This is a genomic window from Elusimicrobium simillimum, from assembly GCF_049639735.1.
Lineage (GTDB): Bacteria > Elusimicrobiota > Elusimicrobia > Elusimicrobiales > Elusimicrobiaceae > Elusimicrobium > Elusimicrobium simillimum.
The window spans coordinates 1,323,772-1,381,442 of record NZ_JBEVVA010000003.1 but is presented as its reverse complement, the minus strand read 5'-3'; the positions used below and the strand labels follow the sequence as shown (position 1 = coordinate 1,381,442).

46 protein-coding genes, 1 tRNA gene and 1 pseudogene (2 of these 48 only partly in view) are annotated in these 57,671 nt (G+C 44.5%); 31 read left to right on the top strand and 17 right to left on the bottom strand.

The genetic code is table 11. The features are described from left to right. The 13 genes in view from AAIR98_RS07195 to AAIR98_RS07135 are tightly spaced (at most 54 nt apart) and all read left to right on the top strand, a layout consistent with a single transcriptional unit that may run on beyond the window. On the top strand, nucleotides 1-18 hold the final stretch of the coding sequence (locus AAIR98_RS07195; protein WP_423971515.1) for a hypothetical protein. It extends 363 nt beyond the left edge of the window; only the last 18 of its 381 coding nucleotides appear in the window; its start codon lies off the left edge, out of view; the stop codon is at nucleotides 16-18. A 54-nt stretch (nucleotides 19-72) separates the two neighbouring features. Next, on the top strand, nucleotides 73-702 hold the full coding sequence (locus AAIR98_RS07190; RefSeq protein WP_423971514.1) for a phage connector family protein: 630 nt from the start codon (nucleotides 73-75) through the stop codon (nucleotides 700-702). Between the two features lie 3 nt (nucleotides 703-705). After that, nucleotides 706-3,498 (top strand): phage tail protein, encoded by a 2,793-nt coding sequence (locus AAIR98_RS07185; RefSeq protein WP_423971513.1) that lies wholly within the window; start codon nucleotides 706-708, stop codon nucleotides 3,496-3,498. Further along, the gene (locus AAIR98_RS07180) at nucleotides 3,495-3,941 is read left to right on the top strand and encodes a phage protein Gp13 family protein (RefSeq protein WP_423971512.1); all 447 of its coding nucleotides are present in this window, start codon (nucleotides 3,495-3,497) and stop codon (nucleotides 3,939-3,941) included. Before AAIR98_RS07185 ends, AAIR98_RS07180 begins: the two co-directional genes overlap by 4 nt. A gap of 16 nt (nucleotides 3,942-3,957) precedes the next feature. Next, nucleotides 3,958-4,500, top strand: coding sequence for a hypothetical protein (locus AAIR98_RS07175; protein ID WP_423971511.1), 543 nt, complete (start codon nucleotides 3,958-3,960; stop codon nucleotides 4,498-4,500). 3 nt (nucleotides 4,501-4,503) lie between these two features. Next, entirely contained in the window at nucleotides 4,504-6,537 is a 2,034-nt protein-coding gene (locus AAIR98_RS07170) for a hypothetical protein (RefSeq protein ID WP_423971510.1), read from the top strand. Nucleotides 6,538-6,539: 2 nt separating this feature from the next. Further along, nucleotides 6,540-14,690: an LPD3 domain-containing protein gene (locus AAIR98_RS07165; protein ID WP_423971509.1), complete on the top strand. Its 8,151-nt coding sequence runs from the start codon at nucleotides 6,540-6,542 to the stop codon at nucleotides 14,688-14,690. Continuing rightward, a complete protein-coding gene (locus tag AAIR98_RS07160; protein WP_423971508.1) occupies nucleotides 14,690-17,641 on the top strand; it encodes a hypothetical protein in 2,952 nt (983 codons plus the stop codon). Before AAIR98_RS07165 ends, AAIR98_RS07160 begins: the two co-directional genes overlap by 1 nt. Continuing rightward, a complete protein-coding gene (locus AAIR98_RS07155) occupies nucleotides 17,638-18,087 on the top strand; it encodes a hypothetical protein (RefSeq protein WP_423971507.1) in 450 nt (149 codons plus the stop codon). Before AAIR98_RS07160 ends, AAIR98_RS07155 begins: the two co-directional genes overlap by 4 nt. Beyond that, a complete protein-coding gene (locus tag AAIR98_RS07150) occupies nucleotides 18,087-18,461 on the top strand; it encodes a hypothetical protein (protein ID WP_423971506.1) in 375 nt (124 codons plus the stop codon). The genes AAIR98_RS07155 and AAIR98_RS07150 overlap by 1 nt, the downstream gene beginning before the upstream one ends. A 9-nt stretch (nucleotides 18,462-18,470) precedes the next feature. Then, nucleotides 18,471-18,965, top strand: a complete 495-nt coding sequence (locus AAIR98_RS07145; RefSeq protein ID WP_423971505.1) for a glycoside hydrolase family protein — start codon at nucleotides 18,471-18,473, stop codon at nucleotides 18,963-18,965. Further along, complete coding sequence (locus AAIR98_RS07140; protein ID WP_423971504.1) at nucleotides 18,962-19,303, top strand: hypothetical protein; 342 nt, start codon at nucleotides 18,962-18,964, stop codon at nucleotides 19,301-19,303. Before AAIR98_RS07145 ends, AAIR98_RS07140 begins: the two co-directional genes overlap by 4 nt. Next, nucleotides 19,284-19,835: a hypothetical protein gene (locus tag AAIR98_RS07135; RefSeq protein WP_423971503.1), complete on the top strand. Its 552-nt coding sequence runs from the start codon at nucleotides 19,284-19,286 to the stop codon at nucleotides 19,833-19,835. Before AAIR98_RS07140 ends, AAIR98_RS07135 begins: the two co-directional genes overlap by 20 nt. A gap of 111 nt (nucleotides 19,836-19,946) precedes the next feature. Here AAIR98_RS07135 and AAIR98_RS07130 read toward each other — a convergent pair. Continuing rightward, a tRNA-Asn gene (locus AAIR98_RS07130) sits at nucleotides 19,947-20,018 on the bottom strand. Between the two features lie 286 nt (nucleotides 20,019-20,304). Then, nucleotides 20,305-20,790: a type IV pilin protein gene (locus AAIR98_RS07125; RefSeq protein WP_423970247.1), complete on the bottom strand. Its 486-nt coding sequence runs from the start codon at nucleotides 20,788-20,790 to the stop codon at nucleotides 20,305-20,307. Between the two features lie 142 nt (nucleotides 20,791-20,932). Here AAIR98_RS07125 and AAIR98_RS07120 point away from each other — a divergent pair, with 142 nt between their 5' ends. Continuing rightward, on the top strand, nucleotides 20,933-21,583 hold the full coding sequence (locus tag AAIR98_RS07120) for a YiaD family glycine zipper/OmpA-like lipoprotein (RefSeq protein WP_423970248.1): 651 nt from the start codon (nucleotides 20,933-20,935) through the stop codon (nucleotides 21,581-21,583). An 81-nt stretch (nucleotides 21,584-21,664) separates the two neighbouring features. Continuing rightward, entirely contained in the window at nucleotides 21,665-22,183 is a 519-nt protein-coding gene (locus AAIR98_RS07115; protein WP_423971502.1) for a type IV pilin protein, read from the top strand. Nucleotides 22,184-22,910: 727 nt separating this feature from the next. Here AAIR98_RS07115 and rpmE read toward each other — a convergent pair. Continuing rightward, nucleotides 22,911-23,150 (bottom strand): annotated as a pseudogene (rpmE, locus tag AAIR98_RS07110) (50S ribosomal protein L31); the annotation flags it as partial. Nucleotides 23,151-23,332: 182 nt separating this feature from the next. Here rpmE and AAIR98_RS07105 point away from each other — a divergent pair. The 4 genes from AAIR98_RS07105 (at nucleotide 23,333) to groL (ending at nucleotide 28,869) form a co-directional block, all read left to right on the top strand. Beyond that, on the top strand, nucleotides 23,333-25,591 hold the full coding sequence (locus AAIR98_RS07105; protein WP_423971501.1) for a serine/threonine protein kinase: 2,259 nt from the start codon (nucleotides 23,333-23,335) through the stop codon (nucleotides 25,589-25,591). Nucleotides 25,592-25,601: 10 nt separating this feature from the next. Then, entirely contained in the window at nucleotides 25,602-26,435 is an 834-nt protein-coding gene (locus tag AAIR98_RS07100) for a PP2C family protein-serine/threonine phosphatase (RefSeq protein ID WP_423971500.1), read from the top strand. A gap of 353 nt (nucleotides 26,436-26,788) precedes the next feature. Continuing rightward, the gene (locus AAIR98_RS07095; RefSeq protein WP_423971499.1) at nucleotides 26,789-27,082 is read left to right on the top strand and encodes a co-chaperone GroES; all 294 of its coding nucleotides are present in this window, start codon (nucleotides 26,789-26,791) and stop codon (nucleotides 27,080-27,082) included. 158 nt (nucleotides 27,083-27,240) lie between these two features. After that, entirely contained in the window at nucleotides 27,241-28,869 is a 1,629-nt protein-coding gene (gene groL / locus AAIR98_RS07090; RefSeq protein WP_423971498.1) for a chaperonin GroEL, read from the top strand. Nucleotides 28,870-29,204: 335 nt separating this feature from the next. On the opposite strand, the gene AAIR98_RS07085 is transcribed toward groL, so the two are convergent. The 6 genes from AAIR98_RS07085 to AAIR98_RS07060 form a co-directional block, all read right to left on the bottom strand. Then, nucleotides 29,205-29,558 (bottom strand): hypothetical protein, encoded by a 354-nt coding sequence (locus AAIR98_RS07085; RefSeq protein ID WP_423971497.1) that lies wholly within the window; start codon nucleotides 29,556-29,558, stop codon nucleotides 29,205-29,207. A 26-nt stretch (nucleotides 29,559-29,584) separates the two neighbouring features. Next, on the bottom strand, nucleotides 29,585-30,061 hold the full coding sequence (locus AAIR98_RS07080; RefSeq protein ID WP_423971496.1) for a hypothetical protein: 477 nt from the start codon (nucleotides 30,059-30,061) through the stop codon (nucleotides 29,585-29,587). Beyond that, nucleotides 30,061-30,447, bottom strand: a complete 387-nt coding sequence (locus tag AAIR98_RS07075) for a VOC family protein (RefSeq protein ID WP_423971495.1) — start codon at nucleotides 30,445-30,447, stop codon at nucleotides 30,061-30,063. Before AAIR98_RS07075 ends, AAIR98_RS07080 begins: the two co-directional genes overlap by 1 nt. Next, nucleotides 30,447-31,100, bottom strand: coding sequence for a tetratricopeptide repeat protein (locus tag AAIR98_RS07070; RefSeq protein ID WP_423971494.1), 654 nt, complete (start codon nucleotides 31,098-31,100; stop codon nucleotides 30,447-30,449). Before AAIR98_RS07070 ends, AAIR98_RS07075 begins: the two co-directional genes overlap by 1 nt. Nucleotides 31,101-31,183: 83 nt before the next feature. Next, complete coding sequence (locus AAIR98_RS07065; RefSeq protein ID WP_423971493.1) at nucleotides 31,184-31,534, bottom strand: hypothetical protein; 351 nt, start codon at nucleotides 31,532-31,534, stop codon at nucleotides 31,184-31,186. An 8-nt stretch (nucleotides 31,535-31,542) separates the two neighbouring features. Further along, on the bottom strand, nucleotides 31,543-33,300 hold the full coding sequence (locus AAIR98_RS07060) for a Na/Pi cotransporter family protein (protein ID WP_423971492.1): 1,758 nt from the start codon (nucleotides 33,298-33,300) through the stop codon (nucleotides 31,543-31,545). 201 nt (nucleotides 33,301-33,501) lie between these two features. Between AAIR98_RS07060 and AAIR98_RS07055 the strand changes: the two genes are divergently transcribed. The 3 genes from AAIR98_RS07055 (at nucleotide 33,502) to AAIR98_RS07045 (ending at nucleotide 37,172) form a co-directional block, all read left to right on the top strand. Beyond that, nucleotides 33,502-34,914 (top strand): MFS transporter, encoded by a 1,413-nt coding sequence (locus AAIR98_RS07055; protein ID WP_423971491.1) that lies wholly within the window; start codon nucleotides 33,502-33,504, stop codon nucleotides 34,912-34,914. A gap of 446 nt (nucleotides 34,915-35,360) precedes the next feature. Beyond that, nucleotides 35,361-36,785 carry a peptide MFS transporter gene (locus AAIR98_RS07050; RefSeq protein WP_423971490.1) on the top strand — a complete coding sequence of 475 codons (1,425 nt, stop codon included), beginning with the start codon at nucleotides 35,361-35,363 and terminating at the stop codon, nucleotides 36,783-36,785. Nucleotides 36,786-36,794: 9 nt separating this feature from the next. Continuing rightward, nucleotides 36,795-37,172, top strand: coding sequence for a hypothetical protein (locus tag AAIR98_RS07045; protein WP_423971489.1), 378 nt, complete (start codon nucleotides 36,795-36,797; stop codon nucleotides 37,170-37,172). A 36-nt stretch (nucleotides 37,173-37,208) separates the two neighbouring features. Here AAIR98_RS07045 and ald read toward each other — a convergent pair whose 3' ends face one another. The 3 genes from ald to AAIR98_RS07030 all read right to left on the bottom strand — a co-directional run bounded on the left by ald (nucleotide 37,209) and on the right by AAIR98_RS07030 (nucleotide 41,699). Next, entirely contained in the window at nucleotides 37,209-38,327 is a 1,119-nt protein-coding gene (gene ald / locus AAIR98_RS07040; protein ID WP_423971488.1) for an alanine dehydrogenase, read from the bottom strand. 376 nt (nucleotides 38,328-38,703) lie between these two features. Continuing rightward, nucleotides 38,704-40,209, bottom strand: a complete 1,506-nt coding sequence (locus tag AAIR98_RS07035; RefSeq protein ID WP_423971487.1) for a UxaA family hydrolase — start codon at nucleotides 40,207-40,209, stop codon at nucleotides 38,704-38,706. Between the two features lie 8 nt (nucleotides 40,210-40,217). Next, the gene (locus tag AAIR98_RS07030) at nucleotides 40,218-41,699 is read right to left on the bottom strand and encodes a tagaturonate reductase (protein ID WP_423971486.1); all 1,482 of its coding nucleotides are present in this window, start codon (nucleotides 41,697-41,699) and stop codon (nucleotides 40,218-40,220) included. A gap of 185 nt (nucleotides 41,700-41,884) precedes the next feature. Between AAIR98_RS07030 and AAIR98_RS07025 the strand changes: the two genes are divergently transcribed. The 6 genes from AAIR98_RS07025 (at nucleotide 41,885) to AAIR98_RS07000 (ending at nucleotide 48,726) form a co-directional block, all read left to right on the top strand. After that, a complete protein-coding gene (locus tag AAIR98_RS07025) occupies nucleotides 41,885-42,850 on the top strand; it encodes a bifunctional 4-hydroxy-2-oxoglutarate aldolase/2-dehydro-3-deoxy-phosphogluconate aldolase (protein ID WP_423971485.1) in 966 nt (321 codons plus the stop codon). 15 nt (nucleotides 42,851-42,865) lie between these two features. Then, entirely contained in the window at nucleotides 42,866-43,891 is a 1,026-nt protein-coding gene (locus AAIR98_RS07020) for a PfkB family carbohydrate kinase (protein ID WP_423971484.1), read from the top strand. Between the two features lie 3 nt (nucleotides 43,892-43,894). Further along, a complete protein-coding gene (uxuA, locus tag AAIR98_RS07015; RefSeq protein WP_423971483.1) occupies nucleotides 43,895-44,959 on the top strand; it encodes a mannonate dehydratase in 1,065 nt (354 codons plus the stop codon). 10 nt (nucleotides 44,960-44,969) lie between these two features. Next, nucleotides 44,970-45,803, top strand: coding sequence for an SDR family oxidoreductase (locus tag AAIR98_RS07010; protein ID WP_423971482.1), 834 nt, complete (start codon nucleotides 44,970-44,972; stop codon nucleotides 45,801-45,803). 34 nt (nucleotides 45,804-45,837) lie between these two features. Further along, on the top strand, nucleotides 45,838-47,244 hold the full coding sequence (uxaC, locus tag AAIR98_RS07005) for a glucuronate isomerase (protein WP_423971481.1): 1,407 nt from the start codon (nucleotides 45,838-45,840) through the stop codon (nucleotides 47,242-47,244). A 102-nt stretch (nucleotides 47,245-47,346) separates the two neighbouring features. Then, complete coding sequence (locus AAIR98_RS07000) at nucleotides 47,347-48,726, top strand: MFS transporter (protein ID WP_423972042.1); 1,380 nt, start codon at nucleotides 47,347-47,349, stop codon at nucleotides 48,724-48,726. A 507-nt stretch (nucleotides 48,727-49,233) separates the two neighbouring features. On the opposite strand, the gene AAIR98_RS06995 is transcribed toward AAIR98_RS07000, so the two are convergent. Together AAIR98_RS06995 and kduI are read right to left on the bottom strand one after the other, a co-directional pair. Continuing rightward, complete coding sequence (locus AAIR98_RS06995) at nucleotides 49,234-50,016, bottom strand: gluconate 5-dehydrogenase (RefSeq protein WP_423971480.1); 783 nt, start codon at nucleotides 50,014-50,016, stop codon at nucleotides 49,234-49,236. 10 nt (nucleotides 50,017-50,026) lie between these two features. After that, on the bottom strand, nucleotides 50,027-50,869 hold the full coding sequence (gene kduI / locus AAIR98_RS06990) for a 5-dehydro-4-deoxy-D-glucuronate isomerase (protein WP_423971479.1): 843 nt from the start codon (nucleotides 50,867-50,869) through the stop codon (nucleotides 50,027-50,029). A gap of 140 nt (nucleotides 50,870-51,009) precedes the next feature. Here kduI and AAIR98_RS06985 point away from each other — a divergent pair, with 140 nt between their 5' ends. Then, nucleotides 51,010-51,441, top strand: a complete 432-nt coding sequence (locus AAIR98_RS06985) for an HIT family protein (protein ID WP_423971478.1) — start codon at nucleotides 51,010-51,012, stop codon at nucleotides 51,439-51,441. 45 nt (nucleotides 51,442-51,486) lie between these two features. On the opposite strand, the gene AAIR98_RS06980 is transcribed toward AAIR98_RS06985, so the two are convergent. After that, nucleotides 51,487-52,557 carry a branched-chain amino acid aminotransferase gene (locus AAIR98_RS06980; protein WP_423971477.1) on the bottom strand — a complete coding sequence of 357 codons (1,071 nt, stop codon included), beginning with the start codon at nucleotides 52,555-52,557 and terminating at the stop codon, nucleotides 51,487-51,489. A gap of 60 nt (nucleotides 52,558-52,617) precedes the next feature. Continuing rightward, nucleotides 52,618-53,160, bottom strand: a complete 543-nt coding sequence (locus AAIR98_RS06975; RefSeq protein ID WP_423971476.1) for a hypothetical protein — start codon at nucleotides 53,158-53,160, stop codon at nucleotides 52,618-52,620. Between the two features lie 62 nt (nucleotides 53,161-53,222). Between AAIR98_RS06975 and AAIR98_RS06970 the strand changes: the two genes are divergently transcribed. Continuing rightward, the gene (locus AAIR98_RS06970; RefSeq protein ID WP_423971475.1) at nucleotides 53,223-55,508 is read left to right on the top strand and encodes an AsmA family protein; all 2,286 of its coding nucleotides are present in this window, start codon (nucleotides 53,223-53,225) and stop codon (nucleotides 55,506-55,508) included. 49 nt (nucleotides 55,509-55,557) lie between these two features. Here the strand turns inward: AAIR98_RS06970 and AAIR98_RS06965 are convergent, their stop codons facing one another. Further along, nucleotides 55,558-55,941, bottom strand: a complete 384-nt coding sequence (locus tag AAIR98_RS06965; RefSeq protein WP_423971474.1) for a winged helix-turn-helix transcriptional regulator — start codon at nucleotides 55,939-55,941, stop codon at nucleotides 55,558-55,560. A 117-nt stretch (nucleotides 55,942-56,058) separates the two neighbouring features. Between AAIR98_RS06965 and AAIR98_RS06960 the strand changes: the two genes are divergently transcribed. Beyond that, on the top strand, nucleotides 56,059-57,671 hold the 5' portion of the coding sequence (locus AAIR98_RS06960) for a heavy metal translocating P-type ATPase (RefSeq protein WP_423971473.1). Its footprint extends 856 nt past the window's final position; 1,613 of the gene's 2,469 nt are visible here — the first part of the coding sequence; it begins with the start codon at nucleotides 56,059-56,061; its stop codon lies beyond the right edge, outside the window.

Sequence of the window (57,671 nt, the reverse complement as noted above, 5' to 3'; positions counted from 1 at the left end):
GATATGGCAACGGTATAGCGAGCTAAAAGGGCGGCGCTTAGCTGCCGCCCTTTTTAAAAAGGAATAAAAGATATGTCTGAACATTTAAAATTGAGTATTTGCAACAGGGCGTTAAGCTACGCAGAAGAGCCGCCTATTTCAAGCCTGAGCGACAACAGTTTGCGCGCGGAAGTGTGCGCAAGATTTTGGGAAAGTTCTTGTGTGGATTTACTGCAAGAGAGTGATTGGGGTTTTGCGCGTGTTATTGTAAAGCTGACCAGGGTAGACGTGGGAATGTATAAAGTGGACGGGTATGAAAACTACTATGAATTGCCCCCCAATACTGTTAGCGTGCAGGAAGTATTTACCGGCCCGGCAAATTTAAGACGCAGCCCAGACTATAACGGACACAGCGAACTTAACCCTGAAATACTTTTTATACCGTCACTGGGTAAATTGGTAATACCCTCAAACATTAACGAAGCCAGCGCGGTAACTACTTATAAACAGACTGACCCGGCGTTTTTCCGCAACGGGTATGACACAGCTTTGGCCTACTATATGTCAAGCGAGTTTAGCGCAGAGTTAAAAAAGAAAGCTGACCTTACCGCACGTTTAAAACAAGAGGCAATGTTGCGTATTGATAAGGCGCGCCTTAACAGTAAAAAAGAAAGTAAACCAGTGGTAATTAAAAGCAATGAAATTTTAGATAGCAGGGGTTAAGGTATGCAATATTATCCGTTACAGGCCAGTTTGTCAAAGGGTGAAATAGACATAAGTTTGTGGGTGCGTAATGACCTGGCAATAAAAACCAGCGCCGTTAAAAAGGCCCTCAACTTTTACGTGCGCCCGCAGGGCGGCATGGCTAACCGCCCGGGTACAAGAATGTACCACAGGACAAAGAACGGTACAGACAAGATTGCTTTGATACCTTTTACATTTAATAAAGACCAAGTTTTTGAATTAGAATTTGGACATGAATACGTAAGGTTTTATACGCCTGACGGTTTAGTAGTTAAAGAAAAAGAAAACCCAGACGACCTGGACGTGCCCTACGAAATACTAAGCCCTTTTACTGAAGCGGATTTAGAAAATATTTATTACCACCAAACTGCAGACGTTTTTTATATAGCGTGCCTGGGTAAAAGACCGTATGAATTGCATAGGCGTGGTAATTTGGACTGGGTATTTACGGAATACCCGTATAAAGGCGGCCCGTTTTTAAATACTAATACAGACGAAACTATTAGAATTAGCGTTTTTTATAAAGCGGACAGCGGGTATAAAATAAAAGCCTCTACCAACTACTTTACAGAAATGCACACAGGCGCTTATTTTAGAGTGCGCGGCGACGTGCAAGGGCAAATTAAAAAAGAAACTTTTAACAGTACAAAAACTTCCAGCCAATATGTTTTGGCCAAATCAGAATGGAAAGTTAAAACCGCCGGAGACTGGACGGGTAAACTGTTTTTGGAAAAAAGCGCTAACCGCGTGGAATGGTCTACCGTGGCGACCTTTACCAATGACAGTGACGGCAACAACGCTAACAGTTTTGGTGATACCGGGGAAGACAGTCTGGTATGGCTGCGCTTGCGTTATGAGTACACCAGCGGGGAATGCGTGGCTACTTTAAGCGTAGATACTTTTAAACACTATAACATAGTAAAGATTGTGAAATACTGGAACCCTACCGAGTGTGACGTAACTATTGAAAACGGCGTAACCGGAATACATGAACTGTTTACCGGAAACGGTGTGGATATAGTAAAACTTACGCCTGACTTGACGGGCGTACCGCAACAGGACCCCGGGGTTGTGGGCGGTGACGGTAATGGGTATAAAAACGGGCAACTGGTTTATTTTGGGGTGTACCTGGGTATGAGTGGAGACCTTAAAGACCGCGCTGACGGGACCTATTGGGAATATGAATTTTGGAATGACGGCCGCACAAAGTACGCGGTTAATACCATAGCAGCCACATTTTTAAAAGGCCAGAGTGACTACCTTGATATTGAGCTGCTTATATGGACAAACAACGGTTGGGAAAATTTAGGTAAGCCGCATAACGGCTGGCGTTTAACATTAGGTAAAACACAAAAATTATGCCAGTGGGATTTTGCCCCGGTGCAAATAACTAAATTCCGCTTTAAAATGAACACGGGCGAAAGTTTAAGCTGTGCCTACGCTAACGGCACTACGGCCGAGCAAGGCCTTGGCACAACAGACTGGGCCGAGGGCGCATGGAGTGACGCGCAGGGTTACCCCACATCTGTTTACGCTTACCAGGGCCGCGTATGCTGGGTAAAGGGAAGAAGCGCCTACACTACGGAAGTTGAAAATTATGAAAGTTTTGCGCGTAATACGCCTTTGCTGGACAGTGACGGGGCGACCATTGCCCTTAAGTCACAAAACGATATAAACGCGATTGTGGGCCTTAAAAGACTGGTTCTGCTTACGCAGGACGGCGCTTATGTTACCAGCACTGACGAATTGACCCCCGCAACCTCCGCACCCAGGCAAAACAGTTATGGCGGCAGCAAGGCGCGCCCGGTTATTATAGGCGATAAGATTGTATACGCGCAGTCACAGGGGAATGTGCTGCGTGAAATAAGTTATTCACTACAAAACGACAGCTTTGGCGGCGACGATTTAAGACTGCTTGCGCCGCATTTATTTAAGGGTAAACAAATTGCGGCAATGGAATACCAGCAAGAACCCAACAGTTTGTTGTGGGTAATGTTTAGCGACGGCAGTATGGCCGTAATGACCTACCTTAGAGAGCAAGATATTTTAGCGTGGACAAGATTTGAAACTGACGGAAAGGTGGAAAATATAAACGTTAATTCCGGCGGGGACCATGACGACCTGTGGCTTAGCGTACGCAGGGGCGGTATTTTATACGTTGAAAAAATGGAGCAAAGGCTAAAAAGCAACAAACCTGAAGACCAGTTTTTTGTGGACTGCGGCGTAACTTTTGAGTTCGACGAAGCTGTAAACGAAGTGTCCGGCTTAGGGCATTTAGAAGGTAAGGGCGTTGCGGTTGTGGCGGACGGATATGTAATACGTGACGCGCCTAAAGAGGACGCGGCGCAGGGTGAATGGCTTAAGGTGACGGACGGTAAAATTAAATTTCCTAACGGGTTTACCGCTAAAAAAATACACGCGGGACTGCCGTATAACTGCAGAATTGAAAGCTTGTCTTTTGGCGAAACCGGGACGGACGGAAGCACCAGCAGCAGAAGTAAAAGCGTGGCCGCCGTTGACGTATGGGTTGTTGATACCATTGGCGGGTATGTGGGCACGCGCACCGAGGAAGAAATAAGAATAGCGCAGTTTGCTGAAGAAAAATTGTACCCGTTTGAGGGACGCAGGCATTTTGATAAACCTGCTGAAATGGTAAGCGGGTTTAAGACGCAAGAGGTATCTTGCTCAAGCGGTAAAGAAGTAACGCTTATTGTGGAGCAGCCGGACCCTATGCCTATGGAAGTAGGCGGTTTTGTGCTGCATTTAAACTTATGAGAATAAAAAAAGAAAAACCCACTGAAGAACATTTACGCTTTTTGGCTGAAAACCTGCGTAAATGCGACGTAAAAGAAATACTGGCAGGCAGTGGTATGGATACGCTAAAAAGCCTACAGCGCAGTGTAGCGGTGTCTACAGAAAGCTATGTGGGTACTATTGGTGGCCAGGCCATACTGATATATGGTGTGCAAAAAGAAAAAGACTGCGCCTGTGTATGGCTGCTGGCTACTGAAGAAGTAGAAAAACACAAAATAAGTTTTATTAAGCAAGGCAAAGAAATTATAAAAGAATTTAAAGAAAAATACGGTATGTTATATAACCTTGTTTATGACGAAAATGAAACTACAAAAAGGTGGCTTGAGTATATGGGCGCGGCGTTTGCCAATAACGCAAAGCCGTTTGGCGTAAAGCAGGAAAAATTTAGATTTTTTATTTTTTAAAAGAGAGGTAAGAAATATGTGTACACCTACAGCAATAATGGGGACGCAAGCGGCGGGCGGGTTAACAAGTATGGCGGGCAGCTATATAAGCGGCCGCGCGCAGCAGAGTTACTACAATAGTATGGCCGACTCTTTAGAGTCGCAAACAAGGCAAAATGACCTTGCTACAGAAAGACAGATAGATTTAGACGCGGAGCGCGGCGCTTACCAATACGGGCAGATAAACAAAGAGGGCAAAAAGATTTTTGGACAGCAAAAGGTTGCTATGGCTGCGGCCGGAATGGACCTGTCAAGCGTGTCTGCCGAAGATATTATACGAGACAGCGCTTATAACCAAATTTTAGACCAGGATATGCTGCGCTATAACACGCACACCGCCGCCGGAGAAAAGCGTTTGGCTAACAAGCTTACAAACATTAATTTGAAAAGCCAGGCCACCCAGGCCAGGCTGGCCGGAAAAAACGCGAAGATAGCTTCTAACATGGAAATGTATTCAACAATGCTTAATACCGGGGCTACTGTTGGTTATGACTGGTACAAAATGAAAAAGGAGGTTTAACCAATGAAAGTACCTATGTATGAGCAGCAGGTTGATATGCAGCAACAAACCGCCGCGCGCGGGGAAGCCGCCGGGCCTGTTGCGGGCGCTTATGGTGAGAATATAGGCAGCGCTTTAAAAACGCTGGGTGCCGCAGAAGAAAGGATAGGCAGTGCCGCTGCCAGTATTGCGATAGCCGAAAACAATATAAATTTAGGCAATTTTGAGGACCTGGCAAGAATAGAATTAATGACATACCAGGATAAGCTGGGCGCAAGTAATGACGTAGACAGCTTTGGCGCTGAGTACACGGCTTTTATTAAAGATATTGAGGATAAGGGCGTAAAACAGCTGGGAGAAAGAGCGTATAACGCATGGAAGGGTAACCAGGGCCAGGTGTTTTTTAAACGCGCTGAGGTAGATACCGCCCGTATAGCCACAGATAAAAAAGTAGTGCGCGCGCAAAACACCCTGCAAGACACTGTAAAAAAAGAAGCGCAGCTTGCGCTGGACGCTAAAGACGCTGAAACATTTGCGCTGCAGCGTGAGCGTACCAAACAGCAAATTGAAAACGCCTACAAGCCTAACGAAGCCGGAATAAGACCGATACTTAACGATAGTTCTAAAAGAGCCTTTGAAGATTTGGATATTAAAAGTTTGGGCGAAGCGGCGGACAAAAAAGTAACAGTCTTGTTGGACAACAATGATATTGACGGCGCGCTGCGAACAATAGAAATGGTGGCCGGAAGCGTGGATAATAAAACGCTGGAAAGTTTGAAAAAGCAGGTAGAGGGTAAGAAATATGAAAACCTTGCTTTTGGCGTATGGGACGAGGTAAGAAAAAGCGTAAACGCTGAGGGTGAGGTAGACCTGCTTTATATGGACACTTTTATTGACCATATGGACATACCCCGCGCGGAAAAAGAACAGCTTTACAAAGATACTGAAGCCCGCGCGAGAGAGCAAAACAGAATATTTAAGCAAAACTACGCTGACCAAGATTATAACTTTGGCGTGCAGGCAACGCAGGCGTTTGCAAGCAAAAGAAGTTTGGACGACACAAAAAGAGAATTACTGCCTACCGCGCGTGACAGTAGGGACAGATATTTTAAAGAAAAGCAGCTTAACGATATTTGGGCTGGGAATGAAAACAGAAGTGAAGACGTAAAGCTTTTTGTAGCGCTGCGTGACGGTATAAGAGAGGGTACTACCACAAGAGGCATGATTGAAAACGCTTATGACAACGACGGCATTAACGCGGGGTCTTACAAGACATTAACAAATATGTTTTTTACCGATGGTGTGAAGGGAAAGAGCCTTAGCCCTGTACAGCAAAAACAACTAGACGCTTATATAGCAAGAAAGTTTGAAAAAGAGATAACTGGTAAAACGCAGCAATATGAGTGGAAATTTGCATTTTATAAAACAGTGGATGAGCAGAACGCCCATGCTGATTTACAAAAACAAATTGCCATTGCTGAACAGGTTTCAGCGCCGACTATTGAAGAAACTGTTTACCGTGATACTTACAACTTAGACAGCGGCATAGAGAAAACAAAAGTTGATGTATATAACAATATGCGCGGCATATTTGCAACATCTGAGCCTTTGTATGTGCCGCCTAATGCGACCCCGCAGCAAAGAGAAGTTGCAACAGCAAAACATAATGAAGCTGCTGACAGGAAGGCGACTGAGTTCTGGCAGGCATATACGCAGAGCATGACGGCGGCAGGGAAAGCGCCTACGGAGAAAGCATGGAATACTTTTAGCCGTAAATACAGGATTGATACAGCGGCGCGGCCGGGCAGCGTGGAATTCGACGCGCTGGAAATGGTTTTACGTGATATTAAAGAAGACGGCGCTACGCTGCTTAATGAAGAAACAATGAACTCCGCCATAAAAGCTTTGTATGACTATGACCAGTCTTTACCTGCGGATAAAAGGAAAAATTATATCTTGCCCGGCTTTATTATAAGAGAGCAGCGCAGAAGAAGTATGCAGAACTTTGAGGAGCAACACCCTGATTTAGTACACAAACCACACCCTTACGGATATTAACTATGGAAAACAACAATAATTACGCAAGCACACTACCTAAACTTGATTATAAACCCGCAGCAGAGGACAACCCGGCCGCAACGGCCGCGCCCGCCAGCTACGCAGAGGGGTTGCCGCGCCTTAGTTATGGTAATACCAGGCGTAAGGAAATTGTGGAACTTTACCACAAAAACAAAGATATTGACAGTGAGGGTATGAATGAAGCTGCAAGGCTGTCAAAAGTGTTTGGCACGCCTGTTGAGGTGGTGTATGCCAACTTGGACAATATAAGACAACAAAAAGACTTGTACGAGTTAAGCGTTTTTGCAAATAATGAAACAGCTAACCCCAGCACCGTAAAGTATATGGCCGACGCTAAGGTTGAACCGTATATTAAAAGCTATTACGGTAAAATGGGCGCAGCGGAAAGATATTTAAGAAGCACCATAAACGGCGGCAGCCTGGCGCTAAAACAAAGACAAATAGCTAAAACGGCCGTTAATATGGCTAAAAAAGAGGGCAAGGGCGCGGACTATTCCCAAGAACTTGAAAAAATAAACAGGCTGCAGTCTGAAATAATGAGTATACCGCAGCATAATGAAAAAGAAAAAAACTTTTTTAGCGGTAACTGGGCCTATAACATGGGTGAAACAAGCACACAAATAGGCGCAAGTATGGTGTATGGCGGGCCGTGGGCTGTGGCTGGTGGCCTGGGCGGCGCGGTTGTGGGCGGCGTAGGCGGCGCTATAGCTACAGGCGGCCCCGGTGTGGTGCCCGGTATGATAGGCGGCGCGAAAGTGGGCGCACAGGGCGGATTGCTTTTTGGTATGGGCAGGGACGCATACCAAATGGAAGCCGGGCTTGCTTACCTGGAGTATAGGGATTATACGGATATAAACGGTAATAAAATAGATTCGGCCGCAGCGTGGAGCATGGCCAGAAACGTAGGGGTGATAAGCGCTGGTATTGAGGTGGCCGGGGACGTTATTATTGTGGGCGGTGTGCTTAAGCCCGCAACTAAAGCTTTAAGGGGTGTTGCCGGAAAGAGTATAAAAAGTGTTATTGCTAACCCGGCTTTTGGCGCGGCTGCTAAAGAATACCCCGCGCTTGGTAAGGCTGTAGGATATATCGCGCAAAACCCGTCACAATTTGAAAACATGAGTTTTGGCAACGCGGTAAAAAAGGCGCTTGCCAGCGGCGGTGTTTTGTTTACCGAGCCTGCCACGGAGTTTACGCAGGAAGTAGTAAGTATAGAGGGCGGCAACAGGTTGAAAGAAAACCCGGGCTATGATTTTGCCGAAGCTATGGATATAGCGTTTAACCTTAAAACAAGATACGGGCTGAGCGTAAATGAAATTGATAAAAACTTGCACTTACTTTCACCCGAAGACCGCCAGGCATGGGAATTTAGAAAATTATCTGACGACGAAAAAATAGCGCAGGCCGCGCAGGTTATAGTACCTACGCTGACTGGCGTTATACCAATGGTTATTTTGGGCGGCGGCGCGTCATATTACAACCATATGAATTTGAGGGCGACAGCCAACGCCGCGCAGCGTAACGCTGAAGCTTTTGTAAACGCGGCCGACAATATGGAAATTGCCGACAAAAACCCTGACGCGGCTAAAGTAGTGCTGCAAGATATTGCAGAAACGCAAGGCGTAAGCGATATTTATATGAATAAAGACGCGCTTTACCAAGTGCTAAGCGCCACAACGCAAGACGTGCAGGCAGCGGTAAGCGAACTGGGTATAGCGGATGAGGCGGCGCTAAGCGACAGCCTGGACACGCCGTATATACAAATACCTACCGCTAAGTGGACCATGCTTGCGCGTACTGTGGCTAAGAATAATAAAAGCTTATATGAGCAGCTTAAAAACGATGTTAAATTTAAGCCTGAAGACTTGAGCGTAAATGAAGTTGCGGACATGGAGCGCGCCGCCAGTATGGATGTGGTGCAAAAGCTGCAGGAAAGCATAAAAAACAATACTGAAGCGCAAGAGGTAGCGCAGTATACAGAAAGCCGCCTTTTAGAAAACTTTAATAAAGCCGCGCGCCCGGAGAACATAACCGCAGCACAATGGGAGCAAAACAAAACTGCGGCCGCTAAAATTGTAGGGCTTTATACAGCGGTTAAAGCTAAGGGTTTGGACATTGATAAAACAGAAACTGAAGTTAATTTTAAGCTGCCTAAAATACAAACAGAGTTAAGTGCGAGACAAAAGAACTTGGCGACTATGGCTAGTATGATAGCAAGAGAGATTGTAAATGAAACCACCGCTATTAAAGAAAACTTTGAAATGCAGCAGCAGGGCAGCCTTACGCCTGTAATAGACGAAATAATAAGCCTGGGCGGCATTAATATTGACGGTATTGCCGAAAGCGGCGAGTTTGCAAATTTTACAGATAAAGAAAGCGCGGCAAAGGGCGTTGTGCGGCCCGGCGGCCGCGCGCCGGGTGAAATGGCGTACTCCATTTTTGAGGGCGGTAAATACCCGCAATATTTGGAAGCTGGTGTAACACCTGACGTTAATACCCTTTTAAACGCGTTAAATGGCGAAATAAGCGCTTACGTAGCGCCAGGGCAAAGAGGTAGGGTCAGCGCAAAAGACCTTGCTTCGGTTGTAAACAATATGGGCAATATGACAGCGCAGGAATTTAAAGCAGCTTGGGAAAAAGAGGGGCGTGTAAAGCTGCCCAATGGTAAAGAATACCGCGAGTTTCACAAAATGCTGCTTAAAGACCTGGCGGCGCAGGGCGTGGAAATTGGCGACGCTGCGCTGGCGGAGCACGAGCTAACGGCCGAAGCTTTAAAATCCGATCAAAATTTAGGGGCTAATGTTCCAAGCACGGCGGATGTGCCTTTTCAAACAGAGGTGCCGAAAGCGCCTGTTGTTGAGTTAAGCGGCCGTGAACTTGAAGAATATTCCGGTAAGGATTTAACTAAATATTCTGACCTTAAGCTTGCCGCTAAAGAATACTACCAAAAAGAACTGCAGGGTAAAGGCACGGAGAGGGCGGACATAGGGAATATTATAGTTACCGGGAAAGGCTGGGAAAAGCTGAAAAGCGCCCAGGGCAACGCCATTAAACTTAGATTGCTGCCTAAGCTTTTAGATTTTATTAAAAACGCTAATTATGACGGCGCTTCACGCTACTTTGAAAAGGGTGAAAGAAAAGACGATTTTATAAGGTTTCACTATCTTAAAGGGTTTGTAAATATTGGTGAGAAAAAGTATTTAATACAGGCCGATATTGGCGAGACAAAGAATAATAAAAAGTTTTATACGTTAATGAGCCTTAAGCAAAAAGAAGTCCCTTCCACATCACCGGGGAACATTGTAGGCCCCGGGCAGGAAGGAACTGTAAATAGTATAGCGGATAAACAACAAAAAATCAAGGGTGGTTCTGTTAGCTATCAAATGGCTTTTCATGGCTCACCCCATACTTTTAATAGTTTTAACCTTGACAAAATTGGAAGTGGGGAGGGAGTCCAGGCATATGGTTGGGGATTATATTTTGCTGGTAAAAAAGAAGTGGCTCAATGGTATAAAAATCGTCTTGGAAAAGAAAGACCTACGGTTGATGGAGTGCGCGTAACAGGAGAGGAAAAAATAACTGCAGTTCGTAGAATTTATGACTATGGTTATATCGGCGCTGTTGCTGAAACAAAAGAACGTTTGTCCTCTTATGGAAAAAAATCTCTAAATTATAAGCTTGAACAAGATATTTATGGCTATCTTAATACACTTTCAGAGGATAATGAAATAGATTTTGATGTTGAAAGCAAACTTTATACAGTAGATATTCCAGAAAACAATGTTTTGCTTGATTGGGATAAAGGGCTTAGCATTAAGAATAAGGAAATTTTTAAACAACTAGCAGCTAGTTTGGATTCCCGCGAAAAAAGAATATTTTTGGGACCAGGAAATGGCGCAGAGAATATAGATACTTATCTAAGTGCTGCTAAGGGTTCTTATTATTATCATATGCTATCTCTAGCTTTTGATTCAGAAGAAAAAGCTTCTAAAAAACTTAATGATTTTAATATTAAGGGTATTAGATATTTAGATGGTTCTTCACGCAATCAGGGTGACGGTAGTTATAATTATGTTGTTTTCGATGATACTGCTATAAATCTGTTGGATGTGCAGGAGCAACGCGCTATTGCGCAGGCGGAAACATCTTTGTGGGATAAGCTTAAGAACGGTATTATGTCTGTGTTTGGGCTTGATTCCAACAAACAAAATATTAAGCTGCAGGAAAATGAAAGCAGAGTACAAGGCGCTTTTCTTAAAGACGAGCAGGGCAACCCTGTTATACACCTGACTGAGCATGCTAACTTTTCTACCTTGCTACATGAGGTGGCGCACTATATTTCTGACGATTTAAGAAATTTGGTAGCGGCCGGGCAAATTACTGAAGCTATGCAGAAAGATTTTGACACGCTTAAAAAGTGGCAGGGCGAGGGATATGACTTTGTTGTTGAAGCTATAAAAAAAGACGGCCGCCTTACCCTTGCGCAACGCGCGGCCGTACTTAAAGAAATAGAACAGCGAGGCGGTAAAGAATTTGTAAAAGATGTTGCGCTTGGCGCGGCTTCTATGGACAGCGAAGCGGCCAGGGCGGTGCAATACCACCAGGAAGAAATGTTTGCGCGCGGGTTTGAAGCCTACCTTATGCAAGGTAAAGCGCCTGTGCCCGGGCTTAAAAAACTGTTTGCTGATATTAGGAAGTGGCTTGTAAAAGTTTATAAAAACGGTATTGTGGCTGAGGGCCTTGTTTTAAGTGACGATATTGCCAATGTTATGGACCGCCTGCTTGCCGCTGAAGACGCTATAGACAGAGCTACGCTGGCTGAAGACAGCAAAATAGCCAGTTCTATAATATTGGGCGGATTGGACGAGGCCGCCAAAGAAAAGGCAAAACTTGAACTGTTTGCGCTGTTAATGAAAGAATTAACAGAGGGTGAGCAGCGTAAAAGAAGCCGCTACCAAAAAGCCGCCGAAAAGAAAATAAGAAAAGAGATAAAAGAAGACGTGGATTATAAAGCGGCCGACATTGTACGCTTTGAATTTAAACGTTACCCGGGCGGCGTGGCGCAGGACTATTTGGACGGCAAGCTTAGCGCGTTGGACGCTACACGCTTTAACAGATTGTATGAGTTAAACGCCGACTTGTTTGAAAGTGAGATTGATATGGCCGGAAAGCTTGCGCAGCTGCGCCCTATTGAGGAAGAAGTTGCCGCGCGCCTTGACGCTGCCATGAAAGACTACGGCAGCCTGCTAGGTAACCCGCAAGCGCTTGAGGATAAGGCCAGGGAAATAATATTAAAAGACGAGCGTATACAGGACGAAGCGGTAATTGAATTTAAAATACTGCAAGATAAAGTGCGCGGGCTGCTGCCGGAAGCTGCGAATAAAGAGTTTATTACAAACTATAAACAAAGATACCGCATTAAGGCAAAGGCGTACCTGGCCAAACAGGTAATAGGCAAGGCGGGCAACTTCCGCAGCCCGTACAGCATGGCTATACAGGAAGCTAAAAAAGCCGGACTTTACAGCCGGGTGAATGAAAATATTAAAGCTATGGGCCATAAAATGAAGCAGCTATTGTGGCAGGCTATAGCCGCCGAAGCCGTAATTGTTAAAAAAGATATTGAAGCTAAAAGAAGATATTTACGTGAAATGCAAATTACGCCACAAAAGACTTTTAAAAACAGGGCTAACTTTGAGCAAATGGCGGAGATATTAGCGCGCTTTGGCTTCCCGCGTAAAGACTACGCGCAGGGCGCGCATGAAATAGCATTATTTGAATACGCGCAAAATATGACTAAAGAGCTTAATATGCCCGCGCTGCCGCAGTTTGTGCTGGACGAGCGCAACACTAAGCCCTACAAAGAACTTACTTATGAGGAATTGGCGGATGTTATTTCTACCTTAAAAACTTTGCAGACATCTTCTAACAGAATGAACACGTTTCAAAAGATTGCGCGCGGTAAGGATATTACCGAGACAATTAACCTGCTGACTGAAGAACTTAAACATAACTTTAGCCCGGCTGTCATTGCCAGAAATAAAGAAAAAATACGCCAAAGTACCAAAGAAAAACGCGGTGTGTTGTTTGTATTTAAAAAGGTGTTTGGCGGGCTTTGGCCATGGTTAAAAACAATGGATACTATTGTATATAAAATTGACGGCTATAAAGACACCGGGTATTTTAGGGATTTATTTGCCGCGCCTGTAGACGTGGCGGCCGATAAAGAAAGCCAAATGATAAGAAGTTTTATAAACACAATAACCGCCGTGCTGGAAAACGGGCTGGGGCGTGAGAGGTTAAAAGAAATGTCTGTGCGTAAATTAGATTTAGACGACGGCATGACGTTAACAGAACTGGAGTTATTTACACTAGCCTTAAACTACGGTAACGAAAGTAATAAAAAAGTGTTGTTTGCCGAGCCTATTTCAGACTGGACGGGAAGCTTTGAGCAGTGGACGGAAAGCGCTGAGTTTATGCTAAACGGCTGGTTTGAAAAATACTTAACGGCCGCGCATTGGGATGTCGCGCAGGCTATATGGAACGCGTTAGAAGTAATAGGTAAAGAGCAGTTTGCTTTAGAGGAACGTGTGCGCGGCTTTGCCCCGCCTAAAATTGAAGCAAGCCCTTTTGCTATTAACACCGCTGACGGTAAAACAAAATATGTAAGCGGCGGCTATTACCCGCGTATTATGGACAGGCGCACTATAGCTAAATATAAATATGAAGAACAGGAAAAACTTAGAAATATACCCGCTAAAAATTATTACACAGACAGCGGCAACGTGCAAGCAAGGCAAAATGTAACCTACCCCATAAGCGTTGATTTTATGGACCTGTACAAAAATATAGCGGACCAAGTGCACGACGTATGTTTTAGGGAAATTGTGAATGACTGGAACGCGCTTTTTAGACGTACCGAGTTTGCCGAACTTTTGCGCGCTACTGTAGGTGACTTGGATTTTAGGGAAATAGACAACTACCGCATGATGTTGGGCGGCGGGCTGCGAGAAGCCGGAACAATAGAAGCTGTGGAAGTGGCTATAAACCATTTAAGGCGCGGTATGGGCGTGTCGTCATTAGCGTTTAACCCGGGTATTTTATTTCAGAACCTGTCTAACTTTGGAACGCTTGAAAACGTGGTAGACGGTTTTGGTAAAAAAGAAGTGGCCAAAACCATACTTGAAAGCAGGTCAATGTTAACAGAAATGATTTTAAACACCACTAAGGGCAGGACATATAAGGAAGCTATTTTTGCAAAAAGCCAGCTTATGAGAGACCGCGCGGCCGCAGCTGATTATACGCTGCGCCAAATTGCGGAATACCAAAACCCGCTGGAGTTAGGGCAAGACAGACTGTCTAACGTGGCTAACTGGCTAATGAATACTACCGACAATATATCTATGCTGCCCGCATGGAAAATTGCTTATGAACAGGGTATTAACGAAATGCAGCTGACAGAAGAAGAAGCTGTACGCCGCGCCAATATGGTGGTGGACAGAACGGTAGGCAGCGGCCGTAAATATAATACCGCCAGCATACAAAGAAGCCGCAATGTTTGGGTAAAAATGATTACGCCGTTTATGACATTTTTTAACAAAGAGCTTAACAAAATTATGCGTGAAACAGGCAGAGATATACACCGCAAAGAATATGTCAGGCTGTTTTGGTTTTGCTTTCAAAAGTTTGTATTGTTCGCAGCGCTTAGTGAAATACTGTCATTTAATATACCTGACGAAGACGAGGAGTGGTACAAGTGGCTTGGCAATACCATGTTAAGGTATGCCAGCGGGTTAACGCCTTTTACTAAAGAGGCCGCGCCGCTTATAGGCGGTGACTTGTTGGGGCTGGATAATATGTACAGTTCAGGCAAAAACCCGCTTAATACGGCGCTTGATAAGGCCACTATACTGCCCGCAAAAACAATGCTAAGCAGCGCGCGTAAGTTGATTAAGGGTGAGGAAATAGATTACCAAAACCTTGCCGAGCGCAGCACCACGGCGGCCAGCCTGTGGTTTGTGTACCCTAATTATTTTAATGCTTTACTTTTTAACTTTGTAGACATTTACCAGGGTGACATGGATTTTGAGTTGAGAGATTTGGCAAGAAGAAGACGTAAAAAAGAGAGGAAAAAATAATGAGTTTACAGGAAACATACAACCCTATACCGAAATACGGCTACGGGATAAACAGACAGTGGCAGTGGGACTTTCGTTTAAGAAATATTGATGATTTAAAAATTATCAAAATTGCTGAAGACGGAACGGAAACGGTAATAGTAGATTCTTTTACCGTTGTAGCGGCGACAAAAACAATTATTTACCCAATGGAGAGCAGCCCACTTGCGCCTTTAACAGATAAAGAACGCCTGCTTATTATAAGGGAAACGCCGCTTGGGCAAAATGAAATTGTACTGCAGAACTTGGGCGACTACAGCCCTGCTTCTATTGAGTATGCCCTGGATATTGTGGCCATGCGTATACAAGAACTTAAGTATGAGCAAAAGCGTATGCTGCAGGCGCCGTATGGCAGCCCGTTAGAGGACCCTAAAGACCTTATAGCGCGCTTAGAGAGGTTGGCTGCGGAAGTAGGCCGCGCCAGCATTATTGCGCAGGAAAGCGCGGAAAAAGCAGTAACATCTGAAGAAAAAGCTAAAAGCAGTGAAAGCAATGCAAAAGACTCAGAACTTAACGCCGGGATTTTTAAAGATAATGCCTATGAATTTAAAACATTGGCGCAACAAGCGGCCAGCACATCCTCTTATAACGCCGAAATGGCCAGGCGCTCGGCCGTAGACGCTAAAAAATACGCTAATGCCGGGCTTGACGAATACCCGGACGGCTCGGCCAAGCAGTGGGCTGAGGAAGCTTACCGCATGGCGGGCTATTATAACCAAAGAAGGCAGTGCGTTATTTCCGGCGCGGTAGAACTTAAGCATGATAATGAACATGAAACTAATATTGCAACGTTGGCTAACGCTATTTCCAGCGGGGAGTTCTACGATAATGCGGACTATCTTGCGCAAGGGTTTGACGGTGTTTGGACAATTTTAAATACCTGGATAAGCAAGCAGCTGGGCGCGGCCGCAGCGGGTACGGCGTATTTGGGACAAAAAAATATTATGTACCCGGTAACAGCTATAGAATTTCAACAAAGTACAGACTATGCAGCGCGTTCTATTCTTGTTCAAGTTTCACCTGATAACGGGGTAACATGGAACACTGTTAAAACTTTTGAGGGCGAGGACTACCCATATATCAGAAGAAGAATTGATATGACGAATGTTGCGCTGCCTGCAGGCCCGTACGCCATAAGAATACTGGCTAATACAGCCATAGGTAAAGCGTGGGACCCTACAAACGTTGTAAATAACGGCTGGCACGTTTATGAACTGGCTGTATATGCTGTGGTGCCTGGTGATGTGGAATTTTCCTTAAAAGGCGATTTGTACGCGACTATGGCGCAAGGGTTTGAAGCCGGAATACCTAAGGATACAATACTGCGTTTAACAGATAAGATTGTGAATTATGTTGAGGGCGGGTACGTTTACTTAATGCAAGATTACAGGCTTAAGACAGAAATATTTAAACAAGACGGCGGGCACGGCTTCCCCCAAACCACTGAAGACGGGAAAATATTTTTTAATAAAGACTTTCAGTTTAACTACAAATACACAGGTAGTGAATGGGGCCTTTATACAGGCGTTTATATAGGGCAAATTGTGGGCGGTGTTTTTGTACCCGCAAGCCCGAACTCCTGGGAGTTTGAAAGTGATATAGGCCCGGCGGGGCCTAAGGGCGAAAAGGGTGACCCGGGCGGAGTGACGTCTTTAAAGGCGCCGCATTATGATACGCCGGAAGAACTGTCAGCTGCGCACCCTGTGGGTACTAAAGAAGACGCGTATTTAGTAGGCGTTGATAACTATATTTACGTGTGGAATGAAACGCTGGGGATATGGAACCCGATAGGCAAAATGGGCTCACTGCCGGAGGATATTTACGAGCGTCTGGCCGGGAAAGTGGACATAGTAACACTGGCTAATTATTATACTGCAGCGCAAGTAGATGTTAAGACGGCCGCGCTGGAAAGTGCTATAGCTGCGGCTACTGCAGATAAAGCAAATAAAGATTTGTCTAACTTGTCTGTGGCCGGGGAGAGCAAGATAAACGGCGCTAATAAGGATTTGTCCAACTTATCTGCAGCGGGTGAGGGTAAATTTAGTGCTTTGGCAAATAAAGATTTGTCTAACTTATCTGATACCGGGAAAGCGCTTTTTAACGCAAAAGCTGATGTGGACCTGGTTAATACAGCTATGTTATCGTGCGGCATATTGGCCGCGCCTGACGGTATATATTCTATTGAGGGTAATGTGCTTACCATAAAAGCTGGGCTTAAACTTTTATGGCCGCAAGGCAGGGCAGCTGACGGTACTAAAATAACTTCGGTATATACTGTCCCGGCGAATATAACGCAAAGTTATGCTGCTGCCAGAAGCCGTGCTTTTGTTGGTATAAACGCTGCGGGTAAAGGGCTGATAGAAGGCGCTGATAATGGCTTCTTTGTTGCGGACGAGCAGCCAGCGGCCGCGCTTTCCGCATTTTGGTACAGCCCTAAAGACAATAAAATTAGATATGTTGGCGGCAGCGGCGTTATAGGCGCTGATGTAATTGCCGTAGTATTATGTGTGGACAGGGATTCTTCCGGCAATGTTACCGCGCTGACCCCGTTTTCTATTGTTGACATCCTGGGAAGACAGGATAAGAAAGAAATTACTTCTTGGAGTGCCCCGAGTGAAAAATCCACAACCTTAACTCTGGGTGCTAGTGGAAGTACATATATTGCGCCAGCGAAAGGAAAATTTAACCTTAAGTTTACCACTACGTCTTCTAACCAAGGTGTGGATATGCAAACGTTTACGGATAACACATTATCCACTCTTGTGCTTAATAAGCAGCCAGAAATAGCGACTACAGGTAGAACAACAGCAACTGATATTGATGTTGATAAGGGGCAGGTGTTAAAGGTTGGTTACGGTGGGGTAACGCCAGTTTCTTTTAGATTTGTTTATGCGAAAGGAGAGGTAATATGAGTGAAATAGTATTTTATGGCGAATTTGACGGCAATATTTTGATTGTTGGCCGACCTGGAGAGAGTGAGGTTGAAATTGTTTCTGCGGCAGAAATGACAGAAGTAACAAGTAGGCAGATAGAGAAGCTGATTATAAAATCTACCGATAAAAAAATAATGCCTGGTTATAACTGGCGTAATGACGGTATTTATTATATAGAGGGCACAGAGCCTGCCGCGCCTGTAGTTGAACCTACTCCTCTAGAAAAAATAGAAGCGCTAGAGGTTGAGTATAGCCTGCCGCGCCCGGTAAGGGATATTTTTATAAGCATGTACGAGGTTGGGCTACAAGTGCCCGAAAAGGTGTGGGCGCGTGTGCAAGAAATAGAAACTTTGGCTGCCCAGGCCGAAACATTAAGGAAAGAAGAAAACGTAATGGTTGAAGCTGCAGACAGTGAGGTGGCCTAATGGGTGACGAAAAACGCACTGACATGGGCCGGGCCACCCGGCTGGTTATAGATAACCTGCAAAATATAAATAAAAAATTAGACGCTTTACAGGGTGATGTAAGCCTTGTAAAAACAGACATTGTGGTTATAAAAAAAGACGTAAACAACCTGCAGTCTAAGGATAGTGAGATTGCAGAGACTGTCAAAAAACACGAGGGTGCGCTGTATGGTAACGGCAAGCCAGGGTTGCTTACGGACATGGCTATTATGAAAAAGTCTATGAAGCCCATTGAGGACACTAAAGAAAAGTTTTTCAACACAGCTTTGCAGTGGGTTGTGCTGCTGGGTGCTATTCTTTTGGGTTATTGGGGCAGTGGTAAAATTCCAAAGTAAAAGGTGGGTATGATAATTATGACAACAAAAATGTATATGCAGGAAATTAAAAGACGTTTAAAGGAAGAAGAAGCAATACGCGTAAAGCCGTATGACGACGCGGACGGCGTAACTATAGGGCCTAATAAAAAAACAATAAAAGGGAAACTTACGGGCGGCGTTGGCCGTAATTTGGAAGATAACGGGTTTAGACCTGATGAAATAGACCTGATGTTAACCAATGATATTAACGCGGCTGTGCGTGATGTAAAAGATTTGTTTCCCGGCGGCTCAGACTATGTTGGCTTTGATAATTTGGATTCAGAGCGACAGTATGTGCTGGTAAGTATGTGTTTTAACATGGGTAAGCCTAAGCTTGCGGGCTTTAAAAAGATGTTTGCTGCGCTTGCCGTAGGCCGCTATGAGCAGGCGGCGGCAGAGATGTTAGACAGTGTGTGGAAGCAGCAAGTTGGTCCACGCGCTGAAAAGTTGTCAAAAATAATGAGAACAGGAGAAATAAAATGAGCGTAATATTGATAGGAATTGGGCTTTTTGTGGCAATGTTTTTTGCTGCGTTAGCCTCAGTAGGTTTACAGGATTTTATTGACAGTGTCAATAAAGATACCTGGAAGAAAAGCTTACGCGCCTTTGTGGTAAGCATACTTTTAGGCTGCCTTGCGTGGCTGGCCTTTGTAGAACTGGGGGTATTTTCCAAGGCTGTAAATTGGATATTTCCCAGCTTACTCTTAGGGCTGTTAACCTTAGGTATGCAGCAAAGCTGCTTTAAGGCGTTAAAAGCGATAAATCCAAAGATAGTTAAAAAAGCGGGGGGTGCTATAGATAATGTTAAACCGTCTGTATAGACTGTTAAGCATTGTCCTTGCGGCATTGTGCGTGTACCTGGGCCTGCAGCTGTGGCTTAAAAACCTGCAGTCCCCAGGCACGCCTGCCGTGCTGCCGGATAATATAAAGCACGAGACTGTTGTTAAAGACAATAAAGTTATTGTTACGCAGCGCGTAACTAACAAAATTACCGGAGAGGAGAAAATAAAACAAAATGTTTCATATTTACCCTCTGAGGGGAAAGCGGCGGTGCGTGTAAACTTAGACGGCGAAGCTGAGACGGATGTAACAAATAAGGGTTTTACCCTTACCCCCGGGGCGTTCTTCCTGGCAGGTAAAGACGTAAACGTGGGGCTAGGCGCACGGCTGGCATATTGGAACAGGTTTGGCGCAGGGGGCGGCGTAAGCTTTAATTTGAGCGACAATGAGAAGATTGAGCCTTTTGCTTTTGCTGATATGCGTTTAACGGATATTGGTTTAAACAATGCTGCGGCTGGTTTGTTTATTAAGCCCAAAAGTATAGGTGTGAGTTTTGCTGTCTATTTTAAATAGTTTATACGTCTAAGAAAAAAGACCTTGCACAATTTTGTGTAAGGTCTTTTTTAATGTTTTTGTCTGCGTTTAACTAGCACAGTTACTAGCACAGCTCAGACGGTTAAAGTGCTCCCCGGGCTGGACTCGAACCAGCAACCCTTCGATTAACAGTCGAATGCTCCACCATTGAGCTACCGAGGAATAAATTGGTGTTTACTGTTTACTACACATATATTTTAGCAAAACACTTTTATAAAGTAAAGAGTTTTGCTAAAACATATTTACTTATTGATACGCTCGGCAGGCTTGCCTCGCTTTTGCAAAACACTTTTATAAAGTAAAGAGGCTCTTGTTTGTTTTGCTAAAACATATTTTCTATTAACACGTTAAACGGCTTTGCAATGATAAATTTAAACCTGCGTTATAACATTATTATAGCGCAGGTTTAATAAGCAAAAAATACCGTGCTGTAGTTTGCTGGGGACGTTTACGGACGTATGAAGCTGCCGCCGGTTTCTTCTTTTGTAAAACCTACAGCCTTGCAAATTTCTTTAGCTTTAGCGGTATTGCCGGAGCATTCAACCTTATCCACATTAGCTTTTGTGGGAGTGTTTGTGTAATACATATTAAAGTGGTATGCGTCGGTTGTGTTTAATCTTGATACCCATACATGAGATTGCGCGGTTGCGCCGGCGCCGAAAATATACCTAAAGTTTTTTGTAAGCACTGCGTCTTTAGTGTTTGGCTGCGTGGTGGTAAAGCCCAGGTCAAGGTCGTCGGTGCTTACGGCGTAGGTGTTGTTGGCCAGGTAGTATCTTTCCTGGGCGTCTTTTATTGCCTTGCCTATTAACAGCGCTTCCGCCGCGCGTGACTTTTCCACCGCTTTTGTATATTGCGGTAAAGCGATTGCGGCCAAAATGCCTATGATAAGAACAACTACTAATAACTCAATTAATGTAAAACCCTTTTTCATAAATCCTCCATCTTTTTATAATATTAAGTATAACATTAGGAAATTGAGAGTGCAATAAAAAACCTAATACTGCGTTATAAGTTGTATGTGCTGGCTTAAAAATTTATGTAGAATATAAGCAGGTAAAAAATTAGGAGGTAGTATGAAGAAAATAGTTTTAACTTTAACGGCAGTAGCTTTAGTGTTTACTGCCTGTACAACACCCGGTAAAAAAACAGCCATCGGCGCGGGTGCCGGCGCGGCAATAGGCGCTATAGGCGGCGCGGTAATAGCGCATAACACAGGCGGCAAGGCTGAAACAGGCGCTCTTATAGGCGCGGCGGCAGGTGGTCTTTTAGGCGGCGGCATTGGTAACTATTATGACAAACAGGCCAAAGAACTTGCTAAAATTGCCACAGTTGAAAGAAACGCCGACGGCAGCATAAAAGTTGTTTTGAAAAACGACATTTTATTCGCCACCGGCAGCTCAGAGCTTTCCGCAGCCGCAAAACAGAACGTTGCCGACCTTGGCAAAGTTCTCAAAAAATATCCTGAAAACATAATTGTTGTTGAAGGCTATACGGATTCAACAGGGTCAGAAGCTTTTAACCTTTCTCTTTCACAGAAAAGAGCCCAGGCTGTTTACAATGAACTTCTTGCCAACAATGTTAAAACCTACAGCATTGGTTACCAGGGTTTTGGCCAGAGCAACCCCATAGCGTCTAACGCTACAGCTGAGGGCCGCTCACAAAACAGACGCGTTAACCTTAACATTACAGCCAACCAGAAGCTTGTTGAACAAAATTATAAATAGTTTAGTGTTAAAAATACCACCCGAAAGGGTGGTATTTTTTTGTATCATGTTCTTATAGATTTATTTTTTAGGAGATATGTTATGAGAAATTTGATGAGGTCCCCGCTGGGGATTTGCAAGCAACTCCCCCTGAGGACGGCGCGACAGCGCTGCGCCGGTTTTACACTTATGGAGCTGTCTATTGTGGTTATAATAATAGCGCTTATGGCGGGCTTTGCTTTGCCGCAGTATGAAAAATCCGTAGAGCGCGGCAGAGTGACGGAGGCTATAGACATTCTCTCCCACATACGTTCAGAGCAGGAGACAAGGGCGCTTCTTGGCAACTCCACAGGTAAAGGTTACGCTAAAAATTTTGACCAGCTTGGGCCTGTTGTTTCAGGCATTACCTCACCAAACGCGGATTCTATTTCCACAGATAACTTTACTTACAAACTTGTTACAAATACGGACACAACCAAGTCCTACGCGTCCGCTTCAAGAAACGGTACAAAATATTCTTATACTATACGTCTTATAAATTATAGGGATTCAAACTTGTGCTGTGTGGGTGATGACTGCAGTTTTATGGTAGGCAGCCATCTTAAATCTACTTGCGATTAAGCGGCGTTTTTATACGCGGCTTGCATAAAATATTTTACCCCGAGGCAAATTCTGCCTTGGGGTTTTTTTGCGCAAATCCCATCCCCCGGAGTAGGCGTGGGTTACAAACGCGAGTACTCCTTTCTAGCAGCAGCGTTTAAAAGCGTATTTAGAACACCTTACTTTTGCATAATAAGTGCTGTTCCATCGCGCGGCGGAGCGAGATGGTCTCAAGGACAATGGCGTAGCCAAAATAAGACAGCACCTATGTGCGCCAACGCGCACTCATTGCTTGAGACCCTCACGCCTTACGGCTGAGGGAGCGGCAACAACAACGTACTATTTTTAACAATAAATAATCTGCTCCCTAGAAAAAGCTAAGCGACCTCCCCGGTCTAGTCGGGGGGGAATAAAAAGCCCCGCTAAAAGCGGGGCGTATCAATGGGTAAAATTCAGGCAAGTCTTTTTTTAGCAAAGCTAAAATGCCTGAATTAGCTTTTGCAAGGCAAAAGCCCCGCTAAAAGCGGGGCGTATCAATGGGTAAAATTCAGGCAAGTCTTTTTTTAGCAAAGCTAAAATGCCTGAATTAGCTTTTGCAAAGCAAAAGCCCCGCTCACTTAGAGCGGGGCTTAAAATATTTTTATTATTTTGCTGCTTCTTTTTTAGCCTTTTTTACAGGAGCCTTTTTTTCATCACCGGCTACAATTATTTTTTTAATTTTAACGGGCGCTTTCATTTTGGCCTGGGCTTTAACCACAGTTTTAGGTTTTCTTGCGATAAGTTTACCTTCTGAAGCGGCAAATTTTTTGTTAAATTTATCTACTCTGCCTTCTGTGTCCAACACTTTTTGCTTGCCTGTGAAGAAAGGGTGGCATTCTGAGCAAATGTCTAATTTAATTGACTTCATTGTGGAGCGTGTTGTAAATTTTGCGCCGCAGGCACAATTAACTTCCACTTCTTGATATTTTGGATGAATTTTTTCTTTCATTTTTTTGTAACCTCAATAAAATTTATTAATTTATTATACTATTTTTTGCCGTATTTTGTATAACATGAGTTAAGGCAGTTAAAAACACGGCAGATTTTAGTTAAATAAATTGCCAGTGTTTATTTTACATTGTATAATTTATATATTAATATAAATATATATATTCCCAAACAGGTGTTACCATGAGTGAAGACAAAAATATGCAAGACCCTTTGATAGGCACCGTAATATCAGGCTGCGAGATTCTTGAGAAAATCGCCGTCGGCGGTATGGGGTCCGTCTACAAAGCCAGGCATAAGGCGCTTGACAGGATTGTCTGCGTAAAAATATTAAGCCCGTCTTTGGCGGAAGACCAAAAAGCCGTAACCTTATTTCTTACCGAAGCCCGCGCCATTGCCGAGCTTGACCACCCCAACATCGTCAACGTTTATAACGTTGGCAGAGAAAGGGGCCTTTATTTTATAGTAATGACTTTTATTTCCGGGGACACAGTTTCTAACATTATACGCAGGCGCCCCAACCTGCCTATCGGGTTTATTTTAAACATTTTCCAAGGGGTTCTTAAAGGGCTTGCCGTAGCGCATGAAAAGGGTATTATCCACCGTGATATTAAGCCCTCTAATATTTTAATTAACGAGAAGCTTGAAGCAAAAATTGTGGACTTTGGCATCGCCAAAAAAATAGAAAAAAACCAGTCCATGACAAAAACCACAGAGATGGCCGGCACAGCCTATTTTATAGCGCCGGAGCAGGCCCTTGGCGGCGTTATTGATACCAGGGCGGACCTTTACTCCGCCGGCGCCACGCTTTATTTTATGCTTACGGGGCAATTTCCTTATAAGGGCAAAAACTCCATAGACATTATTCAAAAGCACATTCACGACCCTATTCCCAACCCCGGCGATATCAGAAAAGATATTCCCGCCTGGCTTTCTCTTGTCACACAAAAACTTATGGCCAAACGCCCCGACGACAGGTTTCAAACAGCCGAGGAAGTGTTGGACCATATAATGAAAATGCGCGCAGAAGACCAAATGAAAGTGCGCACAGGTCTTGACGCTGTGCTTGATATAGGCACAGAGGTCCCGCTCCGCCTTCGCCCTGAGAAGACGACAACTACAGAGTCTCTTAGAATGAAACGCGCCACAAGAAGCGAGAGAATAACAAGAATTTCTTCTAAGCAAGCCATGACAACGGGTCCTAAAATGCCGGTGCTTGGTTCGCCCACCCAGTCGGCCAAGGCGGCCCCGCCTATGCCTGAGGAGGAAAAGATACATGAGAGAGGTCTGGCTATTGACGAAGTTAAAATGAAAGTTAAAGCCAGCGGCATTCCCGCCGCACTGGCTAAGGTTCTCATTCATATTCCTATATTTTTGGTTGTATCTATAACAGCGGCTGTTGTGGCGGTCAAATTTGGCGCCGCGGCGGCATCAACGCTGGATGCTGAGACAAGCGCTACATTTTTTGGCGCGTTTAAGTATATAGGCAAACTTTCCACGCTTACCGCCGCGCCTCTTATTACCGTGCTTACGGCGCTTATGGCCTTTATAACTTTTTTGCTTGCTTGCATGAAAGTTTACGCCCGTCACGCTTTAGGCGTATTTATGGTGATGGTGTGCGGATATTTGGCCGGGTTTTTTACGGCGGATGTTTCTTTTGCCGGCGCTTTTGCCAAGGGGCTTGGTAATATTGCGGCGCAGGATTACTGTCTTGTATACGCTTTAATAGGCGCCATACTTTCTTTAACGCTTATGTTTGGCAAGTCGTCGCCGTTTCCCGCGCGCATAATTTGCGGTGTTGCTATACTTATAACCATATATTCGTTTAAAGCGTTTTCCGCGCTGCCTATTGATCCTTCGGACGAGCCTTTTGTGTCATTACTTTTTTACTGCGCGGTGCTTTTAACGCTGTCCTGCGTGGCTGTTGTGCTGCCAAGAACATTTGTTTTTAGCAGTTTGCTGCCCGCGTTTTTAATGACGCTCGCGCTGGCCAGTGTGGGCGGCTACCAAATATCAGGCAAAGTTTACGCTGATATAACCGCCGCAGGTAAAGTTATTGAAACCAAAAATATTAAACCTAAAGAGGGGGCTGGGCTTAAGTTTTCTAAGCCGGCGTTAGACCTTAACTTTGGTTCCAGTTTGCTTGGCATAGCAAAAATTGTAGAGGGCAGCACTTCCGCGGACAATAAAGAAGCGGATGATAAAAAAGCCGCTGCCGCCGCCCAAAAGGACCCTATAGCCGATTTTGTAAGTATTTATGAAACCCAAGGCGATAAAAAAATGCGTTACGCTATATGGAAAAACGCCATTCTTACCCCGTTTGACCGGGTGGCTGAGCACAGCGCGCAAACCGCGGTTTTTAAATACGGTCTTATACTGTTACTCTTGTTTGCTAATATTTACTTTATAGTACATACTATTTTAAGACGTGATTTACGGTAATATTTGATATATGACCATTAGACTAAACTTTGCCGCTTACAGCGATATTGGTAAGATAAGAGAGAAAAATGAAGATATGGTGTTTATATCGTCTGAACTCCGTTTTGCCGCCGTCGCAGACGGCATGGGGGGGCACAGCGCCGGGGAAATAGCCAGTAATCTTGCCATAACCACCTTTGTTGACACTCTTATAAAAATGGAAAGCGGCAAAATAGTAATACCCAAAGATTTTTTACCTGAAATGAACAAAATGGAACGCCGTTTGCTTATGGCGGCGGACTACGCCAATTATACCGTGTACAAAATGGCGCAGGATAACCAAATGTACCGCACCATGGGCACTACGCTCAGCTGCCTGCTTTTTGACAATAAAGACAGCGCCTACGCCATACATATTGGCGACACCAGAATATATCTTTTAAGAGACGGTGTTTTTACACAGCTTACCATAGACCATTCTTTAGCGGCAGAGCACGTGCGCCGCGGCCTGCTTACAAAAGCGCAGGCGGAAAAGTCCGCCATACAAAACGTGCTTACCCGCGCCATGGGCATTAAAAAAGACGTGGAGTTTGACATTTTGCAGTTTGGCGTGCTGGAGGGGGACGTAATATTTATGTGCTCTGACGGTGTGAATAAAGGCCTGGAAGATGAGGAAATAAAGCAGTACCTTATGAAAACAGGCAGAACATCGGTATCCAAAATTTGCAAAGCCATAGTAAGAAAAGCTAATGAAAAAGACGGCAAAGACAATATTTCCGCCGTTGTGGTACAGGTAATGCCGGAGCCCGGGTTTATTGAGACAAAATGGAACAAATTTAAAAAAATGTTCATAGGGCAAAAATAATAAAATACATTTTTTAAATAAAATATCCACTGTATTTTCCTAATTTTTGTTAAAAATATTTGCCGTTTTTTAATGTAAAAAATTTCTGTAGGGGCGGAGCTAGTCTCCGCCCTATGCTTTCTATAAATATAAGTACAAAAGGGGCGGAGACTAGCTCCGCCCCTACAATAGACTGTTTTGTTGGTTTTGTGCCTGGAAAAGTTGTTGTGTTCTTTATTAGCACTCTTTTGGCTGGTTTGACAATTATGAGATAATTTGATAAATTAGTTATAGGATAAGGAGTAAAAATACTCTTTATACTAATCATACGTAGTAAAATCAATTTAAAAATATTAGTTGGGAGGTTAGCAAATATGTCAGACATTAATATAGTGCCTCTTGGGGATAGAATTATAGTAAAACCCATAGAGCGTGAAGTTATGAAAAGCGGTATTATCATACCCGATACAGCCAAAGAAAAGCCGATGGAGGGTGAAGTTGTAGCCGCAGGCCAGGGTAAACTGAAAGACAATGGGGAAAGATTACCCATGGACGTTAAAAAAGGCGACAAAGTGCTTTACGGCAAATATTCGGGCACAGAAGTTAAGATTAACGATAAAAATTATCTTATCATGCATCAGGACGATGTCCTCGGTATTATTAAATAAAAATTTAAAAAATTGAAATGGCCGGGGAAGGGTTTTTTATCTTATCGGTCCCGAAAGGAGGGACCTTGAATAGATTAAACAACACATTTTGTGTACATCACCCTCACCCGCGCCCTCTCCCCTAAGAGGGAGAGGGACAAAAAAGGAGAAAAACCAATATGTCGAAGCAGATTATTTATGGCGACGAAGCCAGGGCCAAAATGAAGGCCGGTATTGAAAAAGTAGCAAACGCAGTCAGCGTAACATTAGGTCCCAAGGGCAGAAGCGTAGTGTTGGAAAAGAAATTTGGTTCACCGTTAATTATAGATGACGGCGTAACAATAGCAAAAGATATAGAGTTAGAAGATAAATTTGAAAATATGGGCGCGCAGCTTATACGTGAAGTAGCGTCTAAAACCAACGATATCGCCGGCGACGGCACCACAACAGCCACAGTGCTTACCCAGGCTATGCTTACAGAGGGTATTAAAAATATTACGGCGGGCGCCAACCCTACATTAGTTAAAAAAGGTATTGAAATGGCCGTAGAAGCTGTAAAAGCGGAACTTGCCAAAATGCACAGGCCCGTTAAAACCAAAGAAGAAAAAGCGCAAATTGCCACAATTTCAGCCAATGACCGCATGGTGGGCGAACTTATTGCCGAAGCCATGGAAAAGGTTGGCCACGAGGGCGTTATAACGGTAGAAGAGGGTAAAACAGCCACAACAGAACTACAGATTGTTGAGGGCATGCAGTTTGACCGCGGTTACATTTCACCCTACTTTGTAACAGATTCCGAAAGAATGGAATGCGTACTGGAAGACTGCCAGATTATTTTGACAGACAAAAAAATCAGCTCTATGAACGAACTTTTGCCTTTACTTGAAGGCATAGTTAAAAACGGCCGCAACTTTCTCATTATTGCCGAAGATGTTGACGGTGAAGCTTTAGCCACCTTGGTAGTTAACCGCCTGCGCGGCACCTTAAGAGGCTGCGCCGTAAAAGCCCCCGGCTTTGGCGACAGACGTAAAGAAATGTTAGAAGACATAGCTATTTTAACGGGCGGCACGGTAATTGCTGAAGAAAAAGGTTTAAAGCTTGAAACCGCTACCCCTGAAATGCTGGGCACCGCCAAAAGAATTGTTGTAGACAAAGAAAACACAACAATAGTAAACGGCGAAGGCGACAAGAAAAACATTGCCGCCAGAGCGGAGCAGATTAGAAAACAGATTGAAAACTCTACCTCAGATTATGACAAAGAAAAACTGCAGGAACGTTTAGCCAAGCTTTCCGGCGGTGTTGCCGTAATAGCGGTGGGCGCGGCCACAGAAACTGAAATGAAAGCCAAAAAAGCCAAAGTAGAAGACGCTAAAAACGCTACCAAAGCCGGTGTTGAAGAAGGCTTAGTTGCCGGCGGCGGCGTAGCTTTAACAAGATGCGAGCCCGCGCTTGAAGCTTTAAAGGCTGATAACGAAGACGTTCAGACAGGTATTAACATAGTTAAAAAGGCCCTAACAGCCCCGCTTAGGCAAATTGCGGTTAACGCGGGCCTTGACGGTTCAGTCATAGTTGAAAACGTAAGAAAAGCCAAAGGCAGCGAAGGCTTTGACGCCGAAACAGGCAAATACGTAGACATGATTAAAGAAGGCGTGGTTGACGCTGTGAAAGTAGTGCGCATAGGGCTGGAAAATGCGGCCTCTATCGCCGGCACGGTACTTCTTACCGAAGCCTTAGTGGCCGACAAACCCGAAGAAAAGGGCGCGGCACCGGCCATGCCCGGCGGCATGGGCGGCATGGGCATGATGTAATAAGTTTTAAATAAAAGGCGGCCTTTTCAGGCCGCCTTTTTTATTTAAAACTTTCCCCAAATATTTGAGTTATTTTTGATTTTTATTTATTTGACACACCCCGTCCGCCCTTTGGGCTCCTCGCGCAAAGTGTGCCAAATAAATAAAAATCAAAACTAATCTCAAATCTTCGGGGCCCCGGTAAAAATATAATATTTTAAAAGTGTGCCCCACTCCGTAAAAATCAAAACTGCGCTCAAAATCTCGGGGCCCCGACTAATAAAATAAATTTTAAAATAGATATAAAACCCTGGTAGAGAAAATTTCTCTCCCGGGGTTATTGTGTGTTTAGCAAATTATAATATTGAATTGCAGTCTACCATTTTGCCTTTATCGTTCATAATTTGGCATGTGCCAGACGAGGAATTGCCGCTTTGTGATTTGTAGGAAGGTCTTTTTGCGGCGGAGGGCTGGCGCATTTGTGTTTGAGTACGGCGCGGTTGTGTAGAGGCGGAAGAATTGCTTTCTAACGCGCTTATGTCAGGCTGTTTATATTGTATAGCTCTGGCGGAATCAACGGCGTTTTTTAAATTGGAGTGGTAAGATTTAAGCGCGTTTTCCTGTTTTTGTTTAGGCTCTTCTTTCTTTTCACACGCCGCAAAAAATAATGTTGCCGTTAAAATTAAAAATAAAATAGAATTTCTTTTCATAATTTAAATATAGCAAAATAGCCGCCTTAACTGCGGGATTTTATTATATCCTCAAGTATCGGCGCCAGCTTGGCGGCGGTTTTTTTATCAAAAATCATGAGAAATGATTTTTCTTTATATTCCACCGTGCATATGTAAGCGTAGCGCAGGCGGCCCTCATATTTATACACGTCTTTTACCGCGTCAAAGGGTATAAAAAAAGCGTCTGAAAACATGCCGAAGGGAAACGCCGTTTCTATATATATCCCATGTCCCGCCAAGGTAATATTTTTAAGCCATAAAAGAGTGTAAGAATTTTTGTAGGAAATGGTGCCGTCACTTTCGTCTTCTTTAAAATCTTTTACCAGCCCTACGCGGCGTAATTTAGTTTTTTCTCCGGTGGGTACTGTTTTTACGCTAAGTATTCTTGCCATTTCACGCAGGCCGGTCATCTGCATTGCCCTTAGCACAAACAATGCCATTGCTATTTTTATAAAAATTTTAATGATAAATTTTATGCTCATTATTTACCCGCAACTATTTCCAGCTGGTTGCCGTCAGGGTCAAGCACGCATGACTCGTAGTAGCCGTCGCCTGTGGTTCTGGGGGCGCTGAGTATGGTGTAGCCGTCTTTGGCCAGGCGGTTGGTAAGCGTGTCTACATCTGTTTTTGTTTTTACGCTAAAAGCTATATGTATAATGCCAAGGCTTTGCTGCGGCGCATTTTCGGTTATATCAGGGCGGGACATTATTTCCAGCCTGGCGCCGTTTTCAAACATAAGAAAATAAGTTTTAAGCCCTGTTTTGGGGTTATGGTACATAGAGTTAGAAGAGGCATTAAAATATTTTATGTAAAACAGTTTTAATGCCTCTAAATTAGCGGTATAAATAGCTATATGGTCTATTTTCATTACGGTTTTTTCATTCTAAATTTTGGCGGGGTAAACCACGCTCTTAGTTTTTCCTGGGCGTATGGGTCGCCCGCGTTAGCCGCTTCTCTTAAAATAGAGTAAGCCTTGTCTTTATCAGGAGTAACGCCGTGCCCTAAAAAATACATTGTGCCAAGAGAAGTCTTGGCGTTGACAGAACCGTTTTCAACGGCTTTTTGGTAAAAATCTAAAGCTTTGGCAAAGTCTCTCTCAACGCCGCGGCCCATATAGTACATATTACCCAGGCGGTTAAGGGCGCGTTCGTCTTTTAACTCGGCCGCCGTTGTCATCCACTCAAGCGCTTTTGCGGGGTTTTCTTTTACCCCTTGGCCAAAATCATACATAAGCGCTATATTGTACGCGGCGCGGGCATTGCCTTTGGCGGCGGACTTTTCAAACCACTTTGCCGCGTGCTTATAACTTCTTTTTACGCCTATCCCGTCACGGTACATAATGGCGGCTTTATATTGAAAATCAGGATTACCCAGTTTTGCAAAGTTTAAAGTTTCTTTAAACTGCGCTTTATTTTCCGCAGTTATTTCTGGCTGCACAAAATCAGTAGACGCTTCTTTATTGCACGCGCAATAGAAGACCACGGATAAAACCAGCAAAAATAAAATGGTGTATTTCCTCATATTATATATGGTACTTTTATGTTTTTCTTATGTCAATTATAAAAGGGGCCGCGCGGGCCCCTTTTATATATTGCCTAAGTCTTTTATTGTATTTGTGTTTTAACAGGCGTTGCTACGCATTTTTTATTCTGGCATGACACCGTTACATCATTAAAACAATATTGCATTGTGCACATGGCGCCATCGCACATAGCGTTCTTTTTTTGAGTAAGCGCTGCAAAGTGTTTTTTGTTTATGGCGGCGTACCCGTCGCACTGGCAGCAGCCGGCGGCTATTTTGACACAGTCGCTGTCTGCGGCGCAGGTATTTTGCCCGGCCAGAGTTTGCCGGTATCTTTCCTGCGCGGCCGCGGCGTTTTGCGTTGTGTTATTTTTACACGCGGCAAAGGTAAACACCACGGCGGTTAATATTATTATTTTAGTTATAATTTTCATAATATTCTCTAAAACCTTTTTGTTGTAACCGCGTTGCTCTCGCCCTTTTCTTTTTCCGGCGTTTTTTTGCTTATGGAGTTGTCTATAACTCTTAAAGCGTGGTCGCCTATTCTTTCAAGACGGCTGATAATATCTGCGTAATGCGTGGAGGATATTGCGGACACGTCTTCTCTTTTTATTGTCTGCAAATTACGCTCGTCACGCAGCTTGTTGCGCAGCGTATTTATTTTGCCTTCTCTTTCATAGGCTCTTCTTAACAGTTCATGCGCGCTGATTTTGCCGCTGTCCACGCTTAACAGGCTTGTCCTGGCGTCTTTTACCGCCGCTTTTATAAGGTCGGCCATGTCGTCTATACTCTTAATATCTTCCGGCGAAAACTCTTTACTTTGGCGCGCAAGTACAAGCAGTTTGGCTATATTCTCGCCGCTGTCACCCATGCGTTCTACGCTGTTTATTACTTCAATAAGCGCCATAATTTCGTCCAGCACTGTGCTTGACACTCTTTCATGCGCTATAGAAGTAAGATAATTGTTTATTTTATATTCCATTATATCGGTGTCTTTTTCTAAGGCGTAGACGTCTTTTATTAACTGGTCAAACATGCCGTCTTCTTCCACTTTCATGGCGTGGGTAATTTTGTTAAGCATTTTGCTTACAAGGGCGGTCATGCGTTCTATTTCTTTACGCACGGCTTCTATGGCAAGTTCCGGCGCGCTGGCAAAGCGTGAGTTTATAAACACAAGTTCCGTAGAGTGTTTTTCCCTTTTGGTTACAGGTATTATAAGAGTGGTTAATTTTGCCAGATATCTTATAAAGAAAAGCATTACAAAAGTATTTATAAGGTTAAATACGGTGTGGAACGCGCTGATATGGTACGGTATATATTCGGTAAGGGTTTTAGGGTCCGTGCCGTAGGGGGAACCGGGGATAAGCCAGTCCACAAAGTTAACAAACGGTTTAAATATAAGCGCAACCCAAACCACGCCTATAAAGTTGAAAAAGAAGTGCCCAAGCGCCGCGCGTTTAGCCGCTTTATTAGCGCCTATGGCCGCCAGGTTAGCGGTGATTGTGGTGCCGATGTTTTCACCCAACACAAGCGCTACCGCGGTGGGAAAATCTATAAACCCTTTGGCCGCGCAGGTAATGGTCATGGCCATAACCGCGCTGGAGGATTGTAGTACCACAGTTAATGCGGAACCTATAAATATAAGCAGCAGCAGGTAGCCAAAGTTGGTTGGCCTAAACTGTGAGAGCCACGCCATTACGCCGGGGGACTGGGAAAAGTCCGGTATGGCGTTTTTCATTAAATCAAGACCTAAGAAGAGAAAGCCGAAGCCTACCATAGCCTCGCCTATTCTGTGAAGTGTTTTCCACTTGCCGATGAACTGAATAAAAAACCCTATTGCCAGTACCGGTAAGGCGAATAGGGAAATTTGCATTTTAAAGCCAAAGAAGCTGACTATCCAGGCCGTCATAGTGGTGCCTATGTTGGCGCCGAATATTACGCCCAAAGCCTGGTTAAGCGTTAACAGCCCCGCGCTGGTAAAGCCCACCACCATAACCGTGGTAGCGCTGGACGATTGTATAATACTTGTTACTAAGATACCTGACAATGTCGCAGTGTACCGGTTGGTTGTTGCGGCGGCAAGCAGTTTGCGCATAGAGTTGCCGGCCATTTTTTGCAGCCCGTCGCTCATAAGCTTCATGCCGTATAAGAAAATAGCAAGACCGCCCAGAACGTTTAATACTATCAATGTAGTACTCATTTATTCTCCCTTTGAGATTATATTTTATGTCCTTTGTTTACTCTTACATTTTATTCTTTTATATATGTTGCCGTCAACTTTAAAATAGGACTTTTATTTAGGACTATTCTTTTTAAATTTGTTTATGTATAATCTGGATATATGCAAAAACATATAGCAGTGGCAGTTAACCGGCAGTAACAATCCTTGGAGGACTAACTTATGCAAAAGCTGTTTAGCTTCTTTAAGCCCCTTCCCGACACAGAAAGGCTTACAGATGAAAAAGAAATAAAAAGATTGTACAGAAACATGCGTATCAAGATGTTCTTTTATATGTATTTTGGTTATGCCTTATATTACTTCACCAGAAAAAACCTTGACTTTGTAAAACCCGCTCTCAGAGATAACTTTGGCTTTGACGTTATTCAGTTAGGTATTATCGGTACAACCATTTACGCCACTTACGGCGTAGGTAAGTTTTTAAGCGGCGTACTGGCCGACAGATGTAACGTAAGAAGTATTATGGCCACAGGTCTTTTATGTTCATCACTTGTTAACCTCGCTTTCCCGTTTCTTCCTAATTTGCAAAGCTGGTTTGCCAACTCCGGTATGACAATACCGCTGGTTGGTTTTGCCGCTTTCTTCTGGGGCTTAAACGGCGTGTTCCAGTCAATGGGCTTTCCTCCCGTCGCTAAAGGCTTGGTAAGCTGGTTCTCCGCAAGCGAAAGGGCCACAAAATGGACGCTTTGGTCATCTTCCCACACATTCGGCGCGTTCTTTGTAGGCGTGCTTATTTCATATTTACTTAAACTGGATATGTGGAAAATGGCCTTTGTTATCCCCGCTATTATGGGTATAACCTACAGCTTGGGCGTTTTACTTTTATTAAAAGATAAGCCTACAAACGTTGGTCTGCCGCCTATTGAAGAGTATAAAAATGACCCTATGCCTATTAAAAATGAAGTAGGCGTCTCTCACTGGTATATTCTTAAAAAGCATATTTTTACAAACCCGTTCCTTTGGGCTTTAGCGTTATCATATGTATTTGTGTACTATGTACGCTTTGCCACGTTGGACTGGGGCACAATGTTCTTAGTTGACGACAGGGGATTCACACAGCAGGCCGCTGTTTCCGCGCTTAAGTGGATGCCTTTCCTCGGTATGCCCGGCGGTATCGTAGCGGGTTACCTGGCTGATAAATTCTTTCAGGGCCGCTGCACGCAGATGAACCTTATTTACTTAACTATTTTAGCGGTAAGCTGCTGGTGCTTTTATAAACTCGCCGGTCCTAACGCTATGATAGTTACATCATTATTCGCGGCTTTTATAGGCTTTTTTGTCGACGGCCCGCAGAACCTGGCCGGCGGCGTGCAAACCAGCCGTATAGTAACCCCGCAGGCGGTATCAGCGGCGTGCGGTTTTACAGGTATGTTTGGCTACTTCGGCGCTATGCTTTCCAGCTCCGGCGCGGCGTATATCAGCAAGCTTTACGGTTGGAGAGGCGTGTTTATATCCTGTATTTTTGCTTGTATTATAGCTGGTATTTTAATTGCCACAACATGGAAGAAAGAGGCCGCTCCTAAAAAGAACGACGCCACCGGCTGTGACAATGCCTGCCATACAGAAGCTCAGTAAAATTTAGTTTAAGTTTTAAAAACCTCCCCATTTGGGGAGGTTTTTTTTGCGCTTCGCGTCCCGGTTATGTCGCGCACTGCGTTTGCTTGGGTTTCAAGCAGCGGAAAAGAATTTCTTCGGCTTTTGGCAAATTTTTGCATAGCAAAAATTAGATTTTGAATATTTTGACTTGGTCAAAATAACAACTTTCAAAATCTTCTTATTAATACGCTCAGCAAGTTTGCCTCGCTTTCCTTTCTTTATTTCACCACATCCACCGTGTTCCCGCACCAAGTGTGCCAAAATAAAGAAAGTCCGAAATTTACTCAAAATCCTGTGAAATTCACTTTTGTTACGGCACTAATAACGGCATAAAAAACCTTGGCCTCACCGGGAAAGTCTTTCCACCCAAAATAAAAGTTAGTTTGTATAATAAATGAGAATTGATTTTGTACTCAGGAGACCCCATGGAACACATTAAGGATAAACAACCCGTAGGCCTTTGGCTTATATGCGCTACGGAAATATTTGAGCGTTTTAGCTACTACGCTATGCGCGCGCTGCTTATACTGTACTTTGTATACGCGCTTAAAATGAACAGGGCCGACGCCTCTAACCTATACGGTTCTTTTACAAGCTTGGTGTATTTATCGGGAATAGTAGGCGGTTATGTGGCGGACAGGTTTATAGGCCAAAAGCTGGCCATAATCTGGGGCGCTATAATGATAGCCATAGGCCAGTTTATGCTGGGCTTTGAAAATATCGGCATGATTTACACCGCGCTTGGTTTTTTAATAATGGGCAACGGGTTCTTTAAAATCAGCATAAGCACCTTCGTTGGCTCTCTCTATGAGAAAAATGACCCCAGGCGCGACGGCGGGTTTACATATTTTTACATGGCTGTTAATATAGGCGCGTTTTTCGCGGGTATTATAGGCGGCGGCATAGGTGAAAAATTTGGCTGGAGATACGGTTTTTGGCTGGCCGGCATTGTAATGATATTAGGCCTATTTATCTTTTTATGGGGCAAAGAAAAATATTTTAAAGGCGTTGGCGACCGTCCCCAAATAGCCAAAGGCGAGTGGGGCAAAGCCGCTATTAACGGCGGTATACTGCTGCTGGTTGCCTTAGTTATATGGAAGTTTGGCTTCTGGATAGGCGCGGGGGTATTGGCGTTATGCGTGGCAATTTTGTGGGCTAAAAAGAAGGCGGCTTCTAAAGGAATTGAAATAAAGTCAGAACTTACGCATGAAGAAAAAATGAAAGTACTGGTAATTTTTATTTTGGCGTTTTTTGTAATTTTCTTCTGGACGGCTTTTGAACAGTCCGGCGCGGCGTTAAACCTGTTTGCTTACGAGCATACTAACAGAATGCTGTTTGGCTGGGAAGTGCCCGCCACATGGTTTCAGTCTTTAAACCCTGTGTTTGTGGTTTTGTTTGCCCCTATATTTTCAAAAATGTGGCTTAACCTGGCGGCTAAAGGTAAAGAGCCTTCTACTCCCGCTAAATTTGTATGGGCGTTATGGCTGCTTGCGGCGGGCTATGTTGTGCTGCTTATTGCCGCTATGCAAATGGGCCCCGGCGTTAAAGTAAATATGATGTATTTAGTTATAACATACGCCGCTTTTACCACCGGCGAGCTGTGCCTGTCGCCTGTGGGCCTGTCACTGGTTACCAAGCTTGCGCCCGTGCAGTTTGTGGGCACGCTTATGGGCGTGTGGAAGCTGGCTAACGCGGCCGCAAATAAACTGGCGGGCTTCTACTCCAGCTATTTTGGCGTAATAAGCAACGAGGCGTTCTTCGGCGGGCTGATAGTAGCGCCGATAGTTGCGTCCGTCATATTAATATCAATAATGAAGCCGCTAAAAAGATGGATGGGCGACGTACGGTAAGGAGGAATTATGGGAAGTTTACTTATAGGTTTAGGCATTGGTCTTGCTTTTATACTTGTGTATTTTTTATACGTAAGAGTGATAGACTTTGTGTTTTCTCTGCCTAAGTTTTTTAAATACAGCGGTTGGAAAAGCGCGGATGGTAAAATTACCTCTATGGCTCCGGCTGAGGTTGGCACGCGCGGCCCTGAAACCGCGGCTTTTTACCGTTTTTTGTATGAGGTTAAGTATACATACTCTTATGACGGTAAGGAGTATAACGGCAATGATTTTCTTGATTATAAACCCGCCGCCGATAAACCGCTTATCTTACGCGTAAACCCCGCTGACGCGGCCAAATCAATAATCTACAAATACAAAAAAGCTAAAAGAGAATTGATACCATAAAATAAAAATCCCCCGGCTAAACCGGGGGATTTTTGTTTAACTTAAAAATTTTTCCGGCGGTGTGTAATTGTCCAACATGCCAAACGCCTCGGCCACCGCTTTTAACGTTATAACACCTTTGTAAGTATTTAGCCCCGATTTAAGGGCGGGGTTTTCTCTACACGCTTTTTCCGCGCCTTTATTAGCCAGTTCTAAACCATATTTAAGCGTTGCGTTGTTAAGCGCGAATGTGGATGACCTGGCGTAAGCGCCCGGCATATTTGCCACGCAGTAGTGTATTATGCCGTCCACCTCGTAAATAGGGTCGGAATGGGTGGTGGGGCGTGAGGTCTCAAAACAACCGCCCTGGTCTATGGCTACGTCAACCATTACAGAGCCCGGTTTCATTATTTTAAGGTGTTCTTTACGCACCAGCTTTGGCGCTTTTGCGCCCGGTATAAGTACGGCGCCTACAACAATGTCAGCGTTTCTAAGGGCGTTTTCCAGCGTTACATTGTCACTAAAGAGGCCGTCTACATTTGGCGGAAGAATCTCGCTAAGGCGTTCAAGCCGTGCCAAATTTAAATCGAGTAAAGATACGTTGGCGCCCATGCCGGCCGCCATTTTTGCTGCGTTGGTCCCCACAACCCCGCCGCCCAGTATGGTAACGCTTGCGGGGGCAACACCGGTAAGCCCGGTGGCCAGCACGCCGCGCCCGCCATAAGGTTTGCCTAAGTAAAAAGCGCCCATTACCATGGCCATGCGGCCTGCCACTTCGCTCATGGGTTTTAGCAATGGTAACGCGCCGTTTTCTTCTACAGTTTCATAGGCTATGCTGATAATTTTTTGTTTAAGGCAGGCTTTTAAAAGCGGCTCGCTGGCGGCAAAGTGAAAGTAGGTAAATAATATTTGCCCTTCGCGCATAAGCGGGTATTCCTGCTCTAGAGGTTCTTTAACTTTTACTATCATATCCGCCGTATTCCAAACTTCAGCGGCGGCGGGTAAAATTTTACAGCCTGCTTTTTCATAGTCGGTGTCTTCTATGGCGGAACCTTTGCCCGCGCCTGTTTCTATATAAACTTGGTGGCCGGCTTTAACATACATCTCAGCGGCGTTGGGGGTAAGGCCAACTCTGTACTCATTATTTTTTATTTCTTTAGGGCAACCAATCTTCATGAAATCTCCTCAGCCTACACTTATGTAAACCTTATGGCAAGCAGCCGTATATTTAAGTATAAATAAAAAAAGCGCTTCTTGAAAAGCGCTTTTTTTATAATTTGTTTAAAATAGATGTGCTTGCAGATAACTTTTATAAGGAAAATATTATTGTTTTTTTGCGCTTCGCGTTCCAGCTATTGCGCTCTCTGCGTTCGCTTGGGTTCCAATCAGCGGAAAAAAATTTCTTCGGCTTTTGGCGTCTTTTTAATTTTTCTGCTTCCACCACACCCACCGTGTTACCCGCACCAAGTGTGCTGGAATCAGAAAAATTAAAAAGACACTCAAAATCCTGTGAAATTCACTTTTACAATGGCATTTATGTTAATTTTTATTTTTACAGTATTACACCGTCGCGGAATATGGAAATTTCTTTATAGCCGTACTCCTCATTTTTGGTGCGTACTTTGCCTGATGCTAAGGCCAAAATATAGTCAAACAGCTGTTCTGTAGCCTCGTCAAAAGTTTTCCCTTCCAGCAATATGCCTGCGTTAAAATCTATCCACTGTTTTTTATTGTTGTACAGGTTAGAGTTAGAGGATATTTTTATGGTAGGCACAGGCGCGCCAAACGGGTTGCCCCTGCCTGTGGTAAACAATATTACTTGCGCGCCGCTGGCCGTAAGGTTAGTTACAGACACCTGGTCATTACCGGGGCCTGTTAACAGGTTAAGCCCGCGCGTGCTAATTTGCTCGCCGTAGTCTAGTACGCCCACTACCTGCGCCCCGCCGCCTTTTTGCGTGCAACCAAGCGACTTTTCTTCCAAAGAAGAAATACCGCCGTCTTTATTGCCGGGGGAGGGGTTTTCGTAAATGGTTTGCTTGTACTTAGTAAAGTAACCTTTAAAATCATTGATAAGGCTGACAATTTTATGGAACACGCCCTCATTTGTGGCGCGGTTCATAAGCAAGGTTTCTGCGCCAAACATCTCGGGCACTTCTGTAAGTATTGTACTGCCGCCAAGCGATACCAACAAATCATTAATTCTGCCGCAAAGCGGGTTTGCCGTAATGCCTGAAAACGCGTCTGACCCGCCGCATTTAAAGCCTAGTGTTAAGTAGGAGGGGGAAAGCGGCTCGCGCTTAAATGAGCTTGCATACTCCGCCAGTTCGCCAAGTATTTTTAGGCCTGCTTCGTACTCGTCTTCCACGTTTTGCGTTACCATGAATTTTACTCTGTTTGGGTCGTACTCACCCAGTACAGGCATGAATGTTTTAAGGTTATTATTTTCGCAGCCCAGGCTAAGTACCAGTACGGCGCCTGCGTTGGGGTTATTGATAATACCTTTTAAAATTTTTTGTGTTGTGGCCTGGTCGTCGCCCAACTGGCTGCAGCCCATGTTGTGCGTGTAGGCAAAAAAGCCGTCTGTCTTACCGGCGAACATTTCATTAGCTTTTTTCTCAAGTATTTTGGCCGTTGTGTTAACGCAGCCTACTGTGGGTATTATCCACACCTCATTACGCACCCCGGCAGTGCCGTTTGGCCTTTTGTAGCCGTCAAAGGTTGCATTTTTATATTTGGCGGGTATTTGCGGTAATGGGGAATCAACTTTATTATAAGTGTAGTTTAGTATGCCCGAAAGATTGGTTTTAAGGTTGTGCACATGCACATGAGCGCCGGCCTTAATATCAACCTTAGCGTGGCCTATGGGGTAGCCGTATTTTATAATGTTTTCGCCCGCTTTTACGTCAACCAGCGCGGCTTTGTGCCCAAAGGGGATATTGTCCAGCAAAGTTATTTCTTTACCTTCAATATTAACCTTAGCCCCCGCTTGCAGTGGCGTTAAGGCCACTGCAACGTTGTCTTTGGGGTTTACTAAAATCATGGTGTTTTCAGCAGACATTTTAATTCCTATTTAACCAGTTCGGCCACAATATCTTTTACAGATTTTGTATTTAATTGTTCAAGATATTTTGCCACGGCTTCTTCTAAACCTTTAACCTCAGTTAAATCCTGGCCGCTCCAAAATTCTTTTTTGGAAAGTACGGCTTTGGCCACCGCTGCGGCGGAAGGTTTGGAAGAATATAGATTGTTAAAGAATTCTATAACTTCAGGCGCGTCTTTAATGGCGTAGTTTGTGCCGTCGGCGCGGGTGCCTGTGAAAGCGCCGTCAATCATTGTGCCCTGGTAGAATTTTATAAACGCCGCTAAAGCGAATGTTAAGATTTTTGGCAGTTCGCCTTTTCTTTTATTATATTCCAGCAGTGACGGTAAGCAGCGCGCGTTAAACTTGCTGCAGCAGTTAAGTGAAATGTCTAAAAGCGCGTGTTTAATGTAGGGGTTTGCAAAGCGGTCGTTAACGGCTTTGGCAAAGGCTTCTAAGTCGGCCCTGGGCAGGTCTAATGTGGGGATAACCTCGTCAAAAAGTAAGCCGTCCACGTATTTTTTAAATATAGGGTCGTTCATAAACTCTAATACTATTGTGTGGCCGGCAAGATATGCGGCGGGTACTGTGGCTGTGTGGGCGCCGTTTAATATGCGCACTTTTCTTGTTTTATACGGGGCTACATTGTCTGTCCACACAACATTAGGGTTGGTTTTGTGCAAGGGTAAAATGTCTTTCCATTCTTGTTTGCCCTCTATAACCCATATGTTAAAAGGCTCGGCCGTTACCAGCAGTTCATCTGTGTAGCCAAGTTCTTTTTCAAGCGCGTCGACTTCCGTTTTGTCTTTGGGGTAACCCGGGACAATGCGGTCAACTAATGTGTTGGTAAATTTGCAGGCGGCCTCAACCCAGGCGGCAAACTCGGCGGGTAAATTCCACGCTGCGGTGTACTGTAAAATATATTTTTTAAGTTCGGCGCCGTTGTAGTCAATAAGTTCTGTGGGTAAAAATAAAAGACCTTTGGTATTGTCACCGTTAAAGGCTTTAAACCTTTCATATAAAAACGCCGTCATTTTGGCGGGGAAGGAGGAGGGGGGAGTGTCTGTAATTTTATCTTCTTCCTTATATGATATGCCGGCTTCTGTTGTATTAGAAATTACTACTTCAAGTTCCGGGTTTTTAGCGGACCCAATAAATTTTGCGTAGTCTGATAAAATATTTAAACATTTTGAAACTGACGTAATCGCTCTTGTTTGTGATACTAACTGCCCGTTGTCAATGCCTCTTGTTACTACTGTATATAAACCGTCTTGCTTGTTAAGTATTTCTGATTTGCCCGCAGAGCGCGCTGTAGTTAAAAGTATGCTGCCTTTATAATCACCTGCTTCGTTAACTACATCCACCATCCAGTCCGCAAACGCTCTTAAAAAATTGCCCTCGCCTATTTGAAGAATTTTTTCCGGATATTTGCCATAAACTTTGGTTACAACTTCATTAATCTTTTTCATTATGCACACTCCATAGGTTTAGAATTGTAATTACAACAATAAATTAAGTTTTGAAAAACAAATCCTCACAATTAACATTTGTATCATATCTTGTAAAGAAAAACAAATTGTTGTTTTTTTTGCCAAGATATGATAAATGTATTTGGGTACGCCTTTTTTAAAAATATTAATCAGGAGATTTTTTAATGAACGAGATGCTGAAAGAAATTTCTAACATCGGCATAGTGCCGGTTGTGGTGCTGGATGACGCGGCGCAGGCGCTGCCGCTGGCCAAAGCGTTATGTGACGGCGGGTTAAAATGCGCTGAGGTTACCTTTAGAACCGCGGCCGCGGAAGAATCTATAAAAATAATGGCTAAAGAAATGCCCGACATGCTTGTGGGCGCGGGTACAGTACTTACTACAGAGCAGGCGGACAGAGCGATTGCCGCCGGCGCTAAATTTATAGTAAGCCCCGGGCTTAACCCCAAAATTGTTAAACACTGCCAAGAAAAAGGTATTACAATAATACCCGGCTGCGCTAACCCCAGCGATGTTGAGGCCGCGCTTGAACTTGGCCTTGAAGTGGTAAAATTTTTCCCCGCGGAAGCGGCCGGCGGTATTAATATGATTAAGGCCATGGCCGCGCCTTATACTAATGTAAAGTTTATGCCCACCGGCGGCGTTGACATGAAAAACCTTAACTCTTACCTGGGGTTTAATAAGGTTATAGCGTGCGGCGGGTCATGGATGGTTAATAAGGAATACCTTAAAAATAACGATTACGCCACAATCACCAAACTTACCAGAGAGGCTGTGCTTGCCATGCTTGGCTTTGAGCTGCAGCATATAGGTATTAATATGCCTGACATAGAATCCGCGCGCGGCGTAGCGGCGCAGTATGAAAAACTTTTCGGCTTTGTAAGCAAAGAGGGCAACGGCTCTTTCTTTGCCGGCACAGGCTTTGAAGTTATGAAGAAACAGTTTTTAGGTAAATGCGGACATATCGCCATAAAAACAAACTATATAGAACGCGCAATGTACTACCTTAAACAGCATGGCGTAGAGTTTAATATGGAAACCGCTAATTACGACGCGGCCGGCAACTTGATGACCATTTACTTTAAAGAAGAAATTGGCAATTTTGCCCTGCACTTATTTCAAAAAAAATAAATTGGAGAATATAAAATGTCTAAAAAAGTAATTACATTTGGCGAACTTATGCTCAGGCTTGCTCCTGAGGGGTATTATAGATTTTCACAGGCGGACAGTTATGGCGCGACATACGGCGGCGGCGAGGCTAACGTGGCGGTGTCACTTGCTAACTTTGGTTTAAACGCTGCTTTTGTAAGCAAAATGCCTAAGCACGAAATTGGCCAGGCAGGCATTAACTCACTTAGAAAATACGGGGTGGACACATCTTTTATAGCGCGCGGCGGCGACAGAGTGGGCATTTACTTTTTAGAAAAGGGCGCCAGCCAGCGTCCGTCTAAAGTTATTTATGACAGAGCGGGCTCATCCATAGCCACAGCTGCGGAAGCGGATTTTGACTGGAACAAAATTTTTGAAGGCGTAGAATGGTTTCACTTTACGGGCATTACCCCGGCGCTTGGCGACAATGTTACCGCTATTTGCGCGGCCGCCTGCAAAGCCGCTAAAGAGCGCGGCATTACAGTTAGCTGCGATCTTAACTACCGCAACAAACTCTGGAGCAAAGAAAAAGCCGGCCAGGTAATGGGCGAACTTTGTAAATACGTAGACGTCTGCATAGCTAACGAGGAAGATTCTTCAGACGTGTTTGGCATTAAAGCTAAAAACACAGACGTTGCCTCCGGCAAAGTTAACCACGACGGTTACAAAGAAGTAGCTGAGGAACTTAAAAAAAGGTTTGGTTTTAAATACGTTGCCATTACACTAAGAAGTTCAATTTCCGCTAACGACAACCGCTGGGCCGCCATGCTTTACGACGGCAAAGACTTCTTTTTCAGCAAAGAATATTTAATGCATATTGTTGACCGCGTGGGCGGGGGTGATTCCTTCGGCGCGGGGCTTATTTACTCTCTTATCAGCGGCTACAAAGCGGCCGACGCTATTGAATTTGCCGTAGCGGCAAGCTGTTTAAAGCACTCTATTGAGGGAGACTATAACCAGGTTTCCGTTGACGAAGTTAAAAAGCTTGCCGGCGGCGACGCTTCAGGCAGAGTGCAGAGATAACCTATGCAAATGACTTTCAGGTGGTACGGCAAAGGCAACGATTGCATACCTTTAAAACATATTAAACAAATTCCCGGTGTGTCTGGCGTGGTATGGTCACTGCACGATATGCCCGCCGGGGAGTACTGGCCCATGGAACGCATAGAGGAAGTTAAAGCGCAGGCGGCCGAGTACGGTTTAAATATAGACGTGGTGGAAAGCGTTAACGTGCACGAAGACATTAAACTAGGCTTGCCTACACGTGAAAAGTATATTGAAAATTACAAAAATACACTTAAAAACCTGGGCAAAGCCGGCGTAAAAGTTGTGTGCTATAATTTTATGCCTGTGTTCGACTGGACCAGGACCGACCTTTTTAAAGCGCTGCCGGACGGTTCCACAGCGCTTTTTTATGAGAAGGCAAAAATTGACGGCATAGACCCCATTAAGTTTATGGACCAAATGTCTAAGCAGGAAGGCCTGGGCACCATGCCCGGCTGGGAGCCTGAAAGGCTGGCCAAACTAAAAGAACTTTTTGTTTTATACAAAGATATGACCGAAGAAAAACTTTGGGATAACCTGAAGTACTTTCTTGAGGCTATTATACCCGTGGCCGAAGAAGCCGGCATAAAAATGGCCATTCACCCAGACGACCCGCCATGGAATATTTTTGGCCTGCCAAGAATTATTACAAGCAAAGAAAATTTAGGTAAATTTTTAAAATTGGTTGACTCCCCGGCTAACGGTCTTACGTTGTGCAGCGGCTCTTTAGGCGCGTCTGAAAAAAACAATATACCTGATATTGTGCGCACCTATGGCGACAGAATTTATTTTGCCCACATACGTAACGTAAAACGTTTTGAAAACGGTGACTTTACCGAGGTTTCGCACCGCGGTTGCGACGGGTCGCTTGATATTGTGGAAATAGTAAAAGCTTATCATGATATAGGTTATAAATATTATGTGCGCCCTGACCATGGCAGACATATCTGGGACGAAAAATGCCGCCCCGGTTACGGCCTGTACGACAGAGCGTTAGGCATAATGTATATGTGGGGCGTGTGGGATACGCTGGAAAAAAACTATTAAGGAGAAATTTATGGAATGGAAAGATAAAGTTGCCGTAATTACAGGCGCTGGCGGGGTACTGTTAAGCGCGTGCGCAAAAGAGTTGGCCTCAAAAGGTGTTAAAATTGCCGTTTTAAGCAGAAAACTTGAAAACGCCCAAGCCACATTAGACGCTATTACAGCAGCCGGCGGCACGGCCAAAGCTTACGCGTGTGACGTGCTTGATAAACCCGCGCTGGAAAAAGCTGAAGAACAAATTTTTAAAGATTTTGGCCAATATCATATTTTAATAAACGGCGCCGGCGGCAATATGCCTAAGGCCAACACCACGTCTGAAGTTTTTAATCAGGAAGACATGGATAACCCGGGCACTTTATCTTTTTTTGATTTAGACCCCGCCGAAGTACAAAAAGTATTTAACGTTAACTTTTTGGGTACATTTATTACAACACAGGTTTTTGCCAAACGTATGATAGGCGTAAAGGGCGCCACTGTAATTAACTTTTCCAGCATGGCCGCCTTGCGCCCTATGACAAAGGTGCTTGGCTACAGCGCCGCCAAAGCCGCCATAGATAACTTTACAAAATGGTTAGCGGTGCACTTTGCGGAGCAAGGCCTTAGAGTTAACGCCATTGCCCCCGGTTTCTTTTTAACCAACCAGAACAGAGCGTTGCTTACTAACCCGGACGGTTCTCTCACGCCGCGTTCTAACAAAATTATTTCACATACCCCCATGAAAAGATTTGGAGAAGTGGAAGATTTGTTTGGCGCCATGTTGTGGCTGTGCGATGAGGACGCGTCCGCCTTTGTCACCGGCACAGTGATAGCCGTGGACGGCGGGTTCAGCGCTTACAGCGGCGTATAATTTTTGTGTGTAGTAAACTTAATTAGGAGGAAATATGAAGAAATTTTTAGATAAAGACTTTTTGCTTTCAACAGATACAGCCAAAAAATTGTATCACGACGTTGCGGCAAAAAAACCTATTTTGGATTACCATTGCCACATCAACCCAAAAGAAATAGCCGAAGACAGACAGTTTGAAAACATCACCCAGGTTTGGCTTGGCGGGGACCATTACAAGTGGCGCCAAATGCGCTCAAACGGTGTGGAAGAAAAATATATTACGGGTGACGCTACCGACAGGGAAAAGTTTCAAAAGTGGGCCGAAACATTAGAAAGGGCCATAGGCAACCCGCTTTACCACTGGAGCCACCTTGAACTTAGAAGATATTTTAATTATGACGGCGTACTCAGCAGTGAAACGGCGGAAGAAGTATGGAACCTCTGTAATAAAAAATTACAAGAAAAAGCTATGTCCGTACGCGGCATTATCAAACAATCCGGCGTTACGTTAATTTGCACTACCGACGACCCGGTGGACACATTGGAATGGCACAAAAAAATTAAAGAAGATACATCCTTCGACGTACAAGTCCTGCCCGCCTGGCGCCCTGATAAAGCCTTAAATATAGAAAAACCTACATTTGTTGACTATATTAAACAGCTTAGCGCCGCCAGCGGTATTGAAATAAAATCTTTTGAAGCGCTTAAAGAAGCGTTTAGAAAAAGACTCGCTTTCTTTATAGAAAACGGCTGCCGCGCCACAGACCACGCGCTTGAGTACATTATGTACGCGCCCGCCACAGACAAAGAAATTGAAGACATTTTTGCCAAAAAGCTTTCCGGCAAAGGCATAACAAAAGAAGAAGAGTTAAAATATAAAACAGCGTTTATGGTTTTTGCAGGTAAAGAGTACCATAAAAATGATTTAGTTATGGAACTGCACTACGGCTGCAAACGCGATAATAACACTCTTATGTTTAATAAACTCGGCCCCGATACGGGGTACGATTGTATTAACAACTTTGCCCCCAGCGCGCAAATGGCCGATTTTCTTAACGCCCTTAACGCTACCGACGAACTGCCCCAGACAATTATCTACAGTCTTAATCCGTATGATAACGCCTCTATAGGCACTATACTGGGCTGCTTTCAAAACTCAACCGCTTTAAGCAAAATACAGCAAGGTTCCGCCTGGTGGTTTAACGACCATAAAGTAGGCATGATTGAGCAGATGACGTCGCTTGCCAATCTGGGTATTTTGAGCAATTTCGCGGGTATGCTTACGGACTCACGCAGCTTCCTTTCCTATACAAGACACGAGTATTTCAGACGTATACTCTGTGACCTTATAGGCGGCTGGGTGGAAAACGGCGAATACCCGGCGGATATGAAAATGCTTTCAAAGATTGTAGAAGACATATCGTATGACAATGCAGTAAAGTATTTTAAGTTCAAACTTTAATTGTGTGACCCGCAGTGCCGTGTGTGGCGCTGCGGGACTTGCTTAAAAGGAGAGACACCCCCAATGACAGAAAAAAAATCTATTGCGTCAGCAGTTGGCGCGATTAACGAGAAAATAGGTAAATACAGATGGACTATTTGCGCGTTGTTATTTTTTGCGACAACGGTAAATTACCTCGACAGGCAGGTGCTGAGCTTATTGCAGCCCCTTTTGTCTGAACAGTTCGGCTGGACAAACAGCGACTATGCTAACATAGCCTCCGTTTTCCAGTTTTCTTATGCTATAGCCATGCTTTTTGCCGGCAGGTTTATTGACTGGCTGGGTACAAAAAGAGGCTACGCGTTCGCGCTGATTTTATGGTCGCTTGGCGCGGTAATACACGCCTTTGCCGTTGCTATTGGCGGCATTATTTCGCCCATACTTTCTTTTGTGGGCATAGTTGTGCCTGTGTCGGTAATAGGCTTTATGTTCGCGCGCTTAGTGCTTGGTATTGGCGAGGCTGGCAACTTTCCCGCCGCTATCAAAACAACGGCGGAATGGTTCCCCAAAAAAGAACGTTCCTTTGCCACGGGTATTTTTAACTCCGGTTCAAACATCGGCGCTATCGTAGCCCCGCTTACCGTACCGTGGATAGCCAGCCACATGGGCTGGGAGATGACGTTTATCTTAGTGGGCGCGGCCGGGTTCTTATGGTTAATATTCTGGGGTCATTATTATGACTCACCCAAAGCCATGCTTGAAAAAGGCAGAATTACCCAGGCGGAGTTTGACCACATTCACAGCGACGCTGACGAACAAGCCCTTGAACAACAAGCGCAAAAAGACGGCACCCAAAGCAATGTTAAGTGGTTCCAGCTGTTAAAATACCGCCAGACATGGTCCTTTGTTATAGGCAAGTTTATGACAGACGGCGTGTGGTGGTTCTTCCTGTTCTGGTTACCCGCTTATTTAAAAGCGCAGTACGGCATAACAGGCACACAAATAATGTTACCCCTTGCCGTGCTTTACAGTATGACAATGGTTGGCAGCATTGGCGGCGGTTGGTTCCCAACATTCTTTATTAACAGGGGGATGAAAGTGTACCAGGCCCGTTTAACAGCTATGATTGTGATTGCCTTGTTCCCGTTAGTGGTGCTTTTGGCGCAGCCTTTAGGCGCGATAAGCTATTGGTTTCCTATTTTGCTTATCGGCATCGGCGCTTCCGCCCACCAGGCGTGGTCTGCAAACATCTTCACCACAGTTTCTGATATGTTCCCCAAGAAAGTTGTGGCTTCAGTTACAGGTATTGGCGGCATGGCCGGCGGTATTGGCGGTGTTATAATATCTAAGACAGGCGGCTGGTTGTTTGACTATTACGGCGCTCTTGGCCATATTGAAACAGGTTACACCATAATGTTCGCGTTCTGCGCTTTAGCTTATGTTATAGCCTGGGTTATTATGAAAGCATTAGTACCCCAGTTCAAACCCATAACAGACTTATAATTAAAAAGCCCCTGCCTATTGGCAGGGGCTTTTTTTATCCCCAAATCTTTGAGTTATTTTTGATTTTTATTTACTTGACACACCCCGTCCGGCCTGCGGCCTCCTCGCGCAAGTGTGCCAAGTAAATAAAAATCAAAACTAATCTCAAACCTTCGTGGCCCCTTTGCGCTGGTTTTAATTTCCTCTCCCTTGTCGGATGAAAAGTGAGGCAAGCTTGCCGAGCGTGTCAATAAGGTACATCCCTCTCCCTTGTTGGATGGGAGAGGGAAGCGAGTGGAGCGAGCAGGGTGAGGGTGAATATGAGTGTTATATCTATTTATAAAACTGTTGTTAAAATTAACGGCACGTATTGTTGTTTATACCGTGCGGGGATTTAAACAGAAATACTATGCGTCTTACAGCACTCATATTCACCCTCACCTATTTTTATTTGTACATACGCACAAATAAAAATTTCCTCTCCCGTCAAAGAAGGGAGAGGAAATTACTTTTTATGTTAAGGTTACGTTATTTAGGTTGTTTGCCTATGTAGGCAAGTATGCCGCCGTCCACGTATAAAATGTGGCCGTTGACGAAGTCTGACGCTTTAGAAGCCAAAAATACAGCCGGGCCCGCTAAATCTTCAGCCGTGCCCCAGCGCGCGGCGGGGGTTTTGGCGATAATAAAGTCGTTAAACGGGTGGCCGGGCGTTCTAAGCGGGGCTGTTTGCGGGGTGGCTATATAGCCGGGGCCTATGCCGTTAACTTGAATATTATGCTCCGCCCATTCGCAGGCTAAGTTTTTTGTTAACATTTTAAGGCCGCCTTTGGCCGCCGCGTAGGCAGACACTGTTTCGCGCCCAAGCTCGCTCATCATAGAGCAAATATTGATAATTTTGCCCGCGCCTTTTTTAATCATGCCCGGCGCAACAGCCTTGGACATAATAAAAGGGCCGTTAAGGTCAATATCAATAACCTGGCGGAAGTCTTTGGCCGACATTTCCAAAGCGGGAATACGTTTGATAATGCCAGCGTTGTTTATCAAAATATCAATAACGCCTACTTCTTTTTCAACCTGCGCTACAAACTTATTTACCTCATCTTCATTTGTAACGTCGCACACGTAACCGTGGGCGGTAATGCCGTCTTTTTTATATTCTTCAACGCCTTTGGCAACCAGCTCTTCTTTAATGTCGTTAAACACTATTGTCGCGCCGGCGGCGTTTAAGGCCTTGGCCATAGCCATGCCGATGCCGTATGAAGCGCCGGTGACTAAAGCAATTTTACCCTTGAGTGAAAACTGTTCTTGCATGTTAATCTCCTTATTTAAGTTTATCCGCTGTAAATGTGTCCATGTCGTCGTAATTTAAATTCTCGCCGCACATGGCCCAGATAAATGTATAGTTGCTTGTGCCCGCCGCAGAGTGTATGGACCATGAGGGGGAAATAACCGCTTGCTCATTATTCATAAAAATGTGGCGTGTTTCCTGGGGACGCCCCATAAAGTGGCAGACAGCCTGCTCTTTAGGCACTTTGAAATAAAAGTAAGCTTCCATCCTGCGGGAGTGTGTATGCGGGGGCATGGTGTTCCACACGCTGCCGGGGTGCAGTTCCGTCAGTCCCATTTGCAGCTGGCAGCAAGGTATAATCTCGCTAAGTACAAGCTGGTTTAAGGTGCGGCGGTTAGATGTTTCGGGCGCGCCAAGTTCGCGTACTCTTCTCATTTCAGCGGTTATTTTAGCTGTTGGGTAAGCTGTGTGCGCGGGGGCGGAGGCAAAATAAAATTTTGCGGGCGCCTTGCTGTCATTAGATTTAAACACAACTTCTTTAGCGCCGCGGCCTACGTAAATGGCGTCTTTGTATGTCATGGGGTAGTCTGTGCCGTCCACGGTTACTACGCCTTCGCCTTCAATACATATTATGCCTACTTCACGTCTTTCGCAAAAATATTCGGAGCGTATTAACGGCACTGTTTCTAATTTTAAGTTTTCTTTTACCGGGTACGCGCCGCCTATTATAAGGCGGTCGTTGTGGGTATAAGTCATTAAAACTTCGTCAGCGGCAAATACTTTTTCTACTAAAAATTCTTTACGCAGGTGCGTGGTGTCGTAATGTTTTACATCATCCGGGTGGGTACCCCATCTTTCTTCAATAGATGTTTTCATTTCCTCTCCTCAAAAATTATATTTTCACTCCTATTATATAATATTATTCGCTGTGGGCCACGCCGCAAAAAAGATTGAATTTTAGGGGAATAAAAAGTATAGTAAAACGGTATGTTAATCTAATTGCAAAGGTGTTGATTATGAAAGAAAAAAGCCCCGCTTCACAGTGTCTGTACTGCCAGCGCAACCAAACGCAAAAAGACCTTATGATTGATATTTGCGACCTGGACGTTTCGCGCGTATTTTTATTTAAAGAACAAACCTACAAAGGCCGCTGCCTTGTGGCCCATAAAGAACATACAGATGAGCTTTTTGAGTTGTCTGATGAACAGAGAGACGCTTTTATGAAGGATGTAGCCCGCGTGTGCAAAGCCATGAGCGTTGCCCTTGGCGCCGAAAAAATAAATATGGGCGCTTATTCTGACAAGCTGTCTCACCTGCATTTTCACTTAGTTCCCAAATACATCGGCGGGCCGGACTACCCCGGTATTTTCCAAATGAACCCGCAAAAAGTTTATTTGACCGACGAAGAAAACCAAGAACTTATAGCAAAAATTAAAGCCAACTTATAATATAGAAAGCCCCGCTAGAAGCGGGGCTTTTTAATATCTTCAATACTATTTAACTTCTACTGTCCAGCCCAGGTCATCTGGCAGTGCGCCTGTTTGCAGGCCAAGCAGCGTGTTGTAGGCAAGTTCTGTAACGGGGCCTGTTTTGTTATCGTTAATGGTAATAACTTTATCCTGCCATTTAAGTATGCCCACCGGGGAAACTATAGCCGCCGTGCCGCTGCCAAACATTTCTTTAAGCATGCCTTTTTGGCTGGCCTCATAAACTTCTTCTATGCCAAGCCTGCGCTCTACTACTTTGTAGCCTTTTTTAGACAACATTTCTATGACAGACTTTCTGGTTATGCCCGAAAGTATGCTGCCGTTAAGGGCGGGGGTTATAACCTCGTCCCCTATAACAAAAAATACGTTCATGGCGCCTACTTCTTCTATATATTTATGCTCAATGCCGTCCAGCCACAGTACCTGGCTGCAATCTTGCTTGGCCGCTTTATCCTGCGCTTTAAGGGCAGAGGCGTAGTTGCCGCCTGTCTTTGCCGCGCCCATGCCGCCGCGTACGGCGCGTACGTAGGTGTCTTCCACCAAAATGTTTGTGGGTGTTAAGGCCGCTTTAAAGTAAGAGCCTACAGGGGACATTATTATTATAAATTTGTAAGAGTCGCTTATTTTTACGCCAAGGTTAGGCTGCGTGGCAATAATAAAGGGGCGTATGTAGAGTGACGGCCCGGTACCCTCAGGTATCCAATCTTTATCTATATTTACCAATTTTTTAAGGGCTTCTAAAGCAAAGTCTTCATCTATTTGCGGTATAGCCAGGCGGTCGTTAGAGGCGTTAAGCCTTTTAAAGTTTTCTTGCGGGCGGAAAAGTAAGATTCTGCCGTCTTTAGCTTTATATGCTTTCATACCCTCAAAAACTTCCTGCCCGTAGTGCAGCACCATGGCCGAGGGGCTCAGTTCAATAGGGCCAAAGGGTAAAATTTGGGCGTTATGCCAGCCGTTTTCTTTATCATAATCCATCACAAACATATGGTCTGAAAAATATTTGCCAAAGCCGAGGGCGGATGTATCGGTAACTTTCTGCTTAGGGGTTTTGGTAAGAGTTATTTTAATGTCTTGCATTGTTCTTCTCCTTTAAACGTCTGAATATATAATATCATTTTAAGGAGGGCGGCACTATTGTTAATCTGCCTTATTTATATATACATGCACGTCCTCGGGCTTGGGCGCGCTTGAGAAAAACCCGGATATTTGTGAGTGTATGGCCAGCAGTACTATATTGTCTTTTGTCTTGCCGTTTTCTACTGTTAAGCTAAGCATTTGGTTAGCCGCCAGCTTTGATGTTTTACTAAGCACGGGCATTTTTAAAAAGTTTGCTTTAATTTTATATTGCCCGCCGGGGTTTACCGCGGATGTCTGTGTTAGAGAAAGCGTTTTTATAAGATTGTCGGTAGTTACTGTCATGCCAAGCAGTTTATCTTTGATTGTTAATACTTCCATATCCATGCGCAAGGTAAATGCATAAGAGTCACTCTTTATAACGGCTATATTATATGCGTACTTTGTTATTTTACCCTTTTTCTTTTTTAGGCTGCCAAACAGCTGATCTTCGGTATAGTTTATGTCTAGCAGGCTGTTGGCCGGGCTTGCCGCAACGGGCGGCTGCGCGTTAGCGCAAACAGCCAGCAAAAATACAAATAATAAAAAATAGAATTGTTTACTCATAAACTAATTATACAATAAATTCTTTCTGGAACACCTTTGCCCAAAGATATATAATAATAACTATGAAAACACAAACACTTTCCAAACTGAAAACCAAAACAAAAAACTTTACCCAAAAACATAAAAAAGCTGTAAGAATAACGGTCTATACCGTCTGTGCTATACTAATAGTGCTGTTTTGTGCGGAAATGGCGCTAAGGTTTGTTTTACCTGCCGAGAAAGTAAAAAACTATATCACGGCTAAAATTTCCTCAGCCATAAACGCAGATGTTGGTGTTGAGCATATTTCCGCCGGGCTTGGCGGCCTGCATGTAAAGGGCCTCAGCCTTAGCGCGGGCGGCAGTGATATTTTAAAAGTAAAAAATACCGATGTACGCTTTTCATTAATTCACCTTTTTATTTTGCAGCTTAAAGTAAAAAATATAATTGTCTCAGGTATAGAAGTTAATATAGTAAAAGACGCTAACGGCAAGTTCAACTTTGAGCCTATGCTGGCAGAGGCTCCGGCGGCAGAAACGTCAGCCGCCCAGCAGGATGCCAAACCCATTAAAGCCCCGCTATTAAAACCCGTCATAAATAAATTTTATATTTACGATACCAACGTTACTTATACCGATGCCCAAAAAGGCCTTACGGTAAAGATAAACGAGTTTAATATAGACAGCGAACATATTAATATTAAAAAACCTTTTAAAATGAACATAAGCAGTTTTATGAGCGTGGCAAGCAAAGATGTTAATATAGAAAACCTTAACTTCGGCCTCAAGTTAATTGCAGATTTAGCGGCCATAAAGCTGGAAAACGCCAGCCTGGCTATTGAGCCTTTTGTAGTGTCCGTAAATAATTCTTCTATATTTATAAACGGCAAGCTTAGTAACTTTCTGAGACCCGTGTTCGACTTTACCGTAGGTACGGAGAAACTGGTTTCGGCCTCGTTCAAGCCAATGGTTGATGTGCCGGATTTTGACATGACATCTCTTAAGGCGGTTGGCCAGCTGGCGGCGGACCCAGGCGCTATGCGTGTGGACATAAACCGCTTTAACCTTACCACTGTTTTTACAGAGCTTAACGCCAGAGGCTTTGTGGCTATGACCGCCGAAGAGCCGCTGTATGATATAAACGCCGACGGTAAAGTGTTCTTAGACAAAACCCCGCAGGCGGTTCCCATGCTGGCGGAGTTTAAACCGCTGGGGGAGTTAAACTGGAACAGCGAGGTTAAAAACGCCTCTATAAAAGCTAACCTTACAGCCGCCGAGATCGGCGCGTTTTTGCCGCAGGCGGGCACATTGGCCAATGTCAATACTACGGTTACGCTTGACGGGCTTCACAGCGTTAGCATGCCGTCGCTTACAGGTAAGCTTAACGGACACGCTTTTAGCTCTAAATTTAAATATTTTTTAACTTCAAAGGCGGGTAGTGTGGACGCCGCCTTTAACGCAAACAGAGTATGGGTAAAACCCACGCCGGAAGCGCTTAAAGCTATGACGGTGAAAGAGGCTGCCACCGCCGCCCCGCCGCCCAAGGCCGCCGCAAAAAGCGCGACTCTTAAACAAACCCAGCAGGAGCTGCAGGATAAACTTAACCTGCCGCCCTTTAAGATTAATGCTAATGTTGGTATAAAAAGTTTAGACGCGCCGTTTATCAACGCGGACAATATCAAGTTTAACGCCGATATTACAGACGTTACTATCTTGCTTGATAAGATGCAGGGAAGTTTAAACTTTTCCACTGAAAAAGGCGAAATAAAAGACCTTTACAGTTTGACTGAGGCCAACGCCGTTACTAAGGTGCTGTTCATGTCTGTAGGTGTGGTAAGCAAGGTTGTAAACAGTCTTAACATCCTTTCTGTGTTTAAACAGATGGTGCCCGCCAAAAATAAAAAAGAGGAAGCCGCTTTAGAAGAAGAGTTGGCCGCCAACCCGCAAAAGATTGACGGCAAGCTGGACTTTGACAGTTTTTCAACTAATATCAATTTTAAAACAGGCAAGGCTGATATTAAGCACGGTAACTTTGTTTCGGGCTTACTCTCATTTAAACTTGCCGGTAATATGGATTTTAATAACCGCAACCTTAACATGACAGTAAACGCCGCGCCCGGCCGCCACCCTGAAGAGGGGGTAATGCCGTTAACGGTAAAAATAGGCGGTACGATAGACGAGCCCAAAGGCAGTATGAGCGTGGTTTCAAGCGTGGCGTCGCTGATAACAGGCACAGCGTTTAAAAACCCGCTGTCTAACGCTATTAAAAGCGGTGTGGTAAGTGTAGTGCCCGACAGCCTTACAGGCGGCGGTAAAGCCGCTGATACGCAAGCACAACCGCAGCCCTCACCCGCTGAAAATTCTAATTAAACGCAAAAGGCCCCGCCATACGGCGGGGCCTTTTACTTTATAAAAACAATTATTTCTTTTTGCCGCAGCCGCAGGCGGATTTATCCACCATTGTGCAGTTGGCGTTAAGGCCTTTGGTTTTAAGGTGTTTGTTGCCCCAGGCAAACATTTCTTGCAGTATAGGGCGCAGACTGGCGCCTTTTTTAGTTAAAGAATATTCCACCTTGGGCGGCACCACCGGGTAAACTTTGCGTGTGATAAGCCCGCTGTCCTCAAGCTCTCTTAACTGCTGGGTAAGCATTTTTGCCGTAGCGCCTGTAACCAGCTTTCTAAGTTCTGAAAAGCGCAAAGTGGTTGGCGTTAAATGCCACAGTATAAGCGCTTTATATTTGCCGCCTATAAGCTCCAGCGTGGCCGATACCGGGCAATTGTACTCGGGTATAATATTTTTCATTTAACCTCTTGGTACCTTTTTGGGTACTATATTACAAAAAAGTGCATTCTTGCTAAAAGGATAACTACTGTATACAATGGTATTAAAAAGGTAAAACATTGTCAATTTGAGGTACTTATGCAAAAGAAAACTTTTAATGTAACGGGTATGACGTGCAGCGCTTGCAGCGCCAGAGTAGAGCGTGAGGTTGCCAAAGTTGGCGGGGTAAAAGAAGTCAGCGTTAACCTGCTTAAAAACAGCATGGCCGTAACTTTTGATGGTGCCGCAACAGACGCCGGCAAAATAATAAAAACCGTGCAAGACGCCGGCTACGGCGCCTACGAAACCAACGCCAAAACCGCCGCCCCCAAAGAAAACCCGGTGGAGAAAGAAACTGCGGAACTCAAGTCACGTCTTATTATCTCAACCATATTTACTGTGCCGTTGTTTTACGTCGCTATGGGTAGTATGGTTGGGCTGCCATTGCCGTCATTTCTTAACGGTATGCAAAACGCTATGGCGTTTGCTTTCACGCAATTTTTGCTTGTGTTGCCCGTAATGTTTGTTAACCGCGTGTATTTTAAAATTGGCTTTAAAAATTTATTTAAACTCTCTCCAAATATGGATTCTTTAATAGCGTTAGGCAGCGGCGCGGCGTTTACATACGGCGTTTACGCCATTTATAAAATAGCGTACGCCTTGGGCGCGGGCGACACACAAACCGTGCACCGTTTTAGTATGGATTTATATTTTGAGTCCGCCGCTATGATACTTACGCTTATTACTCTTGGCAAGTTTTTTGAGGCAAGGGCCAAAGGTAAAACATCGGCCGCCATAAGCAAACTTATTAACCTAGCCCCCAAAACCGCCGTAGTTGTGCGTGACGGGGCGGAGTATAGCATTGCGGTTGAAGATGTTGCGCTTGGCGATATTCTGGTAGTAAAAGCGGGGGATTCTATACCAGTGGACGGCATAATTGAAGAGGGCAGCGGTACTGTAGACGAGGCCGCCCTTACCGGCGAAAGCCTGCCTGTGGAAAAAGCGGCCGGGGATAAGGTTACCGCAGGCACAATAAACCAAACGGGATATTTTAAAATGAAAGCCACCGCAGTGGGTGAAAACACCGCTTTGGCGCAAATTATACGCCTGGTTGATGAGGCCACTTCTTCTAAAGCGCCTATAGCTAAATTGGCCGATAAAGTCAGCGCGGTTTTTGTGCCTGTGGTTATCGCTATAGCGGTATTGGCGGCAATATTTTGGCTGGTAAGCGGGCAAAGCTTTGAGTTCGCGCTTACGGTTGCCATTGCGGTTTTGGTAATATCATGCCCGTGCGCTTTGGGGTTAGCTACGCCTACCGCCATTATGGTTGGCACGGGTAAGGGGGCGGAGAACGGCATTTTAATAAAGTCAGCCCGTGCGCTTGAGGCCGCCCGGGCCGTAGATACCATTGTACTGGACAAGACAGGCACCGTTACAGAGGGCAAACCAAAAGTTGTACAGGTTATGCCAAACGGCGTTACTGAAGAATACCTGCTTACTATAGCGGCGTCTTTAGAAAGTTTGTCAGGCCATCCGCTTGCGTTGGCGATAACCGCTAAAGCTAAAGAGCGGGGATTTACATTTAAACAAGTAAGCAATTACCAATTGGAGCATGGCAGGGGAGTGCGCGGTTTTATTGACGGCAAAGAATATATAGGCGGCAACGCTAAAATTATGAATGATGCAGGCGTTGAGTTTGATAAATTTGAAAA

What these genes read in the sequence shown, in the direction of transcription:
- AAIR98_RS06985 (WP_423971478.1), top strand. Translation starts at nt 51,010, where the DNA reads ATGAAAGAAAAAAGCCCCGCTTCACAGTGTCTGTACTGCCAGCGCAAC.
- AAIR98_RS07180 (WP_423971512.1), top strand. Translation starts at nt 3,495, where the DNA reads ATGAGAATAAAAAAAGAAAAACCCACTGAAGAACATTTACGCTTTTTG.
- AAIR98_RS07145 (WP_423971505.1), top strand. Translation starts at nt 18,471, where the DNA reads ATGATAATTATGACAACAAAAATGTATATGCAGGAAATTAAAAGACGT.
- AAIR98_RS07105 (WP_423971501.1), top strand. Translation starts at nt 23,333, where the DNA reads ATGAGTGAAGACAAAAATATGCAAGACCCTTTGATAGGCACCGTAATA.
- AAIR98_RS07095 (WP_423971499.1), top strand. Translation starts at nt 26,789, where the DNA reads ATGTCAGACATTAATATAGTGCCTCTTGGGGATAGAATTATAGTAAAA.
- groL (WP_423971498.1), top strand. Translation starts at nt 27,241, where the DNA reads ATGTCGAAGCAGATTATTTATGGCGACGAAGCCAGGGCCAAAATGAAG.
- AAIR98_RS07125 (WP_423970247.1), bottom strand. Translation starts at nt 20,790, where the DNA reads ATGAAAAAGGGTTTTACATTAATTGAGTTATTAGTAGTTGTTCTTATC.
- AAIR98_RS07120 (WP_423970248.1), top strand. Translation starts at nt 20,933, where the DNA reads ATGAAGAAAATAGTTTTAACTTTAACGGCAGTAGCTTTAGTGTTTACT.
- AAIR98_RS07020 (WP_423971484.1), top strand. Translation starts at nt 42,866, where the DNA reads ATGTCTAAAAAAGTAATTACATTTGGCGAACTTATGCTCAGGCTTGCT.
- AAIR98_RS07135 (WP_423971503.1), top strand. Translation starts at nt 19,284, where the DNA reads ATGTTAAACCGTCTGTATAGACTGTTAAGCATTGTCCTTGCGGCATTG.
- AAIR98_RS07175 (WP_423971511.1), top strand. Translation starts at nt 3,958, where the DNA reads ATGTGTACACCTACAGCAATAATGGGGACGCAAGCGGCGGGCGGGTTA.
- AAIR98_RS06980 (WP_423971477.1), bottom strand. Translation starts at nt 52,557, where the DNA reads ATGCAAGACATTAAAATAACTCTTACCAAAACCCCTAAGCAGAAAGTT.
- AAIR98_RS07165 (WP_423971509.1), top strand. Translation starts at nt 6,540, where the DNA reads ATGGAAAACAACAATAATTACGCAAGCACACTACCTAAACTTGATTAT.
- AAIR98_RS07080 (WP_423971496.1), bottom strand. Translation starts at nt 30,061, where the DNA reads ATGAGCATAAAATTTATCATTAAAATTTTTATAAAAATAGCAATGGCA.
- AAIR98_RS07115 (WP_423971502.1), top strand. Translation starts at nt 21,665, where the DNA reads ATGAGAAATTTGATGAGGTCCCCGCTGGGGATTTGCAAGCAACTCCCC.
- AAIR98_RS07025 (WP_423971485.1), top strand. Translation starts at nt 41,885, where the DNA reads ATGAACGAGATGCTGAAAGAAATTTCTAACATCGGCATAGTGCCGGTT.
- AAIR98_RS07170 (WP_423971510.1), top strand. Translation starts at nt 4,504, where the DNA reads ATGAAAGTACCTATGTATGAGCAGCAGGTTGATATGCAGCAACAAACC.
- AAIR98_RS07190 (WP_423971514.1), top strand. Translation starts at nt 73, where the DNA reads ATGTCTGAACATTTAAAATTGAGTATTTGCAACAGGGCGTTAAGCTAC.
- AAIR98_RS07070 (WP_423971494.1), bottom strand. Translation starts at nt 31,100, where the DNA reads ATGAGGAAATACACCATTTTATTTTTGCTGGTTTTATCCGTGGTCTTC.
- AAIR98_RS07060 (WP_423971492.1), bottom strand. Translation starts at nt 33,300, where the DNA reads ATGAGTACTACATTGATAGTATTAAACGTTCTGGGCGGTCTTGCTATT.
- uxaC (WP_423971481.1), top strand. Translation starts at nt 45,838, where the DNA reads ATGAAGAAATTTTTAGATAAAGACTTTTTGCTTTCAACAGATACAGCC.
- AAIR98_RS07050 (WP_423971490.1), top strand. Translation starts at nt 35,361, where the DNA reads ATGGAACACATTAAGGATAAACAACCCGTAGGCCTTTGGCTTATATGC.
- AAIR98_RS07045 (WP_423971489.1), top strand. Translation starts at nt 36,795, where the DNA reads ATGGGAAGTTTACTTATAGGTTTAGGCATTGGTCTTGCTTTTATACTT.
- AAIR98_RS07055 (WP_423971491.1), top strand. Translation starts at nt 33,502, where the DNA reads ATGCAAAAGCTGTTTAGCTTCTTTAAGCCCCTTCCCGACACAGAAAGG.
- kduI (WP_423971479.1), bottom strand. Translation starts at nt 50,869, where the DNA reads ATGAAAACATCTATTGAAGAAAGATGGGGTACCCACCCGGATGATGTA.
- AAIR98_RS07010 (WP_423971482.1), top strand. Translation starts at nt 44,970, where the DNA reads ATGGAATGGAAAGATAAAGTTGCCGTAATTACAGGCGCTGGCGGGGTA.
- AAIR98_RS06965 (WP_423971474.1), bottom strand. Translation starts at nt 55,941, where the DNA reads ATGAAAAATATTATACCCGAGTACAATTGCCCGGTATCGGCCACGCTG.
- AAIR98_RS07150 (WP_423971506.1), top strand. Translation starts at nt 18,087, where the DNA reads ATGGGTGACGAAAAACGCACTGACATGGGCCGGGCCACCCGGCTGGTT.
- ald (WP_423971488.1), bottom strand. Translation starts at nt 38,327, where the DNA reads ATGAAGATTGGTTGCCCTAAAGAAATAAAAAATAATGAGTACAGAGTT.
- AAIR98_RS07155 (WP_423971507.1), top strand. Translation starts at nt 17,638, where the DNA reads ATGAGTGAAATAGTATTTTATGGCGAATTTGACGGCAATATTTTGATT.
- AAIR98_RS07075 (WP_423971495.1), bottom strand. Translation starts at nt 30,447, where the DNA reads ATGAAAATAGACCATATAGCTATTTATACCGCTAATTTAGAGGCATTA.
- AAIR98_RS06975 (WP_423971476.1), bottom strand. Translation starts at nt 53,160, where the DNA reads ATGAGTAAACAATTCTATTTTTTATTATTTGTATTTTTGCTGGCTGTT.
- uxuA (WP_423971483.1), top strand. Translation starts at nt 43,895, where the DNA reads ATGCAAATGACTTTCAGGTGGTACGGCAAAGGCAACGATTGCATACCT.
- AAIR98_RS07035 (WP_423971487.1), bottom strand. Translation starts at nt 40,209, where the DNA reads ATGTCTGCTGAAAACACCATGATTTTAGTAAACCCCAAAGACAACGTT.
- AAIR98_RS07030 (WP_423971486.1), bottom strand. Translation starts at nt 41,699, where the DNA reads ATGAAAAAGATTAATGAAGTTGTAACCAAAGTTTATGGCAAATATCCG.
- AAIR98_RS06970 (WP_423971475.1), top strand. Translation starts at nt 53,223, where the DNA reads ATGAAAACACAAACACTTTCCAAACTGAAAACCAAAACAAAAAACTTT.
- AAIR98_RS07085 (WP_423971497.1), bottom strand. Translation starts at nt 29,558, where the DNA reads ATGAAAAGAAATTCTATTTTATTTTTAATTTTAACGGCAACATTATTT.
- AAIR98_RS07140 (WP_423971504.1), top strand. Translation starts at nt 18,962, where the DNA reads ATGAGCGTAATATTGATAGGAATTGGGCTTTTTGTGGCAATGTTTTTT.
- AAIR98_RS06995 (WP_423971480.1), bottom strand. Translation starts at nt 50,016, where the DNA reads ATGCAAGAACAGTTTTCACTCAAGGGTAAAATTGCTTTAGTCACCGGC.
- AAIR98_RS07100 (WP_423971500.1), top strand. Translation starts at nt 25,602, where the DNA reads ATGACCATTAGACTAAACTTTGCCGCTTACAGCGATATTGGTAAGATA.
- AAIR98_RS07065 (WP_423971493.1), bottom strand. Translation starts at nt 31,534, where the DNA reads ATGAAAATTATAACTAAAATAATAATATTAACCGCCGTGGTGTTTACC.
- AAIR98_RS07185 (WP_423971513.1), top strand. Translation starts at nt 706, where the DNA reads ATGCAATATTATCCGTTACAGGCCAGTTTGTCAAAGGGTGAAATAGAC.
- AAIR98_RS07160 (WP_423971508.1), top strand. Translation starts at nt 14,690, where the DNA reads ATGAGTTTACAGGAAACATACAACCCTATACCGAAATACGGCTACGGG.